The organism is Streptomyces cellostaticus, assembly GCF_001513965.1.
Classification (GTDB): Bacteria; Actinomycetota; Actinomycetes; order Streptomycetales; family Streptomycetaceae; genus Streptomyces; species Streptomyces cellostaticus.
This window is the reverse complement of sequence record NZ_KQ948041.1, coordinates 55,718-113,388: the sequence shown is the minus strand read 5'-3', so window position 1 is coordinate 113,388 and position 57,671 is coordinate 55,718. Positions and strand designations below refer to the sequence as shown.

General features: G+C 72.0%; 49 protein-coding genes and 1 pseudogene (2 of these 50 running past the window's edge). 35 read left to right on the top strand and 15 right to left on the bottom strand.

The features are described from left to right. Both AQI88_RS34855 and AQI88_RS34850 read left to right on the top strand, forming a co-directional pair. Positions 1-491: the final stretch of a hypothetical protein gene (locus AQI88_RS34855; protein ID WP_067007302.1), read on the top strand. It extends 502 nt beyond the left edge of the window; 491 of the gene's 993 nt are visible here — the last part of the coding sequence; its start codon lies off the left edge, out of view; it ends in the stop codon at positions 489-491. 118 nt (positions 492-609) lie between these two features. Next, positions 610-2,121 carry a cellulase family glycosylhydrolase gene (locus tag AQI88_RS34850; RefSeq protein ID WP_067007299.1) on the top strand — a complete coding sequence of 504 codons (1,512 nt, stop codon included), beginning with the start codon at positions 610-612 and terminating at the stop codon, positions 2,119-2,121. Positions 2,122-2,185: 64 nt separating this feature from the next. On the opposite strand, the gene serC is transcribed toward AQI88_RS34850, so the two are convergent. Continuing rightward, on the bottom strand, positions 2,186-3,304 hold the full coding sequence (serC, locus tag AQI88_RS34845; protein ID WP_067007296.1) for a phosphoserine transaminase: 1,119 nt from the start codon (positions 3,302-3,304) through the stop codon (positions 2,186-2,188). Positions 3,305-3,460: 156 nt separating this feature from the next. Between serC and AQI88_RS34840 the strand changes: the two genes are divergently transcribed. The 13 genes and pseudogenes from AQI88_RS34840 (at position 3,461) to AQI88_RS34780 (ending at position 21,097) form a co-directional block, all read left to right on the top strand. Next, complete coding sequence (locus tag AQI88_RS34840; protein ID WP_067007294.1) at positions 3,461-6,292, top strand: FAD-binding and (Fe-S)-binding domain-containing protein; 2,832 nt, start codon at positions 3,461-3,463, stop codon at positions 6,290-6,292. Between the two features lie 43 nt (positions 6,293-6,335). Further along, positions 6,336-7,457 carry a lipid II:glycine glycyltransferase FemX gene (locus AQI88_RS34835; RefSeq protein ID WP_067007291.1) on the top strand — a complete coding sequence of 374 codons (1,122 nt, stop codon included), beginning with the start codon at positions 6,336-6,338 and terminating at the stop codon, positions 7,455-7,457. Further along, positions 7,445-8,544, top strand: a pseudogene (locus AQI88_RS34830) (ABC transporter ATP-binding protein); the annotation flags it as partial. The gene AQI88_RS34835 and the pseudogene AQI88_RS34830, both read left to right, overlap by 13 nt. Positions 8,545-8,672: 128 nt before the next feature. Further along, the gene (locus tag AQI88_RS34825; protein WP_079057991.1) at positions 8,673-9,635 is read left to right on the top strand and encodes an EamA family transporter; all 963 of its coding nucleotides are present in this window, start codon (positions 8,673-8,675) and stop codon (positions 9,633-9,635) included. A gap of 115 nt (positions 9,636-9,750) precedes the next feature. Then, entirely contained in the window at positions 9,751-10,545 is a 795-nt protein-coding gene (locus tag AQI88_RS34820) for a TIGR03084 family metal-binding protein (protein ID WP_067007288.1), read from the top strand. Beyond that, the gene (locus tag AQI88_RS34815) at positions 10,542-12,218 is read left to right on the top strand and encodes an acyclic terpene utilization AtuA family protein (RefSeq protein WP_067007285.1); all 1,677 of its coding nucleotides are present in this window, start codon (positions 10,542-10,544) and stop codon (positions 12,216-12,218) included. Before AQI88_RS34820 ends, AQI88_RS34815 begins: the two co-directional genes overlap by 4 nt. Further along, a complete protein-coding gene (locus tag AQI88_RS34810) occupies positions 12,215-13,813 on the top strand; it encodes an acyl-CoA carboxylase subunit beta (protein ID WP_067007282.1) in 1,599 nt (532 codons plus the stop codon). Before AQI88_RS34815 ends, AQI88_RS34810 begins: the two co-directional genes overlap by 4 nt. A gap of 5 nt (positions 13,814-13,818) precedes the next feature. Then, positions 13,819-15,660 carry an acetyl/propionyl/methylcrotonyl-CoA carboxylase subunit alpha gene (locus AQI88_RS34805; protein WP_067007279.1) on the top strand — a complete coding sequence of 614 codons (1,842 nt, stop codon included), beginning with the start codon at positions 13,819-13,821 and terminating at the stop codon, positions 15,658-15,660. Between the two features lie 54 nt (positions 15,661-15,714). Beyond that, positions 15,715-16,875, top strand: coding sequence for an acyl-CoA dehydrogenase family protein (locus AQI88_RS34800; RefSeq protein ID WP_067007276.1), 1,161 nt, complete (start codon positions 15,715-15,717; stop codon positions 16,873-16,875). Between the two features lie 25 nt (positions 16,876-16,900). Beyond that, positions 16,901-18,469, top strand: a complete 1,569-nt coding sequence (locus tag AQI88_RS34795; protein ID WP_067007273.1) for a 4-coumarate--CoA ligase family protein — start codon at positions 16,901-16,903, stop codon at positions 18,467-18,469. Further along, positions 18,466-19,239, top strand: a complete 774-nt coding sequence (locus AQI88_RS34790) for an enoyl-CoA hydratase family protein (protein ID WP_067007270.1) — start codon at positions 18,466-18,468, stop codon at positions 19,237-19,239. The genes AQI88_RS34795 and AQI88_RS34790 overlap by 4 nt, the downstream gene beginning before the upstream one ends. After that, positions 19,227-19,835 (top strand): TetR/AcrR family transcriptional regulator, encoded by a 609-nt coding sequence (locus tag AQI88_RS34785; RefSeq protein WP_067007267.1) that lies wholly within the window; start codon positions 19,227-19,229, stop codon positions 19,833-19,835. Before AQI88_RS34790 ends, AQI88_RS34785 begins: the two co-directional genes overlap by 13 nt. Positions 19,836-20,065: 230 nt before the next feature. Continuing rightward, positions 20,066-21,097, top strand: a complete 1,032-nt coding sequence (locus AQI88_RS34780) for an isopenicillin N synthase family dioxygenase (protein ID WP_067007264.1) — start codon at positions 20,066-20,068, stop codon at positions 21,095-21,097. 116 nt (positions 21,098-21,213) lie between these two features. Here the strand turns inward: AQI88_RS34780 and pdxH are convergent, their stop codons facing one another. Further along, the gene (gene pdxH / locus AQI88_RS34775) at positions 21,214-21,900 is read right to left on the bottom strand and encodes a pyridoxamine 5'-phosphate oxidase (RefSeq protein ID WP_067007261.1); all 687 of its coding nucleotides are present in this window, start codon (positions 21,898-21,900) and stop codon (positions 21,214-21,216) included. Between the two features lie 165 nt (positions 21,901-22,065). Here pdxH and AQI88_RS34770 point away from each other — a divergent pair, with 165 nt between their 5' ends. Further along, a complete protein-coding gene (locus AQI88_RS34770) occupies positions 22,066-23,166 on the top strand; it encodes a citrate synthase 2 (protein ID WP_067007259.1) in 1,101 nt (366 codons plus the stop codon). A gap of 605 nt (positions 23,167-23,771) precedes the next feature. Next, a complete protein-coding gene (locus AQI88_RS34765) occupies positions 23,772-25,211 on the top strand; it encodes a PAS domain-containing protein (protein WP_067007256.1) in 1,440 nt (479 codons plus the stop codon). A 14-nt stretch (positions 25,212-25,225) separates the two neighbouring features. Here the strand turns inward: AQI88_RS34765 and AQI88_RS34760 are convergent, their stop codons facing one another. After that, positions 25,226-25,981, bottom strand: a complete 756-nt coding sequence (locus AQI88_RS34760) for an SIS domain-containing protein (RefSeq protein WP_067007253.1) — start codon at positions 25,979-25,981, stop codon at positions 25,226-25,228. A 199-nt stretch (positions 25,982-26,180) separates the two neighbouring features. On the opposite strand from AQI88_RS34760, the gene AQI88_RS34755 reads away from it, so the two are divergent. Then, complete coding sequence (locus AQI88_RS34755) at positions 26,181-26,873, top strand: iron-dependent transcriptional repressor DtxR (protein WP_067007250.1); 693 nt, start codon at positions 26,181-26,183, stop codon at positions 26,871-26,873. Between the two features lie 328 nt (positions 26,874-27,201). Continuing rightward, positions 27,202-28,062: an alpha/beta fold hydrolase gene (locus AQI88_RS34750; protein ID WP_067007247.1), complete on the top strand. Its 861-nt coding sequence runs from the start codon at positions 27,202-27,204 to the stop codon at positions 28,060-28,062. A 142-nt stretch (positions 28,063-28,204) separates the two neighbouring features. On the opposite strand, the gene AQI88_RS34745 is transcribed toward AQI88_RS34750, so the two are convergent. The 3 genes from AQI88_RS34745 to AQI88_RS34735 form a co-directional block, all read right to left on the bottom strand. After that, positions 28,205-29,791 (bottom strand): transporter, encoded by a 1,587-nt coding sequence (locus AQI88_RS34745; RefSeq protein WP_067007243.1) that lies wholly within the window; start codon positions 29,789-29,791, stop codon positions 28,205-28,207. After that, complete coding sequence (locus AQI88_RS34740) at positions 29,788-30,564, bottom strand: ABC transporter ATP-binding protein (RefSeq protein WP_067007240.1); 777 nt, start codon at positions 30,562-30,564, stop codon at positions 29,788-29,790. The genes AQI88_RS34745 and AQI88_RS34740 overlap by 4 nt, the downstream gene beginning before the upstream one ends. Before the next feature lie 137 nt (positions 30,565-30,701). Further along, positions 30,702-31,355, bottom strand: a complete 654-nt coding sequence (locus AQI88_RS34735) for a bifunctional DNA primase/polymerase (protein WP_067007237.1) — start codon at positions 31,353-31,355, stop codon at positions 30,702-30,704. A 280-nt stretch (positions 31,356-31,635) separates the two neighbouring features. On the opposite strand from AQI88_RS34735, the gene AQI88_RS34730 reads away from it, so the two are divergent. Both AQI88_RS34730 and AQI88_RS34725 read left to right on the top strand, forming a co-directional pair. Next, entirely contained in the window at positions 31,636-33,021 is a 1,386-nt protein-coding gene (locus AQI88_RS34730) for an NsdA family TPR-like regulatory protein (RefSeq protein ID WP_067007234.1), read from the top strand. Between the two features lie 200 nt (positions 33,022-33,221). After that, positions 33,222-35,003, top strand: a complete 1,782-nt coding sequence (locus AQI88_RS34725; RefSeq protein WP_067007231.1) for a hypothetical protein — start codon at positions 33,222-33,224, stop codon at positions 35,001-35,003. Positions 35,004-35,027: 24 nt separating this feature from the next. On the opposite strand, the gene AQI88_RS34720 is transcribed toward AQI88_RS34725, so the two are convergent. Then, entirely contained in the window at positions 35,028-36,356 is a 1,329-nt protein-coding gene (locus AQI88_RS34720; RefSeq protein WP_208615986.1) for an ABC transporter substrate-binding protein, read from the bottom strand. 117 nt (positions 36,357-36,473) lie between these two features. On the opposite strand from AQI88_RS34720, the gene AQI88_RS34715 reads away from it, so the two are divergent. Further along, complete coding sequence (locus AQI88_RS34715; RefSeq protein ID WP_067007229.1) at positions 36,474-36,974, top strand: SCO4402 family protein; 501 nt, start codon at positions 36,474-36,476, stop codon at positions 36,972-36,974. Between the two features lie 46 nt (positions 36,975-37,020). Beyond that, positions 37,021-37,902 carry a formyltetrahydrofolate deformylase gene (purU, locus tag AQI88_RS34710; protein ID WP_067007226.1) on the top strand — a complete coding sequence of 294 codons (882 nt, stop codon included), beginning with the start codon at positions 37,021-37,023 and terminating at the stop codon, positions 37,900-37,902. A 93-nt stretch (positions 37,903-37,995) separates the two neighbouring features. Here purU and AQI88_RS34705 read toward each other — a convergent pair whose 3' ends face one another. Both AQI88_RS34705 and AQI88_RS34700 read right to left on the bottom strand, forming a co-directional pair. Then, positions 37,996-39,411: a zf-HC2 domain-containing protein gene (locus AQI88_RS34705; RefSeq protein WP_398698493.1), complete on the bottom strand. Its 1,416-nt coding sequence runs from the start codon at positions 39,409-39,411 to the stop codon at positions 37,996-37,998. Further along, positions 39,408-39,980: a sigma-70 family RNA polymerase sigma factor gene (locus AQI88_RS34700; RefSeq protein ID WP_067007223.1), complete on the bottom strand. Its 573-nt coding sequence runs from the start codon at positions 39,978-39,980 to the stop codon at positions 39,408-39,410. The genes AQI88_RS34705 and AQI88_RS34700 overlap by 4 nt, the downstream gene beginning before the upstream one ends. A 341-nt stretch (positions 39,981-40,321) precedes the next feature. Between AQI88_RS34700 and AQI88_RS34695 the strand changes: the two genes are divergently transcribed. Beyond that, complete coding sequence (locus AQI88_RS34695) at positions 40,322-40,696, top strand: STAS domain-containing protein (RefSeq protein WP_067007220.1); 375 nt, start codon at positions 40,322-40,324, stop codon at positions 40,694-40,696. Positions 40,697-40,835: 139 nt separating this feature from the next. Then, positions 40,836-41,348 carry an EF-hand domain-containing protein gene (locus AQI88_RS34690; RefSeq protein ID WP_067007217.1) on the top strand — a complete coding sequence of 171 codons (513 nt, stop codon included), beginning with the start codon at positions 40,836-40,838 and terminating at the stop codon, positions 41,346-41,348. Here the strand turns inward: AQI88_RS34690 and AQI88_RS34685 are convergent. Continuing rightward, entirely contained in the window at positions 41,332-42,858 is a 1,527-nt protein-coding gene (locus tag AQI88_RS34685) for a class I adenylate-forming enzyme family protein (RefSeq protein WP_067007214.1), read from the bottom strand. The two genes, AQI88_RS34690 and AQI88_RS34685, sit on opposite strands and share 17 nt — an antisense overlap. A gap of 139 nt (positions 42,859-42,997) precedes the next feature. Between AQI88_RS34685 and AQI88_RS34680 the strand changes: the two genes are divergently transcribed. The 5 genes from AQI88_RS34680 (at position 42,998) to AQI88_RS34665 (ending at position 47,250) form a co-directional block, all read left to right on the top strand. Further along, entirely contained in the window at positions 42,998-44,191 is a 1,194-nt protein-coding gene (locus AQI88_RS34680) for an amidohydrolase family protein (RefSeq protein WP_067007212.1), read from the top strand. Continuing rightward, a complete protein-coding gene (locus AQI88_RS34675; protein ID WP_067007209.1) occupies positions 44,191-45,324 on the top strand; it encodes an acyl-CoA dehydrogenase family protein in 1,134 nt (377 codons plus the stop codon). The genes AQI88_RS34680 and AQI88_RS34675 overlap by 1 nt, the downstream gene beginning before the upstream one ends. 2 nt (positions 45,325-45,326) lie before the next feature. Next, complete coding sequence (locus AQI88_RS34670) at positions 45,327-46,199, top strand: acyl-CoA dehydrogenase family protein (RefSeq protein WP_067007206.1); 873 nt, start codon at positions 45,327-45,329, stop codon at positions 46,197-46,199. 397 nt (positions 46,200-46,596) lie between these two features. Beyond that, a complete protein-coding gene (locus AQI88_RS46210; RefSeq protein WP_159050463.1) occupies positions 46,597-46,734 on the top strand; it encodes a hypothetical protein in 138 nt (45 codons plus the stop codon). Between the two features lie 18 nt (positions 46,735-46,752). Beyond that, positions 46,753-47,250 (top strand): ATP-binding protein, encoded by a 498-nt coding sequence (locus AQI88_RS34665; RefSeq protein ID WP_067007203.1) that lies wholly within the window; start codon positions 46,753-46,755, stop codon positions 47,248-47,250. A gap of 236 nt (positions 47,251-47,486) precedes the next feature. Here the strand turns inward: AQI88_RS34665 and AQI88_RS34660 are convergent, their stop codons facing one another. Further along, complete coding sequence (locus AQI88_RS34660; RefSeq protein WP_067007199.1) at positions 47,487-48,413, bottom strand: cyclase family protein; 927 nt, start codon at positions 48,411-48,413, stop codon at positions 47,487-47,489. An 85-nt stretch (positions 48,414-48,498) separates the two neighbouring features. Here AQI88_RS34660 and AQI88_RS34655 point away from each other — a divergent pair, with 85 nt between their 5' ends. The 4 genes from AQI88_RS34655 to AQI88_RS34640 all read left to right on the top strand — a co-directional run bounded on the left by AQI88_RS34655 (position 48,499) and on the right by AQI88_RS34640 (position 53,064). Continuing rightward, complete coding sequence (locus tag AQI88_RS34655; RefSeq protein WP_067007196.1) at positions 48,499-49,410, top strand: SDR family NAD(P)-dependent oxidoreductase; 912 nt, start codon at positions 48,499-48,501, stop codon at positions 49,408-49,410. 133 nt (positions 49,411-49,543) lie between these two features. Beyond that, entirely contained in the window at positions 49,544-50,692 is a 1,149-nt protein-coding gene (locus AQI88_RS34650; protein WP_067007193.1) for an acyl-CoA dehydrogenase family protein, read from the top strand. After that, complete coding sequence (locus AQI88_RS34645; protein ID WP_067007190.1) at positions 50,692-51,741, top strand: Zn-dependent alcohol dehydrogenase; 1,050 nt, start codon at positions 50,692-50,694, stop codon at positions 51,739-51,741. The genes AQI88_RS34650 and AQI88_RS34645 overlap by 1 nt, the downstream gene beginning before the upstream one ends. Positions 51,742-51,831: 90 nt before the next feature. Then, on the top strand, positions 51,832-53,064 hold the full coding sequence (locus AQI88_RS34640) for an MFS transporter (protein WP_067007187.1): 1,233 nt from the start codon (positions 51,832-51,834) through the stop codon (positions 53,062-53,064). A 64-nt stretch (positions 53,065-53,128) separates the two neighbouring features. On the opposite strand, the gene AQI88_RS34635 is transcribed toward AQI88_RS34640, so the two are convergent. Next, positions 53,129-54,253 carry a methyltransferase gene (locus tag AQI88_RS34635; protein WP_067007184.1) on the bottom strand — a complete coding sequence of 375 codons (1,125 nt, stop codon included), beginning with the start codon at positions 54,251-54,253 and terminating at the stop codon, positions 53,129-53,131. A gap of 112 nt (positions 54,254-54,365) precedes the next feature. Beyond that, positions 54,366-55,673, bottom strand: a complete 1,308-nt coding sequence (locus tag AQI88_RS34630) for an MFS transporter (protein ID WP_079057989.1) — start codon at positions 55,671-55,673, stop codon at positions 54,366-54,368. A gap of 71 nt (positions 55,674-55,744) precedes the next feature. On the opposite strand from AQI88_RS34630, the gene AQI88_RS34625 reads away from it, so the two are divergent. Beyond that, positions 55,745-56,794 carry a GlxA family transcriptional regulator gene (locus tag AQI88_RS34625; protein ID WP_244184457.1) on the top strand — a complete coding sequence of 350 codons (1,050 nt, stop codon included), beginning with the start codon at positions 55,745-55,747 and terminating at the stop codon, positions 56,792-56,794. Between the two features lie 15 nt (positions 56,795-56,809). Here AQI88_RS34625 and AQI88_RS34620 read toward each other — a convergent pair whose 3' ends face one another. Beyond that, positions 56,810-57,424: a flavin reductase family protein gene (locus AQI88_RS34620; protein WP_067007173.1), complete on the bottom strand. Its 615-nt coding sequence runs from the start codon at positions 57,422-57,424 to the stop codon at positions 56,810-56,812. A gap of 68 nt (positions 57,425-57,492) precedes the next feature. After that, positions 57,493-57,671, bottom strand: partial view of an enoyl-CoA hydratase/isomerase family protein gene (locus tag AQI88_RS34615; RefSeq protein ID WP_208615985.1) — the final stretch only. Its footprint extends 610 nt past the window's final position; only the last 179 of its 789 coding nucleotides appear in the window; the start codon falls outside the window, past its right edge — the gene reads right to left on this strand; its stop codon occupies positions 57,493-57,495.

Sequence of the window (57,671 nt, the reverse complement as noted above, 5' to 3'; positions counted from 1 at the left end):
TGGACAAGAAGGAGAACGGCGGGCATCTCTTCGAGGGTCCCGCCCACCTCTCCACCTCCGGCGCGAACATCTTCAAGCCCGTCGCCGCCGTCGACCTCTGGGCCACCGACGCCGCCTTCTCGCCGAACGGCCGACAGCTCGCCGTACGGGGGTATTTCGGCGGCATCTCCTACGACTGGAACGGCGGGCGGATCAAGCGGAAGGGGCGGCTCGACGTGCCCCTGCAGGGCCAGGGGGAGTCCGTCTCGTACTCCCTCGACGGCTCCAAGCTGATGTACGGCAGCGAGGGGGCCGACAGTTCGGTGCAGGCCGAGGACGCGCCGGACGGGGCGGGGTCTTCGGGCAAGGCGCCCTCGGGCGGTGGGAGTTCCGCCTCCGGTGCCGGCAACGGCGCCACCCTCAGCGGGAGTTTCAAGGTCGGCGCCGTCGCCGTCGTCGCCGTCGGGGCCGTCGCCCTCCTGGGGCTGCGGCGGCTGCGGCGACGGGGCTGAATACCCGCGCCGGACACCTTGACGTGGTCATGGTAGGTCAGTTTCCTGGGAAGTACGCGGCGTATGGGAGCGCTCCCATTCGGTTCCGGGGCCGCGCCTCCCGAGAGGAACCAGGCACATGTTCCGCAGCTTGCGAAGAGCGCTGTGTGCTGCCGCTGCCACGCTCCTCCTGCCCCTGGCCGGCGGGCACCCGGCGCACGCGGCCGCCGCCCCCGGAGCCGGCTACTGGCACACCAGCGGCCGGCAGATCCTCGACGCGGCCGGACAGCCGGTGCGCATCGCCGGGATCAACTGGTTCGGCTTCGAGACCGGCAACCACGTGGTGCACGGACTCTGGTCGCGCGACTACAAGAGCATGATCGACCAGATGAAGTCGCTGGGCTACAACACCATCCGGCTGCCCTACAGCGACGACATCCTCAAGAACGGCACGATGCCCGACAGCATCGACTACTCCGGCGGCAAGAACGCCGACCTCCAGGGGCTGACATCGCTCCAGGTCATGGACAGGATCGTGGCCTACGCCGGTCAGGACGGCCTGAAGGTCATCCTGGACCGGCACCGCCCCGGCTCCGGCGGTCAGTCGGCCCTCTGGTACACCTCCGCCGTCCCCGAGTCGACCTGGATCGCCGACCTGAAGGCCCTCGCGGCCCGTTACCAGGGGCAGGACACCGTCATCGGCATCGACCTGCACAACGAGCCGCACGACCCCGCCTGCTGGGGCTGCGGCGACCAGGCCACCGACTGGCGCCTCGCCGCGCAGCGCGCCGGGAACGCCGTTCTGGGCATCAACCCGGAGCTGCTGATCTTCGTCGAGGGCGTGCAGTCGTACAACGGCGTCTCGGGGTGGTGGGGTGGCAATCTGATGGGTGTCGCCCAGTACCCCGTACAGCTCAGCGTTGCCGACCGGGTCGTCTACTCCGCGCACGACTACGCCACCAGCGTCGCCCAGCAGAGCTGGTTCAGCGATCCGGCCTTCCCCGCCAACATGCCCGGTGTCTGGGACAAGTACTGGGGCTACCTCTTCAAGCAGAACATCGCGCCCGTGTGGGTGGGCGAGTTCGGTACGACCCTCCAGTCGGCCATCGACCAGAAGTGGCTGGCGGCCCTGGTGAGCTATCTGCGGCCGACCGCCACGTACGGCGCCGACAGCTTCCAGTGGACCTTCTGGTCGTGGAACCCCGACTCCGGTGACACGGGCGGGATCCTGAAGGACGACTGGGTGACTGTGGACACGGTGAAGGACGGGTATCTGGCGACCATCAAGGCGGCCGGGTTCCCGACCACCGGCGGGGGCAGCGGCGGCGGTGGCGGCGGTGGCGGGAGTACGGCCGCATGCACCGCGACCTACACCGTCAGCAGCGACTGGGGCAGCGGCTTCAACGCCGACGTGAAGGTGACCAACACCGGGGCGACCGCGCTCAGTTCGTGGAAGGTGACCTGGACGTGGAGCGGGTCACGGCAGGTCACCAACATGTGGAACGCGTCGTACACGCAGAGCGGGGGCACGGTCACTGCGGTGAACGCTGCTCACAACGGGGCGGTCGTGGTAGGCGGTTCGGCCGCTTTCGGGTTCGGCGGTGCGCCTGGGGGCGGGGGCGTTCCGAGCGTGAGTTGCAGCGCGACATGAGAGAAGGGCGCCCGGTGTTCACCGGGCGCCCTTCATCGACGTACTCGAAGAATCCTCGAAAAGGTCAGAGCTTCTCGATCACGTAGTCGACGCACTTCGTCAGGGCCTCGACGTCCGCCGGGTCGATCGCCGGGAACATCGCGATGCGCAGCTGGTTGCGGCCCAGCTTGCGGTAGGGCTCGGTGTCCACGATGCCGTTGGCGCGCAGCACCTTGGCGACGGCCGCCGCGTCGATCTCGTCGGAGAAGTCGATCGTGCCGATGACCTGCGAGCGCTTGGCCGGGTCGGAGACGAACGGGGTGGCGTACTTGGACTCCTCCGCCCAGGTGTAGAGGCGGGTCGAGGAGTCCTTCGTGCGACCCGTGGAGAAGGCCAGACCCCCCTGGCTGTTCAGCCACTCCAGCTGCTGGTTGAGCAGGAAGAGGGTGGCGAGGGCCGGGGTGTTGTACGTCTGGTTCTTGCGGGAGTTGTCGATCGCCGTGGGGAGGGAGAAGAACTCCGGGATGTGGCGGCCGGACGCGTGGATCCGCTCGGCGCGCTCGATCGCGGCCGGGGAGAAGACGCCGATCCACAGGCCGCCGTCGGAGGCGAAGGACTTCTGCGGGGCGAAGTAGTAGACGTCGCTCTCGGCGATGTCGACCGGGAGACCACCGGCGCCGGAGGTGGCGTCCACCAGCACCAGCGCGCCCTCGTCGGCACCGGCCACGCGCTTGATCGGCATGGCGACACCGGTGGAGGTCTCGTTGTGGGTGTAGGCGTACACGTCGACGCCCGCCTCGGCCTGCGCCTCGGGGTGGGTGCCGGGGTCGGTGGCGATGACGGTGGGCTCGGCCAGCCAGGGGGCGAGCTTGGCCGCCTTGGCGAACTTGGAGGAGAACTCGCCGAAGTTCAGGTGCTGGGACTTGTTCTCGATCAGTCCGTGGGTGGCGATGTCCCAGAAGGCGGTGGAGCCGCCGTTGCCGAGGATGACCTCGTAGCCCTCGGGGAGCGAGAACAGGGAGCTGATGCCTTCGCGGACCTGGCCCACCAGGTTCTTGACCGGGGCCTGGCGGTGGGAGGTGCCGAGCAGGGAGCTTCCGGTGGCGGCGAGCGCCTCGAGGGCCTCGGTGCGCACCTTGGAGGGGCCCGCGCCGAATCGTCCGTCGGCGGGCTTGATGTCAGCGGGAATCTGGATGTCGGCCACGAGTCGGAGGGTATCGCCCAGGTGAAACGGGACGGAACCGTGTCCGTCCGATGAGACAAGATCGCTGAACTGTGGACTTGTGAGGTTGTACGACGAATCGTGCGGGGCTGTGGAAAAGTCGCGGTGACTGTGCGTGAGCGGATGCATCCTGGACGCATGACGGATCTCTCGGGCCTTGAGGCGGAGCTGCGCGGGGTCGTCCGGGGTGAGGTCGGCTTCGATGTCACCGCCCGGGCGCTCGTGACCATGGACGCGTCCAACTACCGGCGGGTCCCGGTGGGGGTGGTGGCCCCGCGGGACGCCGACGACGTGGCGGCGGTGCTGGAGGTGTGCCGGGCCCGCGGGGTTCCGGTGGTGGCGCGCGGCGGGGGCACCTCGATCGCGGGGCAGGCGACCGGCACGGGCGTGGTGCTGGACTTCACCCGACACCTGAACGGGCTGCTGGAGCTGGACCCGGCCACGCGCACGGCCGTCGTCCAGCCGGGACTCGTCCTCGACCGCCTCCAGGAGGCCGCCGCCCCGCACGGCCTGCGCTTCGGCCCCGACCCGTCCACCCACAGCCGGTGCACGCTCGGCGGAATGATCGGCAACAACTCGTGCGGCTCGCATTCGGTCGCCTGGGGGACCACGGCGGACAGTGTCCGCGAGCTGTCCGTGATCACCGCGCGCGGGCAGCGGCTGCGGCTCGGCCGGGACTGGGCGGGGGCGCCGGACGGGCTGCGCGAGCTGGCCGAGGGCGAGCTGGCCCGCCTGCGCACCGGCTTCCCCGACCTGCCCCGCCGGATCTCCGGATACGCCCTGGACGCCCTGCTGCCCGAGAAGGGCGCCGACGTCGCCCGCTCCTTCTGCGGCTCCGAGGGCACCCTCGGCATCCTCACGGAGGCGGTTGTGCGCCTGGTCGAGGCCCCACGCGCGCGTGCCCTCGCGGTGCTGGCGTACGGCGACGAGAGCGCCGCAGCGGAGGCCGCCGCCGGACTGCTGCCGCTCGGCCCGCTCACGGTGGAGGGCATGGCGGCCGACCTGGTGCGCTCGCGGGCCGGGCTGCCGAAGGGCGGCGCCTGGCTGTTCGTGGAGACCGGCGGGGAGACGGCGGCCGAGGCACGCGCGCGTGCGGAGGCGATCGTCCGCGCGGCCGACGTCGTCGACTCCCTGGTGGTCACGGACGCGGCCGCCCAGCGGGCCCTGTGGCGCATCCGCGAGGACGCCTCGGGTACGGCGACGCGCATGCCCGACGGCAGCGAGGCCTGGCCCGGCTGGGAGGACTGCGCGGTGCCGCCCGCCCGGCTCGGCCCCTATCTGCGGGACTTCCGCGCCCTGCTCGCCGCCCACGGCCTGCGCGGCACCCCGTACGGCCACTTCGGAGACGGCTGCATCCACGTCCGCATCGACTTCGACCTGCTCACCGAGGCGGGCATCGGCCGCTTCCGGCGCTTCTCCGAGGAACTGGCCGACCTGGTCGTCGCCCATGGCGGCTCGCTGTCCGGGGAGCACGGCGACGGACAGGCCCGCGCGGAGCTGCTGCCGCGCATGTACGGCGAGGAGACGGTACGGCTCTTCGAGCGGGCCAAGGCGGCCTGGGACCCCGACGACCTCCTCAACCCCGGCATGCTGGTCCGCCCGGCCCCGCTGGACACCAACCTCCGCTTCTCCGCCCTGCCCCCCCGCCCGGTCGACGTGGCCTTCGGCTACCCGGCCGACGGCGGCGACTTCCGGGCCGCCGTCCGCCGCTGCGTCGGCGTCGCCAAGTGCCGTACGAGCACGGTGGCCGGGCCCGCCGTGATGTGCCCCTCCTTCCGGGCCACCGGCGAGGAGGAGCACTCCACGCGCGGGCGGGCCCGGCTGCTGCACGAGATGCTGGCGGGCGAGCTGGTCACCGACGGCTGGCGCTCGACGGAGGTCCGGGACGCGCTGGATCTGTGCCTGTCCTGCAAGGGCTGCCGTTCGGACTGCCCGGTCGGCGTCGACATGGCCACCTACAAGGCCGAGTTCCTGCACCACCACTACGAGGGACGGCGCCGCCCGGCTGCCCACTACTCCATGGGGTGGCTGCCGGTGTGGCTGCGGTGGGTGGCACGGACCCGTACGGCCCCGTTGCTCAACAGGCTCGCGGCCGTGCGGCCGTTCGCGCGGCTGGGGAAACGGCTGGGCGGGATCGCGCCGGAGCGGGAGATCCCCCGGGTGGCGCCGGAGCCGTTCAGCCGCTGGTGGCGGCGGCGCAAGCGGCGCACTGCGGGAGACCTGGTCGTCCTGTGGCCCGACACCTTCACCGAGCACCTTTCGCCCTCGGTCGGGCAGGCGGCCGTACGGGTGCTGGAGGACGCCGGGCTCAGGGTGGTGCTGCCGCCGTCCCGGCCGTTCGGCGGCCAGGTCTGCTGCGGCCTGACCTACATCTCCACCGGCCAGCTCGACCGGGCCCGCACGGTGCTGCGCCGCACGCTGGACCTGATGGAACCGGTGCTGCGCAGGGGCGCTCCGGTCGTCGTCCTGGAGCCGAGCTGTGCGGCGGCCCTCCGCGCCGACCTGCCCGAGCTGCTGCACGACGATCCGCGTGCGACCCGGCTGGCCTCGGCGGTCCTCACCTTCGCCGAGGCACTTGAGCGACATGCGCCCGACTGGACCCCGCCCGCCGTGAACCGCCCGGTCGCCGGGCAGACCCACTGCCACCAGCACGCGGTCCTCGGTGACAGCGCCGACCGCCGGCTGCGCGCGTCCGCCGGCCTGAGCGGCGAGCTGAGCGGCGGCTGCTGCGGCCTCGCGGGCAACTTCGGCTTCGAACAAGGGCACTTCGAGGTGTCGAAGGCCTGCGCGGAGGAACAGCTGCTGCCCTCGGTACGGGACGCGGCCGAGGGGACGGTGGTCCTGGCGGACGGCTTCTCGTGCCGGACGCAGCTGGAGCAACTGGCCGGGGTGCGGGGGCGGCACTTGGCGGAGGTGCTGGCGGAGGGTCTGGAGACACCGGGGAAGGACACAGGGGTTGGACCGGGCTGACTTCCTAGGCTGAAGCGATCAGCGATCTCAAGGAGTCCCGCGCATGACCCTCACCCTGCGCCCCATCACCCGCGCCGAGCACCTGACGTTCGTGGCCTCCCTGCCCTCGGCCAGCCATCTGCAGCTGCCCTCGTGGGGAGACGTGAAGCCCGACTGGCAGGCGGAGAGCCTGGGCTGGTTCGACCGGGACGGGCGGCTGGTCGGTGCCGGGCTGGTGCTGCTCCGGCCGTTGCCGAAGGTGAAACGGTACTTGGCGTACCTGCCCGAAGGGCCCGTCATCGACTGGCACACGCCCGACCTGGAGGCCTGGCTGGAACCGATGCTCGCCCACCTGAAGCGCCGCGGCGCCTTCTCGGTGAAGATGGGACCGCCCGTCGTCGTGCGGCGGTGGAGCCCCGCTGCGGTCAAGGCCGCGATCGCCGACCCGGACGCGCACCGGCTGCGGGACGCGGAGGCGACGTCGTACGAGCCGGGCGCCGGGGGACTCGCGGAGCGGCTGCGCCGCATGGGCTGGCGGCAGACCGAGCCGGGCGGCGAGGACGGCTTCGCCGCCGGGCAGCCCCGGTACGTGTGCCAAGTACCGTTCGCCGGGCGGTCGTTGGAGGACGTCCACCGCGGGCTCAACCAGCAGTGGCGGCGCAACATCAAGAGGGCCGAGAAGGCGGGCGTGACGGTCGTACGCGGGGGATACGAGGACCTGCCGGTCTTCTACGGCCTCTACACCGAGACCGCCGAGCGCGACCGGTTCATCCCGCGCCCGCTGCCGTACTTCCAGCGCATGTGGACGGCGCTCGCCGCCGAGCACCCCGACCGGATGCGGCTGTACCTCGCCCACCACGAAGGTGAGGTGCTCGCCGCGGCCACCATGCTGATCGTCGGCGGCCACGTCTGGTACTCCTACGGCGCCTCCACCAGCCGCAGGCGCGAGGTCCAGCCCAACAACGCGATGCAGTGGCGGATGATGACCGACGCCCACGAACTCGGCGCCCACGTCTACGACTTCCGGGGCATCACCGACACCCTGGAGGAATCCAACCACCTGCTCGGACTGCTCCGCTTCAAGGTGGGCGCGGGTGGTGAGGCGGTGGAGTACCTGGGGGAGTGGGACTTCCCCCTCAACCGGCTGCTGCACAAGGCGTTCGACGTCTACATGGCCCGCCGTTGAGCACCGCTCTCATAAGGCGGCTCCTCTACCCGCCCGTGCGCGGCCTGGCCCAGCTCGGGCTCACGGTCACCGCTGCCACGGCGGGCGCCGAGCGGCTGATCGAGATCCTGGACGTGAGGCCCTCGGTCGCCGACCCCGGCACAGCACCGGGACCGGCCGCCCGGACGGCACGGTCGAGGTGCGGGGCGTCTCCTTCCGCTATCCGGGCGCCGACCGGACGACCCTCGAAGGCCTGTCCTTCACCGTCAGCCCCGGCGAACCGGTGATCGTCACCGGCCCGAGCGGCGCCGGAAAGTCCACGGTCTCCAAGCTCCTGCTCCGCTTCTACGACCCGGACGCGGGCGAGATCCTGCTGGACGGCGTCCCCCTGCGGGACTTCCCGCTGGCCCGCCTGCGCGCGTACGTCACCCTGCTGCCGCAGGAGACCCTCGTCCTGCACGACACGGTCCGCGCCAACAACGCCTGCGGCCGGCCCGGCGCCGGCGACCAGGCGATCGAGGAGGCGGCACGGGCGGCCGACGCCCACGACTTCATCGTCCGGCTCCCCGACGGCTACGACACCAGGGTCGACCCCAACTCGGCCCGGCTGTCCGGCGGCCAGCTCCAGCGCCTGGCCATCGCCCGCGCCATCCTGCGCGACGCGCCGGTGCTGGTCCTGGACGAGCCGACCACCGGCCTGGACGGGCTGGCCGCCCGCCGGGTGGTCAAGCCGCTGCGCCGGCTGATGGCGGGCCGTACGACGATCATGATCACGCACGATCTCAACCTCGCCCCCGACGCCGACCGCATCCTCGTCGTGGACCGCGGCCGGATCGTCGAGACCGGTCGCCACGAGGAACTGCTCGCACGGGGCGGGGCGTATGCGCGGCTGCACCGCTCGCAGAACAACGCGTCCATGGACACGGGCGAGCTGCGGCTGCCGCTGTTCGAGGAGGAGCCACCGCCCGCGCCGACGCCGGTGTACGAGTACGCGCCCGGGTACGGCTCGTACGGCTACGACCCGCACACCGCCCAGGCCACTGCCTGGCCCCAGCTTCCCGACGGGCGTCCCCTGTTCCGGGACGAGGAGCCCTGGTCCGGCATCTGATGCGGCGCATCTCAGCATCCAGGACAGTTCCATAAGGAGTTCACACTCCTGACGATGGTCTATTACCCTGGACTCGGTAGTACATCAAGATGAACATGATCTGATCCGAGCCAGCCCCAGGACCGCCCGTGAGCACCGTCAGCACCTCCAGTGCCGCCACCTCGACGTCCGCACCGTCCGTGCCCTCCGGCACGCCGACGGATCCGCGCACCCCGGGTCGCCGGTTCGGCTCGCTCGGGCCCGTCGGGCTGGTGCTGATCGGCGGGATCTCGGTCCAGTTCGGCGGGGCCCTCGCGGTCACCCTGATGCCCCGGGCCGGCGCCCTGGGCGTCGTCACGCTGCGGCTGCTCGCGGCGGCCCTCGTGCTCCTGCTGGTCTGCCGCCCCCGGCTGCGCGGCCACTCCCGTACCGACTGGGGCACGGTGACCCTCTTCGGTATCGCCATGGCCGCGATGAACGGCCTCTTCTACTGCGCGGCGGCCCGCATCCCGCTGGGCGCCGCGGTCACCCTCGAAGTCCTCGGCCCGCTGGTGCTGTCCGTCCTGGCCTCCCGCCAGGTGGTCAACGCACTGTGGGCGGGCCTCGCCCTCGCGGGCGTCTTCCTGCTGGGCGGCGGAGGCTTCGGCAATCTCGACCCCACAGGTGTCGCCTTCGCCCTGGGCGCCGGCGCCATGTGGGCGGCGTACATCGTCTTCAGCGCCCGTACGGGCCGCCGCTTCCCCCAGGCGGACGGCCTGGCGCTGGCCATGGCGATCGCGGCCCTTCTCTTCCTCCCCCTCGGCATCGCCGAGGCCGGCACCCGCCTCCTCGACCCCACCACCGTTGCCCTCGGCTCGGCGGTGGCCCTGCTCTCCTCGGTCCTGCCCTACACCCTCGAACTCCTGGCCCTGCGCCGCCTGCCCGCCTCCACCTTCGCCATCCTCATGAGCCTGGAACCGGCCATCGCCGCCACGGCCGGCTTCCTGCTCCTCGGCCAGTCCCTGTCCGCCCCGGAGGCGGCGGCGATCGCCCTGGTCATCGCCGCAAGCATCGGCGCGGTCCGCACCCAGGTGCGCCGCGGCAAGGCCCACGTGGCGACACCGGAGGCCTGACGGCCCGGCCTTGCCGTAAGCCACGCTCCCCGGAGCCGACAGGAGCCGGAGTCGTGGAAGACAATTTCATGCAAGCGTGCTTGATTGTTTCTGTGGCCACTGCCATGCTCGCCCCATGTCCGATCCGACGCCCGTCTTCGACGACCTGCGCGAGGAAAGCGAACAACTCGACGGCCTCGTAGCCGAGTTGAGCGAGGAGCGGTGGACGCTGCCGACCCCCGCCGCCCGCTGGACCCTCGCCCACCAGATCGCCCATCTGCACTGGACGGACCGGGCCGCGCTGCTCGCCGTCACGGACCAGGCCGGCTTCCGCGAGGTCGCCGAGAAGGCGCTCACGGCGCCGGACGCGTTCGTGGACGATGCCGCCGAGGAGGGCGCCCGGCTCCGGCCCGCCGAACTGCTGTCCCGGTGGCGGGAGGGCAGGGCCGCGCTCGACAGGGCGCTGCGGGCGGCACCGAGCGGCGCCCGGTTCCCCTGGTTCGGGCCGCCCATGTCGGCCGCCTCCATGGCCACCGGTCGCCTGATGGAGACCTGGGCCCACGGCCAGGATGTCGCGGACGCCCTGGGTGTGGTGCGCCCACCCACCGATCGGCTCCGGCATGTGGTCCGCATCGGGGTGCGGGCCAGGGACTTCGCCTTCGGGGTACGCGGCCTGCCCGTTCCGGAAGAGGAGTTCCGCGTCGAGGTGACCGGCCCGTCCGGCGCGTTGTGGACCTACGGTCCGCTCGACGCGGCACAGCGCGTCACCGGCCCCGCCCTCGACTTCTGCCTCCTGGTCACCCAGCGCGCCCACCGCGCCGACCTCGCCCTCCACGCCGAGGGCCCGGACGCGGACCGCTGGCTCGACCTCGCCCAGGCCTTCGCGGGCCCGCCCGGCACCGGCCGCCCGCCGAAGGGGGACCCGGCGTGACGGTGCTGCGCATCGGCAACTTCTCCGGCTTCTACGGCGACCGCACCGACGCGCTGCGCGAGATGCTCACCGGCGGCGAGGTCGACGTCCTCACCGGCGACTACCTCGCCGAACTCACCATGCTCATCCTCGGCCGCGACCGCCTGAAGGACCCGGCCGCCGGATACGCCCGCACCTTCCTGCGCCAGTTGGAGGACTGCCTGGGCCTCGCCCACGAGCACGGGGTGCGGATCGTCACCAACGCGGGCGGCCTCAACCCGGCCGGACTCGCCGATGCCGTACGGCAGGTGGCCGACCGGCTCGGCATCCCGGTCCGGGTCGCCCACGTCGAGGGCGACGACCTGGCCGCCGCACACCCGGGCGCCCTGGCCGCCCACGCCTACCTGGGCGGCTTCGGTATCGCCGAGTGCCTGCGGGCCGGCGCGGACGTCGTGATCACCGGCCGGGTGACCGACGCGGCGCTCGTCACCGGTCCCGCCGCCGCCCATTTCGGCTGGCAGCCCGGGGAGTACGACCGTCTCGCGGGCGCCGTCGTCGCCGGGCACGTCCTGGAGTGCGGCACCCAGGCGACCGGCGGCAACTACGCGTTCTTCCGGGAGGGGGACGTACGCCGCCCCGGCTTCCCGCTCGCCGAGATCCACGCGGACGGCACCGGCGTCGTCACCAAGCACCCCGGCACCGGCGGCTTCGTCGACGTCGGCACGGTCACCGCCCAGCTGCTCTACGAGACCGGCGGCGGCCGGTACGCCGGGCCCGATGTCACCGCCCGGCTGGACACCGTACGGCTGCGCCAGGACGGACCGGACCGGGTGCGGATCGAGGGCGTGCGCGGGGAGGCTCCGCCGCCGACGCTCAAGGTCGGGCTCAACCGGCTCGGCGGCTTCCGCAACGAGGTCGTCTTCGTCCTCACCGGACTCGACATCGAGGCCAAGGCGGCCCTCGTGCGCGAGCAGCTCTCCGACGCGCTCGCCAAGTCGCCGCCCGCCGAGGTGCGGTGGGACCTGGTCTGCACCGACCGGGCCGACGCCGACACCGAGGAGACGGCGAGCGCCCTGCTGCGGCTCGTCGTACGGGACCAGGACCAGCAGGTCGTGGGGCGGGCGCTGAGCGGGGCCGCCGTGGAGCTGGCGCTGGCCAGCTACCCCGGCTTCCATGTGCTGGCGCCGCCCGGAAAGGGTGCGCCTTATGGGGTCTTCGAGGATGTGTACGTGCCCCATGGCGCCGTCGACCATATGGCCGTACTGCACGACGGACGCCGTATCCCTGTGCCGCCGCCCCAGGAGACACGTGCCCTGGACGACGTACCGCAGCCGCCCCTGCCCGAGCCCCTCCCGGCCGGACCGACTCGGCGGGCGCCCCTCGGGCTGGTCGCGGGGGCCCGCAGCGGGGACAAGGGCGGGAACGCCAACGTAGGTGTGTGGGCGCGGTCGGAGGAGGCATGGCGGTGGCTCGCGCACGAGCTGACCGCAGAAAGGTTCCGGCAGCTGATCCCCGAAAGCCGGGACCTGCCCGTCACCCGGCATCTGCTCCCCGGCCTCCGCGCCCTCAACTTCGTCGTGGAAGGCATCCTCGGCGCGGGCGTCGCCGCCCAGCACCGCTTCGACCCGCAGGCCAAGGCCCTCGGCGAATGGCTGCGCTCCCGCCACCTGGACATCCCGGAGGCCCTGCTGTGACCGTTCTCGACACCTCCCTGGACCCCACCGGCCCCGACTACCAGGCGGCCCGCGAGACCATGCTCGCCAAACTCGCCGACCTGGAGGCCGAGCACGCCAAGGCGCTCGCGGGCGGCGGCGAGAAGTACGTCGGGCGGCACCGGGGACGCGGCAAGCTGCTCGCCCGCGAGCGCATCGAGCTGCTCCTCGACCCGGACACCCCGTTCCTGGAGCTGTCCCCGCTGGCCGCCTGGGGCAGCGATTACACGGTCGGCGCCTCGCTGGTCACCGGCATCGGCGTGGTCGAGGGCGTGGAGTGCCTGATCACCGCCAACGACCCGACCGTGCGCGGCGGCGCCAGCAACCCCTGGAGCCTGAAGAAGGCCCTGCGCGCCAACGACATCGCGCTCGCCAACCGGCTGCCCTGCATCAGCCTGGTGGAGTCCGCAGGCGCCGACCTGCCCTCCCAGAAGGAGATCTTCATCCCGGGCGGGGCCATCTTCCGCGACCTCACCCGGCTCTCCGCCGCCGGCATCCCGACCGTCGCCGTCGTCTTCGGCAACTCCACCGCCGGCGGCGCGTACATCCCCGGCATGTCCGACCACGTGATCATGGTCAAGGAGCGGGCGAAGGTCTTCCTCGGCGGTCCCCCGCTGGTGAAGATGGCGACCGGCGAGGAGAGCGACGACGAGTCCCTGGGCGGCGCCGAGATGCACGCGCGCGTGTCCGGCCTCGCCGACTATCTCGCCGTGGACGAGCAGGACGCGCTGCGCCAGGCACGCCGCGTGGTCGCCCGCCTCAACCACCGTAAGGCGTACGACGATCCGGGCCCGGCGGCCCCGCCCACGTACGACCCGGAGGAGCTGCTCGGCATCGTCCCGGGCGACCTGAAGATCCCCTTCGACCCGCGCGAGGTCATCGCCCGCCTGGTCGACGCCTCCGACTTCGACGAGTTCAAGCCGTTGTACGGCACGAGCCTCGCCACCGGCTGGGCGAGCCTGCACGGCTATCCCGTCGGCATCCTGGCCAACGCCCAAGGCGTGATCTTCAGTGCGGAGTCCCAGAAGGCCGCCCAGTTCATCCAGCTCGCCAACCAGCGCGACATCCCGCTGCTCTTCCTGCACAACACCACCGGCTACATGGTCGGCAAGGAGTACGAGCAGGGCGGGATCATCAAACACGGCTCGATGATGATCAACGCGGTGAGCAACAGCCGGGTCCCGCATCTGTCGGTGCTGATCGGGGCGTCGTACGGCGCCGGGCACTACGGCATGTGCGGGCGCGCCTACGACCCCCGCTTCCTGTTCGCCTGGCCCAGCGCCAAGTCGGCCGTCATGGGCCCCCAGCAGCTCGCGGGCGTGCTGTCGATCGTCGCCCGGCAGTCGGCGGCGGCGAAGGGAGCGCCGTACGACGAGGACGCGGATGCGGCCCTGCGCGCCATGGTGGAGCAGCAGGTCGAGTCCGAGTCGCTGCCGATGTTCCTGTCCGGGCGGCTGTACGACGACGGCGTCATCGACCCGCGCGACACCCGCACCGTCCTCGGCCTGTGCCTGTCCGCGATCCACACCGCCCCCTACGAGGGCGCGCGCGGCGGCTTCGGCGTCTTCCGGATGTGAGGCTCATGATTTCGACTCTGCTCGTCGCCAACCGGGGCGAGATCGCCTGCCGGATCTTCCGCACCTGCGGTGAGTTGGGAATCCGGACGGTCGCCGTGCACTCGGACGCGGACCGGAACGCGCTCCACGCGCGCGTGGCCGACGCGGCCGTACGGCTGCCGGGGGCCACGCCCGCGGAGACGTATCTGCGGGGCGATCTGATCGTGAAGGCGGCACTGGCCGCCGGCGCGGACGCCGTGCACCCCGGGTACGGCTTCCTCTCGGAGGACCCCGGGTTCGCCCGTGCCGTCCTCGACGCCGGCCTGCTCTGGATCGGGCCGCCTCCGGAGGCCATCGAGGCGATGGCGTCCAAGACGCGCGCCAAGGAACTGATGGGGCTCGCGCCCCTGGACGAGGTCACCGAGGCCGACCTGCCGGTGCTGGTGAAGGCGGCCGCGGGCGGCGGCGGGCGCGGGATGCGGATCGTGCGCTGCATCGAGGAGCTGAGTGCCGCACTGGAGGGCGCGCGCGCCGAGGCCGCGAGCGCCTTCGGTGACGGCGAGGTCTTCGTCGAGCCCTACCTCGAGCGCGGCCGCCACGTCGAGGTGCAGATCCTCGCCGACACCCACGGCACGGTCTGGACGCTCGGCACCCGCGACTGCTCCCTCCAGCGCCGCCACCAGAAGGTGATCGAGGAGGCCCCGGCACCCGGCCTCTCCGAGGGGCTCACGGAGGATCTGTACGCGCTGGCCGTACAGGCCGTGTGCGCCGTCGCCTACGAAGGCGCCGGCACCGTCGAGTTCCTGATCGCCGACGGCCGCGCGCACTTCCTGGAGATGAACACCCGTCTCCAGGTCGAACACCCCGTCACAGAGGCCGTGTTCGGCCTCGACCTGGTCGCCGAACAGCTCCGCATCGCCGAGGGCCACGCCCTGCCAAAAGACCCTCCACGCGCGCGTGGCCACGCGATCGAGGCCCGCCTGTACGCCGAGGACCCCGCCCGCGACTGGGCCCCGCAGACCGGCACCCTGCACCGCCTCGCCGTACCCGCCGGCGTCCGCCTGGACACGGGCTACACCGACGGCGACGAGATCGGTGTCCACTACGACCCGATGCTCGCGAAAGTCGTCGCCCACGCCCCCACGCGCGCGGAGGCGCTGCGCAGGCTTGCGGGTGCGCTGGAACGAGCGGAACTCCACGGCCCGGTCACCAACCGGGACCTGCTCGTACGCTCGCTGCGGCACGAGGAGTTCACCGGCGGCCGCATGGACACCGCCTTCTACGACCGCCATCTCGCCGACCTGGCCGAGCCCGCCCCCGACCCGTACGCCCCCCTGGCCGCCGCACTCGCCGACGCCCACGGCCGCTCCCGCTTCGGCGGCTGGCGCAACGTCCCGTCACAGCCGCAGGTCAAGCGGTACGCGATGGGGGGCGAGGAGCACGAGGTCCGCTACCGGCACACCCGGCAGGGCCTCGCCGCCGACGGGGTACGGGTCGTACACGCCGACGCGCGTCTGGTCGTACTCGAAGCGGACGGAGTGCAGCGCCGGTTCGAGATCGCGCGCTACGGCAACCAGGTCCACGTCAACGCCACCGCCCTCACCGCCCTGCCCCGCTTCCCCGACCCGACAGCCCAGCACGCACCGGGATCCTTGCTGGCGCCGATGCCGGGCACGGTCGTGCGCATCGCCGAGGGCCTGACGGAAGGGGCGACCGTACAGGCCGGAGAGCCCCTGATCTGGCTGGAGGCGATGAAGATGCAGCACCAGATCGCCGCGCCCGTCGCAGGCACACTCACGGCCCTGCAGGTGAAGCCGGGACAACAGGTAGAGCCAGGCATGTTGCTGGCGGTAGTGCAGCCAACCTAGGGCGCGGGGAACTGCGCGACCAGCCACGGACAACCCGCAGCCCGAAGGAGACGCATGACCACCCACATCGAATCCGAAGAGCACAAGGCCCTACGGTCCGCAGTGGCCGCTCTGGGCAAGCGCTACGGCCGCGAATACCTCACCCGCACCATCGCCGAGGGAAAGCCCCTCACCGAACTCTGGTCCGAGGCAGGAAAGCTCGGCTACCTCGGCGTCAACCTGCCGGAGGCATACGGCGGTGGGGGCGGCGGCATCACAGAACTCTCCATCGTGCTGGAAGAGCTGGGCGCAGCAGGCTCGCCCCTCCTGATGCTCGTGGTCTCACCTGCGATCTGCGGCACTGTCATCTCCCGCTTCGGCACCGAGGACCAGAAAACCCGTTGGCTGCCCGCGCTGGCGGACGGCACCCGCCTCATGGCCTTCGGCATCACCGAACCCGACGCCGGCTCCAACTCCCACCGCATCACCACCACGGCCCGCAAAGACGGCACCGACTGGCTCCTCACCGGCCGCAAGGTCTTCATCTCCGGTGTCGACATGGCCGACGCGGTCCTGATCGTCGGCCGCACCGAAGACGCCCGCACCGGACGCCTCAAGCCCTGCCTCTTCATCGTCCCGACGGACGCCGAGGGCTTCCAGAAGCACCCCATCGACATGGAACTCAACGCCGCCGAGAAACAGTTCGAGCTGGTCCTGGACGACGTACGGCTGCCCGCCGACGCCCTGGTCGGCGACGAGGACGCCGGTCTGCTGCAACTGTTCGCCGGACTCAACCCCGAGCGCATCATGACGGCGGCCTTCGCGATCGGCATGGGCCGCTACGCGCTGTCCAAGGCGATCGAGTACGCCCGCGACCGTACCGTCTGGAAGGCCCCCATCGGCGCCCACCAGGCCATCGCCCACCCCCTCGCGCAGGCGCACATCGACCTGGAACTGGCCAGGCTGATGATGCAGAAGGCGGCCCATCTGTACGACGCCGGCGACGACATCGGCGCGGGCGAGGCGGCCAACATGGCCAAGTACGCGGCAGGCGAGGCCTGTGTGAAGGCCGTCGACCAGGCCGTGCACACCCTCGGCGGCAACGGCCTCACGCGCGAATTCGGGCTCGCCTCCTTGATAACAGCCGCGCGTGTGGCTCGTATTGCTCCGGTGAGCCGGGAGATGATCCTCAACTACGTTTCCCACCAGACCCTGGGCCTGCCCAAGTCGTATTAGGCCACCGCAGCCGCTTGGAGGAACCGTGTTCCGCAGCGCGTACGCAGACGTTCCGCCCGTAGAACTGCCCATCCACGAAGCCGTCCTGGGCCGGGCCGCCGACTTCGGCGACCTTCCGGCCCTCGTCGACGGCACGGACGGCACCACCCTCACGTACGAGCAAGTGGACCGGTTCCACCGGCGGCTGGCCGCCGCACTCGCCGACGCGGGAGTGCGCAAGGGCGACGTCCTCGCCCTGCACAGCCCCAACACGATCACCTTCCCGACCGCCTTCTACGCGGCCACGCGCGCGGGGGCCTGCGTCACCACCGTGCACCCGCTCGCCACGCCCGAGGAGTTCGCCAAACAGCTCACCGACAGCGCGGCCCGCTGGATCATCACCGTCTCCCCGCTGCTGCAGTCCGCCCGCCGGGCCGCCGAAATCGCGGGCGGAGTACGGGAGATATTCGTCTGCGACAGTGCACCCGGGCACCGCTCCCTCATCGACATGCTCGCCTGCACCGCACCCGATCCGAGAACCGGCTTCGACCCGGCCGAGGACATCGCCGCACTGCCGTACTCCTCCGGCACCACCGGCATCCCCAAGGGCGTGATGCTCACCCACCGGCAGATCGCCACCAACCTCGCCCAGCTGGATGCCCCCGTCCCGACGGGACCCGGCGACCGCATCCTCGCCGTGCTGCCGTTCTTCCACATCTACGGCCTGACCGCCCTGATGAACGCGCCCCTGCGCAAGGGCGCCACGGTCGTCGTCCTGCCCCGCTTCGACCTGGAGACCTTCCTCGCGGCCATCGAGAACCACCGCATCACCGGCCTGTACGTCGCCCCGCCGATCGTCCTCGCCCTCGCCAAGCACCCGGCGGTGGCCCGCTACGACCTCTCCTCCCTGAAGTACGTCATCAGCGCCGCAGCCCCGCTGGACGCCCAGCTTGCCGCCGCCTGCGCCGAACGGCTCGGACTGCCGCCGATCGGCCAGGCCTACGGCATGACGGAACTGTCGCCCGGCACCCACGTCGTCCCCCTGGACGCCCTGCACGAGGCACCCGCCGGCACGGTCGGCAAGCTCATCGCCGGCACCGAGATGCGGATCGTCTCCCTGGACGATGCCGGCAAGGACCTCGGCACCGGCGAGCCCGGCGAGATCCTGATCCGCGGCCCGCAGGTGATGAAGGGCTACCTCGGCCGCCCCGACGCCACGGCCGACATGATCGACGCCGACGGCTGGGTGCACACCGGGGACGTCGGCCACGTCGACGCCGACGGCTGGCTCTTCGTCGTGGACCGCGTGAAGGAACTCATCAAGTACAAGGGCTTCCAGGTGGCCCCCGCCGAACTGGAGGCCCTGCTGCTCACCCACCCCGGCATCGCCGACGCCGCCGTCATCGGGGCCCACAACGAGGACGGCAACGAGGTCCCGCACGCCTTCGTCGTCCGCCAGCCCACCGCCGACGACCTGAGCGAGAACGAGATCATGCTGTACGTCGCCGAGCGCGTCGCGCCCTACAAACGCATCCGCAGGATCACCTTCATCGACACCGTGCCCCGCGCGACCTCCGGGAAGATCCTGCGCCGACAGCTCAGGGAGCACACGTGAGCGCTCTGATCGGACGCACGCGCACGCGCGGCGTCGAAACCCTCAGCCTGGACGCCACCGACACCCGCAACGCGCTTTCCGCGGCCCTGGTCGGCGAGCTCGCAGGCGCCCTGGCCGACTGCGCCAAGGACCCGGAGGTCCGGGCCGTCGTCCTCACCCACACCGGCACCACCTTCTGCGCCGGAGCCGACCTGCGCGACCCTCCCCCACTCTCGGCTTCGCTCGAGCGGGGGGACCCCCAAGCCCCGGACGCGCTGGTCGGCCTGCTGCGGCAGATCGTGGAGCTGCCCAGGCCCGTGGTCGCCCGGGTCACCGGACACGTCAGGGCGGGCGGCCTCGGCCTGCTGGCCGCCTGCGACCTCTCCGCCGCCGCCACCGGGTCCACCTTCGCCTTCACCGAGGTCCGCATCGGCGTGGCCCCGGCGGTGATCTCCCTGCCGGTGATCCCGCGCGCCGACCCCCGCGCGCTGGCCCGCTACTACCTCACCGGCGAACGCTTCGACCCCGCCGAGGCCGTACGCCTCGGCCTGCTCACCGTCACCGCCGACGACGTGGACGAAGCCCTCGCCCCCGTCCTCGACGGCCTGCGCCGCTCCTGCCCCCAGGCCCTGGCCGAGACGAAAGCGCTGCTCACGGCTAGGGTGCTGGAGACGTTCGACCGGGACGCGGCGGAGCTGACCGCGCTCTCGGCCCGGCTGTTCTCCACCGCCCAGGCCCGGGAGGGGATGACGGCCTTCCTGGAAAGACGGGATGCGGCATGGGTGGTGTGAGTACGACGGCGGAACGCGACCGCGTACCCAAGCAGGACCGCAGCCGGGCCACCCGGCAGCGGCTCCTGGAGGCCGCCGTGGCCTGCCTGGCCGAGCACGGCTGGGCAGGCTCCACGGTCGCCGTCGTCGCCGAACGCGCCGGCGTCTCCCGGGGCGCCGCCCAGCACCACTTCCCGACCCGCGAGGACCTGTTCACGGCAGCCGTCGAGTACGTCGCCGAACAGCGCTCGACCGCCCTCAGGGAGCTGTTCCCGGACGGCCCCGCCGACCGCCGCGCCGTCGTCACCGCCCTGGTCGACCTCTACACTGGCCCTCTCTTCCGGGCCGCCCTGCACCTGTGGGTCGCCGCCTCCGACGAGGAACAGCTGCGCTCGCGCGTGACCGAGCTGGAGGCCCGCGTCGGCCGCGAGACCCACCGCATCGCCGTGGAACTCCTCGGCGCCGACGAGACCCGCCCCGGCGTCCGCGAGACCGTCCAGGGCCTGCTCGACATGGCCCGCGGCCTCGGCCTCGCCAACCTCCTCACCGACGACACCGCCCGCCGCCGGCGGGTCGTGGCCCAGTGGGCGGAGCTCCTGGAGGAATCGCTGGGCTGAGGGGGTCACCGCGGCGGGCCCGAGGGGTTACCGCGGGGGCGCGTTACCCTTGGGCCCATGCTTCCGATGCTCGTTCGCCGCCGCCACGTGGACTACGTGCGCGTCACGAGCATGGGCTGTCGGCTTTCGGCCTGAATTCAGCCCCTTTTTCTCCCCCTTCTTACGGCATCCTGGGCGCCGCCCTACCCTCGGCGGCCTGCCCGTGGCCCACACACCCTGTGGACGCATCCATGACGACGCACATCGCGACGACCCCGTCGTACGCCCAGCTCCCGATCATCGACCTGTCGGCCGCCGACCGCGGCCCCCAGGCCCGAGCTCTGCTCCACGCCCAACTGCACAGCGCCGCCCACGACGTCGGCTTCTTCCAGCTTGTCGGACACGGCGTGACGAAGGCCGAGACAGACGCACTGCTCACCGCCATGCGCGCCTTCTTCGACCTCCCCGAGGCCGACCGGCTCGCCCTCGACAACGTCAACTCCCCGCACTTCCGCGGCTACACCCGCACCGGCGACGAGCGCACCCGCGGTGCCCGCGACTGGCGCGACCAGCTCGACATAGGCGCCGAACGCCCCGCCCACGTCCCCGGCCCCGGCGAGCCGCCCTACTGGTGGCTGGAGGGCCCCAACCAGTGGCCGGCCGCCCTCCCCGAGCTGCGCACCGCCGCCCTCGCCTGGATCGACAGGCTGAGCGCGGTCGCCCAGCGCCTCCTGCACGAACTCCTCACCGCCATCGGCGCCCCCGCCGACTTCTACGACCCGGCCTTCGGCGACCACGCCCACCCGCACCTCAAGCTCGTCCGCTACCCGGGCAGCGCGGGCGACGGCACCGACCAGGGCGTCGGCGCCCACAAGGACTACGGCTTCCTCACCCTGCTCCTCCAGGACACCGTCGGCGGCCTCCAGGTCCAGCGCGAGGACGGCCTCTTCCACGACGTGCCCCCGCTGGAGGGCGCCTTCGTGGTCAACCTGGGCGAACTCCTGGAAGTGGCGACCAACGGCTACCTCCTGGCCACCAACCACCGAGTGATCAGCCCGCCCGGAGCCACGGAACGCTTCTCGGTCCCGTTCTTCTACAACCCCCGCCTGGACGCCAAGGTCGACCCCCTGGCCTTCCCGCACGCGTCAACGGCCCCAGGCATCACGACGGACCCGGCAAACCCCCTGTTCGCCGAGTACGGCTACAACGAACTGAAGGGCAAACTGAGGGCGCATCCGCTGGTGGCGGAACGTCACCACGGGAGCCTTCTGACTCCGGCGTGATCAACTCCCTTGGGGCGCGGGGCCGTATCGATATGCGGCTCCGCCGCGTGGGCGCGACCAGCCACAACGCACCCACAGCCGCCCGCGCTCCCAAGCCCCTCTGACGCCGACGCGCCTCAAGGACTCAGCCGCTCCACGTCCCACGCCCCGTCCGGCCGGGCCACGTACCGCAGCCGGTCGTGCAGCCGGTTCTCACGGCCCTGCCAGAACTCGACCGTCTCCGGTGCGATCCGGAAGCCGCCCCAGTGCGGCGGGACCGGCACCTGCTCCCCCTCCGGGTAGCGCGCGCCCAGCTCGGCATAGGCGGCATCCAGCCCGTCCCGGGACGTGATCACCGAGGACTGGGCGCTGGCCCAGGCGCCCAGCTGGGAGCCGTGCGGACGGGTGCGGAAATAGGCCGCGGTCTCGTCCCGGCCGGTGCGGCGGGCGACACCGGTGACGATCACCTGGCGGGCGATCGGGTGCCAGGGGAAGAGCAGCGAGACGTGCGGGTTCGCGGCCAGCTCACGGGCCTTGCGCGAGTCGTAGTTGGTGTAGAAGACGAAGCCGTCGGAGTCGTACTGCTTCATCAGGACAGTGCGGGAGCTGGGCCGGCCCGCCGCGTCCGCCGTGGAGACGACCATCGCGTTGGGCTCGTAGAGCGTGCCGTGTACGGCCGCCCGGGCAGCGTCCTCGAACCAGCCGGAGAACTGGTCCATGGGGTGCGCGGCGAGGTCCTTCTCGTCGAGGCCCGCGGCCCGGTACTGCTTGCGCATGGCGGCGGGATCGACGACGGGGTCGAGGCTGAGGTCGCGGTCGGTCACGCGGTCATCCTGCCGTATCGAACGTGTGGCACTCAGTGTCGTATGGCCTCCCCAACTATGGCACTCGGAGTTATCGTGCAGGTCCCCCCGCGGATTGGGTGACCACCGGGCGATCGGGGCATCACCGGGGTGACCGCCGCCGACACATTCACGAGGAGCCGCCTGATGTCCGATTTCGTACCCGGGCTCGAAGGAGTTGTCGCGTTCGAGACGGAGATCGCCGAACCCGACAAGGAAGGCGGCGCCCTCCGCTACCGCGGCGTCGACATCGAGGACCTGGTCGGTCACGTCTCCTTCGGGAATGTGTGGGGACTGCTGGTCGACGGCGCGTTCAACCCCGGACTGCCGCCCGCCGAGCCCTTCCCGATCCCGGTCCACTCCGGTGACATCCGTGTCGACGTACAGTCCGCACTCGCCATGCTGGCCCCGGTCTGGGGCCTGAAACCGCTCCTCGACATCGACGTGGCCCAGGCCCGCGAGGATCTGGCGCGCGCCGCCGTCATGGCGCTGTCGTACGTCGCCCAGTCCGCACGCGGGCAGGGACTGCCGATGGTGCCGCAGCGGGAGATCGACAAGGCGCAGTCCGTTGTCGAGCGGTTCATGATCCGCTGGCGGGGTGAGCCGGACCCGAAGCATGTCGCGGCCGTCGACGCCTACTGGACGTCGGCCGCCGAGCACGGCATGAACGCCTCCACCTTCACCGCGCGCGTCATCGCCTCGACCGGCGCGGACGTCGCCGCCGCACTGTCGGGGGCCGTCGGCGCCATGTCCGGTCCGCTGCACGGCGGTGCCCCCTCTCGGGTGCTCGGCATGATCGAGGAGATCGAGCGGACGGGTGACGCGGAGGCGTACGTCAAGAACGCGCTGGACCGCGGAGAACGGCTGATGGGCTTCGGGCACCGGGTCTACCGGGCCGAAGACCCTCGCGCGCGCGTGCTGCGCCGTACCGCCAAGGAACTGGGCGCGCCGCGGTTCGAGATCGCGGAGGCGCTGGAGAAGGCGGCGCTGGAGGAACTGCACAACCGGCGCCCGGACCGGGTGCTGGCCACCAACGTCGAGTTCTGGGCCGCGATCATGCTGGACTTCGCGCAGGTTCCGGCGCACATGTTCACGTCGATGTTCACCTGCGCCCGGACCGCCGGTTGGTCGGCGCACATCCTGGAGCAGAAGCGGACGGGGCGTCTGGTGCGGCCTTCCGCCCGGTACGTGGGGCCGGCAGCGCGCGGTCCGCAGAAGATCGAGGGGTACGCGGACATCGCCCACTGAAGCCCCATCCGAACCCCGCACAAACGCAGACGACCCGCGAGCTCTGGTCCTCCGCCTGTCGGCGGGGGCCGGCCGGACGTACCGGCGAGCTCGCGGGTCGGGTGACTGCGTGGGATTGGCCGGCTGCGTGTGTGCACACACGCTGGTCCGGCACCGCACTGGGTGTGGTGACGGGCGTTAGCCCGCAGCCACCTCCGACGTCCGGTGTGCATACATGCTCCGAACCACCTCCTCTCTTCGGTGCTCCACACCCTAAGAAGCATCTGGGAACGCCTCAAGTGTTTTTTCGGAGGCCGGAACGCGGAGGCCGGAACGCGGTTGACGCCGGACGGCCCGGACGATTCGCTGCGTATCCGGGTGACGTGCTCGTCGGGTGTTCCACCGTGCGGCCGCCGGTCGGGGAGGAGGGGAGACCGACCGGTACGAGCTGGACGGCGAGAGTGACGAGTGGGTCGACCTGTGGCTGGAGCCGGTCCCCGCTGCCGGGCATTGATTGCTGCAATCTGCGGGAACAGGATGTGGGCTGTGTCACGTTCCAGTTGAATGAAGGCCAGTGAGCGAACCGAGCGCCGTATGGGCGCCGACGCAGCCTCCAGGGGGTCCAGGTGAGTGCTTCCCGGCGGAGTGGGACCACCGATGAGCTGGGGCCGGACGAGCCCGAGCGGGACGGTCCGCACAGCCCTGACGGGCCGGAGGAGTCCGGCGGCTCCGATCTGCTCGCCGCGCTGCTGGACGGGATGGACGCGGCCCTGTGCGCCTTTGACGCGGACGGGGTCGTCACGCACTGGAACCGTGAGGCCGAGCGGATCCTCGGCTGGACCGCCGCCGAGGCGGTGGGACGGCCCGGGTTCGCGGGGTGGGCGGTGCGCAGTGCCGATGCCGAGGATGTGCAGGCACGCCTGATGTCGGCCATGCACGCGCCCGGTCGGCAGGTTCATGAGTTCGCCCTGGTCACGAAGGACGGCGGGCGGGTGCTCGTACGGACCCAGTCCGCCGCCGTGCGCGGGCCCGACGGGAAGCCGGCGGGTGTGTACTGCGCGTTCAGTGAGGTGCATGCCCAGATCGATCTGGAACGGTCCATCGCGCTGAGCGAGGCGCTGTTCGAGGACGCTTCCTGGGGTGTGGTCCTGGTCGACGCCGATCTGCGGCCCGCCGTCGTCAACGCGCACGCGGCGCGGGCCCTGGGCATCGGGCGTACGTCCGCGCTCGGGCGGCCGCTCGGCGAGTTGCTCGCGCAGGGTGTGGAGGAGTTGGAGAGCGCGCTCACCCATGTCCTGGCCGAGGGCGCTCCGCCCGCACCCGCCGAGATGTGGGTGACCGTGCGCTCGGCCGAAGGTGAGAAGCGGCGCTGCTGGCGCAGCGGGTTCGTGCGGCTGGCCTCGCCGCTCGCCGAGGAGCCCGTACCGCTCGGGGTCGGCTGGCTGTTCCAGGACGTCACGGAGGGCAAGCAGGGCGAGCAGGAGGCGGCCCTGCTGCGCTTCCGCGCCAACCAGCTGCACCGCGCGGCCCGTGCCGCCGCCGAGTGCGAGGACCCGGCGGAGGCGGCCACCGTCCACCTGGACTTCGCCCTCGCCGGCTTCGCCGACCACGCCCTGCTCGACCGCCTGGCGGGCGCCGCGCGCGCGGAGGGCGACGATGCGGTTCCGGTACGGCTGGTGCGGCTCGCCGCCACACCCGCCGGGGCGCCCGGGCCCAGTCTGCTCACGGGCGCGGCCGGGCTGCCCGTGCGCTACGAGGAGGGGCATCCGGCGCTCAGCTGTGTCCAGCGGGCCGGAACCGTGCGCGCGGACGCCGGGTCCGTCCCGGCCGAGCGGGCACAGGAGTGGGCGCTGGCCCGGCAGTGGCCCGGCGACACCGTGCACGCCCTGTGCTCCGTGCTGCGCAGCCGGGGCCGGACGCTGGGCGTGGTCACCTTCCTGCGCGGGGCCGCACGCAGTCGCTTCGAGCGTGCGGACGCGGTCTACGCGGAGGACGTGGCCGTACGGATCGCGGCGGCGCTGGACCTGGCGGAGGCGGTACGGGAGAAGCCGAAGCCGGGGGAGTAGCGGCCGGTGCCGGCTCAGGGCCGGTAGAAGATCCGGTCCGCGTACTCCTCCATGATCCGCCCGTTCCAGTCGTGGCCGCCGTCGACGTTCCCGGAGCGCAGCAGCGGGGGCTCGATGCCGCGGTCGGCCAGTGTGGCGGCCGTGGTGGCCATGACGGCCTGCATCAGGGCGGTGGTGACCACCGTGGAGGCCGGGGCGAAGGGGGCCGGGATGGTGTCGAGGGTGAGTTCCGCGTCGCCGACGGCGATCTTCGAGTCCAGGACGATGTCGCAGTGGTCCTTCAGGAACGTGCCCGAGGAGTGCCGGGACTTGGTCCGGATGGCGTACGCCGCCGACGTCACGCCGATGACCTTCACGCCGAGGGCGCGGGCGTTGAGGGCCATCTCGACGGGCAGGGCGTTGCGGCCGGAGAGGGAGATGATCACGAGGGCGTCGCCGGCGCGGACGGGGGAGGTGTCCAGGACGGCGCCGGCGAGTCCGTCGACGCGTTCCAGGGCGGAGCCGAGGGTGGCCGGGGTGACGTCGACGCCGACGACTCCGGGGACGGCGAGCAGGTTCATCAGGGCGAGTCCGCCGGCCCGGTAGACGACGTCCTGGGCGGCCAGGGAGGAGTGCCCGGCGCCGAAGGCGAACAGGCGGCCGCCGGCCGCGACGGTGTCGGCGAGCAGGGTGCCGGCCGCGGTGATCGTCTCGGCCTCCTCCTCGCGGACCCGTTGCAGCAGGCCGATGGCGGCGTCGAAGAACAGGTCGGCAGGCGTGCCGTCGCTCATGCGGTGCCCCTTCGCAGCATCTGTGTCGCGGATCACCCTGCGGTCTGGACCAATGCGGTGTCAATACGGCCGGGCCGGGGCCCCGTGCGAGTGGCCCCCGTTTCCCCGGTACCGCCCGCTTGTCAGTGGCGTACGGCAGAATTGGTTGCAGGGCCAGGGCACGCGCCGGGCTTCCGGCAGAGGTAATCGAGGGGCACGTATGTCCGGACTGATCGACACCACGGAGATGTATCTCCGCACCATCCTCGAACTGGAAGAGGAAGGCGTCGTCCCCATGCGCGCGCGCATCGCGGAGCGGCTGGACCAGAGCGGGCCGACGGTGAGCCAGACGGTGGCGCGGATGGAGCGCGACGGTCTGGTGTCCGTGGCCAGCGACCGACACCTGGAGCTGACGGACGAGGGCCGCCGGCTGGCCACGCGGGTGATGCGCAAGCACCGCCTCGCGGAGTGTCTGCTGGTCGACGTGATCGGCCTGGAGTGGGAGCAGGTGCACGCGGAGGCCTGCCGCTGGGAGCACGTGATGAGCGAGGCGGTCGAGCGTCGCGTGCTGGAGCTCCTGCGCCACCCGACCGAGTCGCCGTACGGCAACCCGATCCCGGGTCTGGAGGAGCTGGGCGAGAAGGACGGTGCCGACCCGTTCCTGGACGAGAGCATGGTGTCGCTGGCCGACCTGGACCCGGGTGCCGACGGGAAGACTGTCGTGGTCCGCCGTATCGGCGAGCCGATCCAGACGGACGCGCAGCTGATGTACACGCTGCGGCGGGCGGGCGTACAGCCCGGCTCGGTGGTGAGCGTGACGGAGTCGGCCGGCGGGGTGCTGGTGGGCAGCGGCGGCGAGGCGGCCGAGCTGGAGGCGGACGTCGCCTCGCATGTGTTCGTCGCCAAGCGCTGAGCATGAGAGGGCCCCGGCGCCGTGTGGCGCCGGGGCCTGTCCTCCCCTGTGCTGACCCGGAGCCCCGAGCTCTCAGGGTCATCCCCTCGGACCGTTTTTCCCCGAGCGGTCCGCCTCCCGCCAGAAAGATCCCCTCGGCGGCGGCGATCATTCCTTGAGGGGTGTCACTCGAATGAGGGGTGTTGTCCGCAGAGGCAGTATTTTCGAATGGGTATTCGATATTCTGCGGCGGCAGCACGACGCCGACAACGGCAACAACGGCGAACACGGCGACAGCAACGGCAGTACACCCGTACGAGGGCAGGCGGAGCTGGGGGGTGCCAGGCCGATGGCACGGCGTATCGATGTGACGGGAGCGGGCGGGGTGCGCCTGGCCGCCTGGGAGTACGCGGACCCTCCCAAACCGGAGGCGGAGCCCGGCGCTCCGGGCGTGCTGTTACTCCATGGCCTGATGGGCCGCGCCTCGCACTGGGCGGCCACCGCCCGCTGGCTCGCCGAGCGCCATCGCGCCGTCGCGCTCGACCAGCGCGGCCACGGCCAGAGCGACAAGCCCCCACAGGCCGCGTACACCCGTGAGGCCTACGTCGAGGACGCCGAGGCCGCCCTCGAACAGCTCGGCCTCGCCCCCGCCGTCCTCATCGGCCACGCCATGGGCGCCCTGACCGCCTGGCAGCTCGCCGCGAAACGCCCCGATCTGGTGCGCGGCCTGATCATCTGCGACATGCGCGCCTCCGCGCTCGGCGCGGCCTCGCAGCGCGAGTGGGCCGACTGGTTCCGGTCCTGGCCCGTCCCCTTCGCCACGCTCGCCGACGTCCGCAAGTGGTTCGGCGAGGGCGATCCCTGGGTGGAGCGGCCGAGCCCGGCCCGCGGCGCTTTCTACGCCGAAGTCATGCACGAGTCCGCCGACGGCTGGCGCCCCGTCTTCGAGCCGGAGCAGATGCTGAGGTCCCGGGAGACCTGGGTGTACGACGCGCACTGGGAGGAGCTGGCCCAGGTGCGGTGCCCTGCGCTTGTCGTGCGGGGCCTCGACGGGGAGCTGGGGCGGGCCGAGGCGCAGGAGATGGTGCGGGTGCTTCCTCGCGGGGAGTATGCGGAGGTTGCTGAGGCTGGGCACCTTGTTCACTATGACCAGCCGGTGGCTTGGCGGGGGGCTGTTGAGCCGTTTCTTGATGCGGAGTTCGGGGTTTGAGCGCCTTCTCGTCTGCGTGGTTCCTGTGCGGTGGCGGGTGCGGGGTGTGTTGTGGCTGGTCGCGCCCACGCGGCGGAGCCGCATAGTGATGCAGCCCCGCGCCCCTGAGGGTGTTGCAGCCTCCCGCGCCGAAAAGGCGCCGTCAGCCCTTGCTCACCGCCGTCAGGATTTCCGGTAGGCGGGACGCCGTTCGGGGGGCCGCCAGGCGTAGTCCCAGCCAAGTGATCGCAGCGCCGTACGCCGCCCCGACCGGCAGCAGGAGCCAGCTCCACGCATCGCCGTCTGCGCTCACGTTCAGCCAGATCGTTGCCGTGATGACGGGGGAGCAGAGCAGGGCTGCTGCGACCATGCCGCCGAAGATGGAGATCCAGGCGAGGCCGGCCTGTCCGGGGGCCACGTTCTTGTGGCCCTCCTGCGGGATGGAGTAGGGGAAGCGGGCCGAGGTCCAGGCGCCGGTCGCCAGCATCGCCCCGAGCAGTGCCAGGGACAGTCCCAGCACCTCTGGCAGCCGGGCCCAGTCGCCCAGCAGGGCGGTCGTCACCACGGTCACGAGCGCGGCGTAGGGCAGGGTGATCACCAGCAGGGCCAGTGCCCGCCCGCGCAGCTCGGCGTACGCGTCCCGTGCCGAGGAAATGCTCAGGGCCACCATCCAGAAGGCGGAGGTGTCCTGCCCGAACTGGTTGTACATCTGGATGCCGAGCATGCCGGCGGCGAAGCACGCGAAGTACAGGGACCCGGTCCCCTGCACCGCGTTGAACACCGGCACGATCAGGCCGATGGCCAGCGAGGTCACCCACGCGGCCTTGGTCTTCGGGTCGCGCCAGATGTAGCGCAGGGTGCGGTCCATGACCGTACCCGTGCGCCCGCCCGGCAGCAGTCGGCCGAGCCCGGCCGAGGAGCGGTCCCGGGCCCCGGTGTCGGCGGTCTGGAGCGTGGACGCGTCGGGCGAGGTCATCAGCCGGGTCAGGCTCCGCGCCCATACGACGACGAGCCCCGCCAGCGCGGCCACCGACAGGGCGAGTTGACCGGCAGCGATGCCGTACGACCCCTCGCTCGCCGCCCGTACCGCCCCGACCGCCGACGCGGGCGGTACCCAGGACAGCACGTCCGCGGCCGGTTGCAGCTGCCCGAGGCCCGCCGAACCCAGCTGCCTCGCACCGAAGTTGACCAGCTGCCCCCCGACGGCGATGACCAGCCCGCTCAGTACGGCCAGATCGCGTCCCTTCCTGCTGGTCAGCAGCCGTACGTTGGCGGCGGCGACGGCTCGCGCGAGCGCCACGCAGACCAGCAGCGCGAGGGCGACGGCGACGACGGAGAAGGCGTACGCCGCCGCGCCGTGCGCCACCGAGACCACACAGCCCACCAGCACCAGCAGCGTGAACAGCGGCCCGATGCCGACCAGCGAGGCGGCCAGCAGCGCCCGGACCAGCGGCCGGGGCCGCAGCGGCAGCATCACCAGCCGGGTCGGGTCCAGCGTCTCGTCCCCGCTCGGGAAGAACAGCGGCATCACCGCCCAGCCCAGCGCCAGCACGGCCGTACCGGGCACGGCGACGGCCTCGGCGTGCGCATGCCCGCGCAGGGCCACGAGTCCGAGCAGCTGGAGCAGTGCGAACAGCAGCGCGACGACGGCCGAGGCGAGGAACGCGGCCCGTCGGCCGGGCGACTGCCTGAGGCCGCCCCGCAGCAGGGACAGCTTCAGTCGTATGACGGTGGAGGTCAGGTTCGTCATCGGGCCGCCCCGCCGCCCAGCCAGTCCAGATCGGACCCGGCGTCCAGGTCGCGCGCCCCCACCAGCTCCAGGAACGCCCCCTGCAGCGTGGGATGCTCCCCGCGCACCTCGGCCAGGGTCCCGGTGGCCCGGATGCGTCCCGCCGCCATGACGGCCACCCAGTCGCACAGCGACTCGACCAGCTCCATCACGTGCGAGGAGAACACGACGGTGGCGCCGGAGCCGGTGTACCGCTCCAGCACGCCCCGGATCGTCTGCGCGGACACCGGGTCGACGCCCTCGAACGGCTCGTCCAGGAACAGCACTTCGGGGTTGTGGAGGAGAGCGGCCGCGAGCCCGATCTTCTTGCGCATGCCGGTCGAGTAGTCCACGACGAGTTTGTGCTGCGCCCCCGCGAGGTCGAGCACGTCCAGCAGCTGCGCGGCCCGCTTGTCGACCTCGGCGCCGGGCAGCCCGCGCAGCCGCCCCGAGTATCCGAGCAGTTCCCGCCCCGAGAGCCGCTCGAACAACCGCAGACCCTCGGGCAACACCCCGATCCGGGCCTTGACGGCCACCGGGTCCCGCCACACGTCATGACCGACGACCTCGACGGACCCCTGATCGGGCCGCAGCAGCCCGGTCACCATGGACAGCGTGGTGGTCTTCCCGGCCCCGTTCGGCCCGACAAGCCCGATGAACTTCCCGGCAGGCAGATCAAGATCGATCCCACCGACAGCCACTTGCTGCCCGAATTGCTTCCAGAGTCCCCGCACACGCACTGCCGCCTCGGTCATGCATGAACCCTACGACCACTGCAACGCCCCGACAGGGGCGCGGGGCTGCATCAATATGGGGCTCCGCCGCGTGGGCGCGACAAGCCACAACGAACCCGCAGCCGCCGGCGCACAGGAACCACGCAGACGAGACGGCGCTACCGATCCCGCCCGCACGCATAAGCCAACGGCGAGATCAACTCCTCCGCATCCGGCAACCACCGATTCGCGGGAGTCGGCCGGCAGGCCCACTGCACAGCCCCCCGGGACCCGAACCGGGTGGGAGGAGCGGCCACATAGCCACCCTCGCCCAACGGCACGAGATCCAGCGAGGACAACGACCACCCCAACTTCCGCACCAGCTCGGGGACCTTCACGGAAGCCCCCGGCAGCACGAAGAACTGCATCCGCCGGTCGGGAGTGAGCGTCACCGGCCCCAGGGTCAGCTCCATCCGCTCCATGCGGGCCAGAGCCAGAAAGCCCGCACTCTCCGGGACGGACAGCGCATCGAACGTACGCCCCGTCGGCAGCAGGATCGACGCCGTCGGCTGCTTCTGCCACATCCGGCGGGCGACGGTCGCACTGCCGGTCGCCTGCGTCGCCCAGTCGGGGCGCGCGGGATGCGCACCCGGCGCGGGGCAGGAGGCATCGCCGCACGAGCAGCGCTGCACCCCGTCGACGGCTTCCAGCCAGCTGCCCGGGAACACGTCCCAGTGCCGCTCCTCGGCGTAGCGTACGGCGGTTTCCAGCAGCGATTCCCCGCGCTGCTTCGGAATCTGGGCGGCTTCGGTGCTCGCGATCGTCTCTTCCACGCTGAACTCAACTCCCGCACTCACCTCGAGTTACGGCTGTAGCGCGCGCGGGGGAGGAGCATCGGTTCCGCAAATGGGGCGCATGGGTGCATGGGTGGGGGCGCGCGGGAGGAAGCGGGGCTTGGGCTGGGTAGCCAGGGAGGGGGCGGCATAAGCCTTTACCCCGGCAAACCGCACATGTCGCGCATTGACGGTATGTCAGCTGGGCAGTGATCTTCACGACCGGATGCTTCCGGCCGGATCTTCACGATCCAGGGGATCGCAACGCAGGGGGTAGCACATGGCCGCAAGGCCTCTCGTGGCGAGGCAGCCGAACGAACGGCTGCAAGCACTCATCCAGGAAGCGGGATGCTCGAACGCCGGGCTGGCCCGGCGGGTCAACATGTGCGGCGCCGAGCACGGGCTCGACCTGCGCTACGACAAGACGTCCGTGGCCCGCTGGCTGCGCGGCCAGCAGCCGCGGGGCCGGGCCCCGGCGATCATCGCGGAGGCGCTCGGGCGCAAGCTCGGCCGTACGGTCACGATCGACGAGATCGGCATGGCCAACGGCAAGAACCTCGCCTCGGGGGTCGGTCTCCAGTTCTCGCCGACGGTACTGGGGGCCATCGAGCAGGTCTGTGAGCTGTGGCGCAGCGACGTGGGCCGGCGGGACTTCCTGTCCGGCTCCTCCGTCGCCGCCTCCGCGCTGGTCGAGCCCAGCCGCGACTGGCTGATCTCGGCGCCGGACGCCCAGGTGGCCCGGCAGGCGGGCGCGCGGGTGGGCCAGTCCGACGTGGCGGCCGTGCGGTCCATGACCCAGGCGCTGGTGGACCTCGACCACCAGTTCGGCAGCGGGCATGTGCGCCCGGTCGTCGTGCACTACCTCAACAGCGTCGTCTCCGGGCTGCTCGCGGGGTCGTACCGGGAGGCGGTCGGCCGCGATCTCTTCGCGACCGTGGCCCGGCTGACGGAGCTGGCCGGGTACATGGCGGTGGACACCGGGCAGCCGGGTCTGGCCCAGCGCTACTACATCCAGTCGCTGCGGCTGGCGCAGGCGGCGGGCGACCGCGGCTACGGCGGTTACATCCTCGCTGCCTCCATGAGCCACCTGGCCGCGCAGCTCGGCAACCCGCGCGAGATCGCCCAGCTGGCGCGTGCCGCGCAGGAGGGGGCGCGCGGGCGCGTGACTCCGCGCGCGGAGGCGATGTTCCATGCGGCCGAGGCCCGCGGGCACGCCCTGCTCGGCGACGTCCGGGCCGCGCAGGACGCCTCCGGGCGGGCCGTCGCGGCGATGGAAGGGGCGGACGCGGCCTCCGGGGACGACCCGGTGTGGATCGCGCACTTCGACGAGGCGTATCTGGCCGACGAACTGGCGCACTGCCACCGCGACCTGGGCCAGGCCGAGGCGGCGGCGCGCTGTGCCGAGCAGGCGCTGGCCGGACACCCCGAGTCCCGGGCCCGCCGCCGCGCCATCGGTTATGTGCTGCTCGCCACGGCCCAGGTGCAGCAGCGCGAGATCGAGCAGGCCTGCAGCACCGGTCTGAAGGCCGTGGAACTGCTGGAGACGCTCCGCTCCAACCGGGGCGCCGAGTATCTGGAGGATCTCCAGCAGCGCCTGGAACCCTTCCGGGACGAAACGGTCGTACGGGAGTTCGGGGCCCGCCTCGATCTCCAGCAGGCCGCCTGAACACCAGCCCCGCGGATGCGTGAACGGACGGGAAACGGCATCCGGATGCGCGGCGGATGCCGTGTACGGCGCACCGCGGGGCGGTTTGTTACCACTGTCACAGGGAAGAAGATCGCGCCCTTGGCTGCATGGCACCCCGCTCGGGGGACCCGGTAGCGTGTGCCGACGATTCCGAAGGTCCCCCATTCGTAGGAGTCCCGGTGACGCAGAGTGGACAGGGCGAGGAGCCCTCGGCGCGGCCCGCGCACGAAGGCATCGTGCTGCCCTCCGACGGAGGTGAGCCGCTGCTGCCAGGCATGACCGGCACCCCGGCCCCCGTCGGGCCGGCCGGCGGCCAGGCATGGGGCGGCCAGTGGGGTCCCGGTCGGCAGCAGGCGCCCCAGCCCGACCAGGGCTGGCCCGCGGCGGCCGGCCAGCAGTGGGGCACCCCGGAACAGCAGCCCCCGTCCGGCAACGGCCCCGGCCCGCTGCCCCCGGAGGGCGCACCGGCTCCGTCGTACGGCGGCCAGACCTACGGCTCCGGCGGCCAGGAACCGGCGTACAGCACGGGTGGCCAGAACCCGGCGTACGGCTCCGCCGGCCAGGACCCGGCCTATGGTTCCGGCGGCCACCAGCCCCAGTACGGCGGCGGCCACCAGCCCCAGTACGGCGGCGGCCAGCAGCCCGCGTACGGCGACCCCGCCCCGTACCAGCAGCAGTACCCAGCGCCGCCCGCTCCCGCTGCCGCGGCGCCGCTGCCGCCGGCCGCGTCGGACGCCTATCCGGCGCAGAGCGCGCCGCCAGGCCTGCCGCAGGCCGCTCCGCTGCCGCCGACGGCCGAGGGCGCGACCCAGTACCTTCCGCCGGTTCCCTCGGCGGGCAGCGGCGGCATACCCGCACCTGCTCCCGCGGCCGCGGACGAAGGGGCGACCCAGTACCTCCCGCCCGTCCCGGCGGCGCCCGCGGCCGAGGGGGCCACCCAGTACCTGCCCCCGGTCCCGGCGGCCCCCGCCGACGAGGGCGCCACGCAGTACATCCCGCCGGTGGTGCCCGGTGCGCTGCCGCCGGAGACCGCCGGGGAGGAGACGCGGTACCTGGGGCGTGTGCAGCAGCCGTCCGCCCCGGCCGCCCACTCCGACGCGGAGGCCACGCAGTACATCCCGCCGTACACCGGCCAGGCGCCGGGCGGGGAGCGGCAGCCGCCCGCCGAGTTCGACAACCTCTTCCGCAGCGGGCCGGGCGGTGCCGAGAGCCCGGCCGGGGCCACGCAGCAGATGCCGCGCATCCAGCAGCCGAACGCCTACCCGGGCCCGGCCCAGCCGTCGCACAGCGCGCCGCTGGACGAGTACGAGGACGAGGGGGGCCGGGGCGGCCGCAGCCGGTCCCGGGTGCCGCTGATCGCCGCCGTCGGCGTGGGCATCGTCGTCCTCGGAGTCGGCGTCGGTGCGCTGCTCAGCAGCGGTGGCGGGGACAAGGGCAACGACAACAAGACCGTCGCCGCCTCCGGCCCGGCCACCCAGGACTCCGCCTCGGCCGCCGCCGACCCGGCCAAGCAGCAGGCGGTCGCCCTGGACGGGCTGCTCGCCGACAGCGGCAGCAGCCGCGCCTCGGTGATCCAGGCGGTGGCGAACGTCAAGCGGTGCAACAGCCTGGACCAGTCCGCCTCCGACCTGCGCGACGCGGCCAAGCAGCGCGGCGACCTGGTCACCCGGCTCGGCAAGCTGTCCGTCGACAAGCTGCCGGGCAACGCCGAGCTGACCGCGGCCCTCACCAAGGCCTGGCAGGCGTCCGCCGCCGCCGACAACCACTACGCGGCCTGGGCCGACCAGGTGGGCGGCGGCAAGAAGGGCTGCCACAAGGGCCAGGCCCGCATCACCGGCCAGACCCAGGCCGGCAACCGGGAGAGCGGCACCGCCAGCGCGCAGAAGGTGAAGGCCGCCGCGCTGTGGAACGCCATCGCGACGAAGTACGGCCTGACCCGGCGCCAGCCGACCCAGCTGTGAGGGCGGCGGGCGCCGGGATCCGGGTCAGTCCAGGTCCGCGCTCTCCAGCGTGCTCGTCATGTCGGTGATCCCGTTGATGCCCGAGCCCCCGGTCTTCTTCGCGGCGACCAGCCGGCCGCCCTGGACGACCTGGAGGGTCACGTCGGCGTTGACGAGCCGGGGGAGGCCGAGCCCGGCGAGCTTGCTCTCGTAGGGCCAGTGCAGGGTCGGGGTGAGGCCGCCGGTGGACACCTTCAGGCCGCCGTCGAGGGTGTGCCGCACGCTGTCGGCGCTCACCTCGCCGTTGCCGATCTTGTCCAGGGCGGCCTTGAGCACGGTGTAGGCGATCCAGGTGGTCTGCACTCCGGCGTCCGCGGGGTCGATGCGGTTGTCGCCGAAGGCCTCCTCGTTGATCACCTTCTTCATCGGGTCCCAGCGCGCGTCGGACGCCACCGGGTACCAGCCGGTGATGTACGCCCCCTCGTACGGCCCCGACGCCCCGCCCGTCGCGTTGATCACGGTCTGGTCGACGCTGCCCAGCACGGTCGCCGTCCGCACCGCCGGGAACTCGTCGCGGGTGCGCCGGAAGGAGTCCATGAAGGTGTCGGTGCGGTCCCCGAGCGCGGGCACCACACAGCCCTTCCTGGCCACGTCCCTGGTCGCGGACCGCAGCGCCTGCTCGGCCTGGCCGCCGTACTCGGTGGCGTCCTCGGCGGCGAGATGGTCGGCGGCCGCCGTGTGCCGGCCCGCCTTCAGGCCCGAGTCGAGCAGCGCGGGCAGCTGGTCGCCGGCGATGCTGTCGGGGCGGACCAGGGCGACCGGGCCGCAGGAGGCGGACAGGGCCCGGCCGAGGCCGGCCAGGAGGACGGGCTGGCCCCCGTTGACCGGGTACGACATGGGCCCGGTGAACTCCTCGTTGGTGACGCCGTAGCCGCCGATGTAGGGAATACCGGCGCTCTCCAGCGGGGCGAGGTAGGAGTCGCCGAACTGGCTGTAGGAGCCGACGACCGCGACCACGTCCTCGGCCGCCGCGCGCCGGGCGCACTTCGCGGCGCCCACGCTGTCGTTGTGGTCGTTGCAGGTCAGGACCTCGAGCTTGCGGCCGTTGACACCGCCGTGGGAGTTGATCCACCTGCCGTAGGCGCGGGCCATCGCGGGCATGCCGGGCTTGTTGGTGGCGTCGGTCTTCTCGGGGGCCCAGGTCATGATCTTGATCGGGTCATCCCCGGAGCCCCCCGTGGCACCGGGGATGACCCCGCATCCGGCGGTGAGCGACGCACACGCGGCCAGCGCGCCCGCCGACAGGGCGGTGGCTCTGACGGGCCGGGAGAAGGAGCGGAGGAAGGTGCTGCGGATGCGTCGCCTGCCGGTCATGGGCCCACACGATTCCGTCACACCACTAACCGGGGAGTGACCCTCGGTCAACGAAAGGTGACACCGAGGTGAATTACGGGGGCCGGTGAGACTGCTGTGGCGGGGAACGTACGATCGATGACCGTGCAAGGTTCGGAGAACTCTTCCCGTCGCGGCCGTCGCTCCTCCACCATGGGCGGCATGCCACAGAACGACATGCCGTGGTGGCGCTGGCGCAGCAACGTGCGTTCCGCGCTGCACATGCTCTCCGATCCGGTGTTCCAGCGGGACGTCTGGCTGGCCGGCGTGGACGGCTACGGTGACGTCACCGACGCCGTGTACCGGCTGGTGGAGGACACCTGGCTGGACAACTGGTCCGCGGAGAAATACGTCGGAACGATATTCCGGGACTCGCAGGAGGCGGCGCTCGTCGACACGGCCGTCCTGCGGGTGCTGCGGATCATGCACCAGGTCGGCCCGGACGCGCCGGTCGCCGCCTACCTCGACCACCACGGGTGGCCGGAGGCGGTGCGGGCGGCCCGGGACGCGCATGTGCGGATGTCGGCGAGTGACGGGGAGGACGCGGACGCGCCGCCGAAGAGCCTCGACGTGCTGCGGATCCTCACGCGGTCCGCTTAGCGGACGTTCACGCCTCGGGTGGGCCGGACATGAGACCCTGTGGTGCATGACTGAGCAGTCCACCCGAGCCGCGGCCCCCGCCGATCAGTACGTCCTCACCCTCTCCTGCCCGGACAAGCAGGGCATCGTGCACGCCGTGTCGAGCTACCTGTTCATGACCGGCTGCAACATCGAGGACAGCCAGCAGTTCGGCGACCACGACACGGGTCTGTTCTTCATGCGCGTCCACTTCTCGGCGGAGGCGCCGGTGACGGTGGACAAGCTGCGGGCGAGCTTCGCGGCGATCGGTGACTCCTTCCACATGGACTGGCAGATCAACCGGGCCGACGAGAAGATGCGCATCGTGCTGATGGTCAGCAAGTTCGGCCACTGCCTGAACGACCTGCTCTTCCGTGCCCGGATCGGCGCGCTGCCCGTGGAGATCGCGGCCGTGGTGTCGAACCACACGGAATTCGCCGAGCTGGTGGGCTCGTACAACATTCCCTTCCACCACATCCCGGTGACGAAGGACAACAAGCCGCAGGCCGAGGCGCAGATTCTCGAGCTCGTCCGCGAGGAGAACGTCGAACTGGTCGTCCTCGCCCGCTACATGCAGGTCCTCTCCGACGACCTGTGCAAGCAGCTCAGCGGCCGGATCATCAACATCCACCACTCCTTCCTGCCGAGCTTCAAGGGTGCGAAGCCGTACCACCAGGCGCATGCGAGGGGCGTCAAGCTGATCGGTGCGACGGCGCACTACGTCACCGCCGATCTCGACGAGGGGCCGATCATCGAGCAGGAGGTCGAGCGGGTCGGCCACGACGTGACCCCGGACCAGCTGGTCGCCATCGGCCGCGATGTGGAGTGCCAGGCGCTGGCGCGGGCGGTGAAGTGGCATGCGGAGCGGAGGATTCTGCTGAACGGGCGGCGGACGGTGGTGTTCGCCTAAGAGGGGGGCTTCTTCGGCTCGGGCGGCTGCGGGTGCGTGGGGGCCGAACAACCACACGCAACCCGCAGCCGCCCGCGATTGCGCAACCCACCCCTACATGCGGCTCAACCCCGCGGCAGCGAACAGCACATCCCTGATGGCCTCCCGGTCACCCACCTGCCCCGCCGCAGCCTCCTCCGGAGGAACATGCCCGGCGGCCAGCTTGCAGAACTCCACCCCGTCCAGCGCGACATGGGCCACCTCGAACTCCGCGGAGCCCACCGCCGCGGGCGAGTCCAGCGGGATCAGCCACTCCCCACCGGCCGCCCCCTCGATCTCCAGCCGCAGGCTCCGCCCCGGCGCCCCCGCCGGCACGAGATGCGGGGTCTGCCCGGGCGCGGACAGTCCCGCCCGCCGCCGCTCGGCGAGCGCGGTCGGCAGCATCCGGGCCGCCAGGTCGATCATCTTGTTCAGATGACGGGGCGCGGGCGGGTCGTACGGATAGTCCACCGCCTCCGCGATGTCCTCCGCGTGCACCCAGCACTCGAAGGCGCGGTCCAGCATTGCGTCGTGCAACGGCAGTTGGAAGTCGTCGTACGGCACCGTGAGCCCACCGGCGCCGCCCGTGAAGGACACCGTCCGCACGAGGCTGTGGCTCTGCTCCCGCCACGGCGCCCGCACCGAGCGCGTCGGCGGGAAGTGCGAGGTCCGCCAGAACGCCTCGGTACGCCCGGCGGGCCCCGCCACGCTGCCCTGCTCGCGCGTCTTGTCTCTCTCGAGGACCTCCGCCAGCGGATCCTCCAGACCCAGCGCCATCGCGACCAGCCCGTCCACCGACAGCAGATGCGCGATCACCCCGGCCACGGTGGTACGACGGCTCGTCGCCTGGTCGGCCTCGAACCACCGCAGCCGTACGGGCGCATGCCACTCGGCGTCCCCGAAGTCCTGGAGCAGCGCGTCCAGCCGCGCGGTCTCGGCGTCGTACGGAGACGCCCACTCGGGCACCGGGATGCCCGGCGGCCGGCGGTTCAGGCAGCTCTGCAGGACACGGGTGCGCAGCGCCGGGTCCAGGTCGAGGCTCTCGGGCTGGTGCAGCAGGCCGACCGCCTCGCGCAGCCGCAGCGCCTCGTCCGCGCAGGACCCGCAGGCGCCGAGGTGTTCCTCGACGGCCGCGGTCTCCGCCGGCGAGCAGGCGGCCAGCGCCCATGCGCCGAGGAGCGACTTCAGGACGTCGTGCGACAGATCGAGCGGCACGGGCGCGGGGCTGCCCAGGTCGGCGGGGCCGGGCAGCGGCTGCCCGCCGTCCTCGACGGAGGCACGGGGCAGCGGTATACGGGGCGGCCCGCCCGGACCGGTCCCGCCGGTGCCCGACGGCACGTCACCGTCTCCAGCACCGCCCCCGGCAGCGGAGCCCGTGTCCGCAGCGCCCCCGAACTCGTCCTCATCCCGCCCGAGGTACTCGTCGCGCTCGTCGTCCCCGCGGTGCTCGCCGTTCCCCTCGTGCGCCTCGAATCCTCCCGCGCTGCTCACACCGCACCCCCGTATCCCGGCGGTGTGCCGACGTTGTGGGCGGTGGACAGCAGTTGCAGGCCCAGGCGGAGCCGGCGGCGGGCCTCGTCCTCGGTGACGCCGAGGTCGGCGGCGGTCTGGCGGTAGTCGCGGCGCTGGAAATAGGCCAGTTCCAGGGCGGCGCGCAGCGGGGCGGGCATGGAGTGGACGATGTAGTCGGCGCGGGCGGCGACCGAGGCGCGGCGCAGCTTGCTCTCCAGCTCCTGAGCGGAGCCGCTCTCGCCCTGCGGGAGCGCGGCGGTCTCGGTGGCGCGCAGCCGCTGCACGGCCAGCCGATGGGTCACGGCGGCGACCCAGGAGCGCAGCGGGCCCTGCTTGGGGTCGTAGGTCTCGGGGTGTTCCCAGACGTGGGCGAAGACCTCGCGGGTGACTCTGTCGGCGGCCCGCTCGTCGCCGAGGACGCGGTGGGCGAGACTGTGCACGAGGGAGGCGAACCGGTCGTACATCTCGCCGAGTGCGGCAGCTTCCCCGCGTGCGAGCCGCTGCTGCATCTTGCGGTCCCAGCGGGGCGGTACGTCCTTCTGCGCCATGCGGCCCCTTCCCTCGCCCTTGTCCGGCTCGTTCAGCGTGTCTGTACCGTCATCCCGAATGTAGTCGGCACCTCTGACAGTCCACGCTCCTTTGTGTCAATGTGCGCCCCCCGAGACGTCGCAGGTGATAGTGCCCTCTTCACATAACCTTCACTCAATGGGTGTCCATCCCTGATCGAACAGGATCGAAGGTGACCGAAACAAGACCCTTGCCGATCGTCCGCGGTTTGCTCGCCGAAGTTTCAGGGAACCGCCGCTGGGCAGCCGCGCGGAAAGAAACGTAGGAACTGCTTCCGTTTCCGGGCGGTTCCGGGCGATCCGGCGAGCGGAGGGGCAGGGCCGTGGCATTCAAGGTGACCGGCGTCGAACAGGGCGAGTGGGCCGTGCTCCGGGTGTCCGGGGAACTGGATCTGATGACCTCGCCGGTGTTGCGCCAGCGGGTGCACGACGTGGTCGCCGAGGGCCACCACAGTCTGATCCTCGACCTCTCCGAGGTCTTCTTCTGCGACTCCAGCGGGGTCGGCGTCCTCGTCGCCGCGCGCAGACTGATCCGCTCCTGCCAGGGCCGGCTGCGGCTGATCCTGCCGGACCAGGGCGCGGACGACGGCTCGCACGTCAACCGGGTCCTCGGCGCGCTCGGCGTCCGCCGCCTCTTCGACGTGCGCCCCGACGTCGACTCCGCCACCACCGACGAGGTGGGCCCGCTCTCCGCCTAGCGATGCCCCGGTCGCAAGGTTGTCGCAGAATTCCCCCGGTCTTGGCACAACCGCCGCTTTCCCGCCACAACACGGTCATCCGCGACGTACGCTCCACCCGGAGCTATCCCCACGTCAACGTAAGGCGGCCCGAACAGACATGGTCAGCACCGAGTACGAGCGCAGGATCGCCGCCCGGTTCGCCACCTTCGACCAGGACGGCAACGGCTACATCGACCGCGAGGACTTCAATGCGGCGGCCAAGGCCCTGCTCGCCGAGTTCGCCGTCCCGGCCCGGTCCGACAAGGGCCAGGCGCTGTACGCCGGCGCCGAGGCGTTCTGGCAGGGCATGGCCGGCATCGCGGACCGGGACGGCGACCAGCGCATCACCCGCGAGGAGTTCGTCACCGGCGCGGTCAAGCGCCTGCGTGACAACCCCGACCGCTTCGCCGAGATCGCCCGCCCCTTCCTGCACGCGGCCCTCGCCGTGGCCGACCCGGACGCGGACGGCCACGCCACCGTCCCGGACGCCGCCCGTGTCCTGCGGGTCTTCCACGTACCGGAGGAGATCGCCGCGGCAGCCGCCGCAACGCTCGACACCGATGCCGACGGCAAGGTCGGCGAGACGGAGATCGTCCCGGCGTTCGCGCGGTATTTCACCGTCCCTGAGTAGGGCAGGCCGCCGCTCCCGAAAACCGCTCCCGCAGCTTGTACTTGAGCACCTTCCGCAAGGTCTCGTTCCGCGGAAGGGCGTCCACCACCTCCAGCCGCTCCGGCAGCTTGTGCACGGACAGCCCTGCCGCCCGCAGGTACGAGACGGCCCCCGGCAAGGTCAACTCGTCTGCCCCCACGCGCTGTTCGACCACCGCGCAGACGAGCTCCCCCCTCTCCGCATCCGGCAGCCCGATCACCGCCACATCCCCCACCGCCGGATGCGCGGCCAGCAGGTCCTCGATCTCCTTCGCCGAGATGTTCTCCCCCTTGCGGATGATCACGTCCTTCAGACGGCCGGTGAGGACCAGGTGCCCGGAGTCCGTCACGTGCCCGAGGTCGCCCGTGCGCAGGAAGCCCTCCCCGTCGAAGGCCGCCGCCGTCTGGGCGGGGTCCAGATAGCCCCGGCAGACCGCCTCGCCGCGCAGGCGCACCTCGCCGTCGACGATCCGTATCTCCATGCCCTGCGGCGGCCGCCCCTCGGTCGTCGCGAGGTTCTCGGGGGTGTCCTCGGGGTCTCCCATCGTGATCATCGGCACCTCGGTCATGCCGTAGCCGTGGGTGAGCTGGACGCCCATCTCGCGTACGACGGAGTGATAGACCTCCGGGGGTTTCGGGGCCCCGCCGCCCGCGAGCAGTCGTAGGGAGGGAATCACCTTCGCCCCTGGCTGCTTGCGCTGCTCGGCCAGGAACATCGAGTAGAACGCCGTCGATCCGCCCGCCACCGTCACCCCGTGCCGCCGGTAGCCCTCCAGCGCGTCCGGCAGGGCGAACTGCTCGAACATCACCGCCGGGAAGCCGTACAACAGCAACATGACCGTGTAGTCCGGCCCGGCTATGTGCGCGTACGGGAACGCCATCGAGCCCACGTCGTCGGGGGTGAGGCGGAGGGCGTGGGCCAGGCACGAGCCGCCCGCTATCAGGGAGCGGTCGGTGTGCAGGACGCCCTTGGGGGCGGAGGTCGTCCCCGAGGTCCAGTAGATCCAGCGGACCGAGGTGCCTTCGGCGGGGGGAGCGGGGAGGGCGGACGGGTCGCCGTCGGGGAGGGTGTCGTACGCCTCGAAGACGCCCTTCGCGCCGAGCCGCCGGGCCATCTCCGTGTGGTCGTGACCGCGCCAGACACCCGGTACGGCGAAGAACTCGGCCCTGGACTCGCGCAGCGCGAAGCCGACCTCCCGGTCCCGGTAGAAGGGGATGACCGGGGACTGTACGGCGCCCAGGCGGGCCAGCGCGAAGGACAGCAGGGCCGTTTCGATGCGGGTGGGCAGTTGCCAGGCGACCGTCGTGCCGGCGCGTACACCCATCTCGTACAGGCCGGCCGCGACCCGCTCGGCTCGTGTGTGCAACTCGCCGAAGGTCAGGCGGCGGTCGTCCTGGAGGAGGACGGGCCGGTCAGGGGTGAGGCCGGCCCGGCGGTCCACCAGCTCCCACAGGGTGCGTGAGGCGCCCAGCGCGTGTGCGGTGTCGTTCACTTCGACCCCCTGCTCAGCTGACGCTGCGTCAGATTTGCAGCAGAGCGTAAGGCTGTGCGCCTTGTCGGTCCAGGGGTGCGGAGCTAGCCTGCTGGAGACGAGAAATCTGACGGTCCATCAGATCGGTAGGTGGGGATCCATGACCGAACTGCCCCGCATCATCAGCGTCGACGACCATGTGATCGAGCCCGCCCACCTCTTCGAGACCTGGCTGCCGGCGAAGTACCGGGACCGGGGCCCCAAGCCGCTGACCGCCGGGATCGGGGAGCTGGCGTACGTCGGCGGGAAGTACCAGATCACCATGGACCCGGACGGCCAGCCGACGGACTGGTGGATCTACGAGGACCTGAAGTTCCCGTACAAGCGCAACATCGCCGCCGTCGGCTTCGACCGGGACGAGATGACCCTGGAGGGGATCACCCGGGAGCAGATGCGGCGTGGCTGCTGGGATCCGAAGGCACGGCTGGCCGACATGGACCTCAACCACGTCGAGGGCAGCCTCTGCTTCCCGACCTTCCCGCGCTTTTGCGGGCAGACCTTCGCCGAGGCGCACGACAAGGAGGTCGCCCTCGCGTGCGTGCGCGCCTACAACGACTGGATGGTGGAGGAGTGGTGCGGGGACAGCGGGGGGCGGCTGATTCCGCTGTGCCTCATCCCGCTGTGGGATGTGGACCTGGCCGTCGCAGAGATCCGGCGGAACGCCGCGCGCGGGGTGCGCGCCGTGACCTTCTCCGAGATCCCCACCTATCTCGGGCTGCCGTCCATCCACTCCGGGTACTGGGACCCGTTCTTCGCGGTGTGCCAGGAGACCGGGACGGTCGTCAACATGCACATCGGCAGCAGCTCGCAGATGCCCGCCGCCTCCCCGGACGCGCCGCCCGCCGTCCAGGCCTCGCTCAGCTTCAACAACGCGATGGCCTCGATGACGGACTACCTCTTCAGCGGGGTGCTGGTGAAATTCCCTGCCCTCAAACTGGCCTACTCCGAAGGGCAGATGGGCTGGATCCCGTACGCCCTGGAGCGCGCCGACGACGTGTGGGAGGAGCACCGCGCCTGGGGCGGGGTGCGGGACCTGATCCCGGAGCCGCCGTCGACGTACTACTACCGGCAGATCTTCTGCTGCTTCTTCCGCGACAAGCACGGGGTCGCGTCCCTGGACGTCGTCGGCCGCGACAACGCCACCTTCGAGACGGACTACCCGCACGTCGACTCGACCTTCCCGCACACCAAGGAGGTCGCCCTCGACCATGTGAAGGGGCTGGACGACGGGACCGTGTACAAGCTGATGCGCGGCAACGCCATCCGCATGCTCGGCCTGGACCTCGACCGGTAATGGACCTCTCGTACACACCGGAAGAGGAGGAGTTCCGGGTCCGGCTGCGGGAGTGGCTCGCCAAGGTGCTGCCCACCCTGCCCGCGGGGCCGTCCCCGGACGACTGGCCCGGCCGCCGCGCCTACGACCTCGGCTGGCAGCGGATGCTGTACGACGCCGGGTACGCCGACGTCCACTGGGACGCCTCCCCGACCACGCGGCTGATCTTCCTGGAGGAGACCGAGAAGGCGGGCGCGCCCTATGTGGGCGCCAACTTCGTCGGACTGCTGCACGCCGGGCCGACCCTCGCCGCCGAGGGCACCCCCGAGCAGCGGGCGCGCTGGCTGCCGCCGATCCTGCGCGGGGACGAGGTGTGGTGCCAGGGCTTCAGCGAACCGGACGCCGGCTCCGACCTCGCCGCGCTGCGCACGCGCGCGCGTAGGGACGGCGACGACTACGTGGTGAGCGGGTCCAAGATCTGGACCTCGCACGCCGAGGTCGCCGACTGGTGCGAACTGCTGGTCCGCACGGACCCGCAGGCACCCAGACACCGGGGCATCACCTGGCTCGCCATGCCCATGGACGCCGACGGCATCACCGTACGGCCGCTGCGCACGCTCGCCGGTTCGGCGGAGTTCGCCGAGGTGTTCCTGGACGAGGTCCGGGTGCCGGTGGCCCACCGGGTCGGTGCGGAGAACGACGGCTGGCGCGTGACCATGGTGACGCTCTCCTTCGAACGCGGCACGGCCTTCGTCGGCGAGGTCGTCGCCTGCCGCCGGGTGCTCGGCGAACTCGCCCGCACGGCGCGGGAGAACGGCCGCTGGGACGATCCGGTACTGCGCAGGCGGCTCGGGCGGCTGAGCGCCGAGTTCCGGGCGCTGTGGCGGCTGACCCAGTGGAACGTGAGCGAGGCGGAGGCGGGCGGCGGGGTGCCCGGCGTCGGGGGTTCGGTTTTCAAACTGAGCTATTCGCACGCCCGTCAGGAGCTGTACGACACCGCCGCCGAGGTACTCGGCCCGGACTGTCTCGACCTGGACCGGCCCTGGGTTCTCGACCGGCTCTCCTCGCTGTCGTACACCATCGCCGCCGGCACCTCGCAGATCCAGCGCAACATCGTCGCCGAGCGCATCCTCGGCCTGCCCAAGGGACGGTGACCGTGCGCTTCCGACTCACCGAGGAACAGCGGGCGTTGCGGGCCGGGGTGCGGCAGCTGCTGGAACGCCGGTTCGGTGCCGACGCGCTCCGGGCGGCCGTGGCCCGGCCCGGACACCTGGACCGGGAGCTGTGGCGGGAGCTCGGCGCAGCGGGCCTGTTCGCGCTGCGCCTGCCGGAGGCGGAGGGCGGGGTCGGCCTCGGTCTGCCGGAGACGGTGCTGGTCTTCGAGGAGACCGGCCGCGCGCTGCTCCCGGGGCCCGTGCTGGCCAGTCACCTCGCCGCCGGGACCGTACCCGGCGCCGCCACCGGTGAGTGTGTCGTGGCCCGCGCGGACGGCTCTCTGGTGGAGTGGCTGGACGCGGCGGACACCGTGTGCGGGGATGCCTCCGGGGCCCTGCCGCTGCGCTCGGTGGACCCGCTGACGCCCCTGCACCGCGTTCTGGGCGCGGGCGCGGACGCGCCGGACCCGGTGGCCGTGCTTCTCACCGCAGCCGAGCAGCTCGGCACGGCCACGCGCGCGTGCGAGCTGGCCGTGCAACACGCCCGGGCGCGTGAGCAGTTCGGGCAGCCGATCGGGGCCTTCCAGGCGGTCAAACACCTGTGCGCCGACCTGCTGGTGCGCGCCGAGACGGCCCGCGCCGCCGTCTACGCGGCCGCCGTGACCGCCGATCCGGCCGATATCGCCGCCGCCCGGCTGCTCGCCGACGAGGCCGCCGTGCGCGGCGCCCGCGACTGCCTCCAGGTGCACGGCGGCATGGGCTTCACCTGGGAGGCGGAAGTCCATCTGCATCTCAAACGGGCCTGGGTGCGGGCCCAACGTGGCGGCGGGAGTACGCAGAGTGAGGAAGCGCTTGCCGCCGATCTGGTGGCCTGACCGCCCCGCAGCGCCCTGGGCTGGGCCGTCGATGAATCGCCGGACCGGGATGTCGCGGAACGTGGCATACCGGAATCACGGAGCGTCGATACCGGGTTGTGTCCTTCGCGTGACTCGTCACGTCCTGGAGTCGGGTGCCCCCTCCGGTACCTTGTGTGGGATGCGAGTGGCTGCGAGCACGAGCCGTGCCGGTGGTGCCCCTGGGGCGTTGCCGGGCCGCGCGATGCGCGCCGCTGCTCGCGGGGCGGTAAGGGCTTGCGCTCCCGCCTGTTCGACTCCCCGGCACGCGCGTCGCACAGTATGGAGCACGCGTACTCCTTCGCGCTGGAATATGCCCGAAGCGCTTGTTGGGGTGACTGTACGTCAACCATGCTGTCTCGCAAGGGAATCACGGTCCGTGACCCTTGCTCTGGCCATTGTTCTGGCCATGCAGAAAATGGCTACGATCGTGGCCCTCGTCGTGCTGCTCGCCGCGGCTTCCGTCGCGGCGTTCGGCTGGCGTGGGGTCATGTGTCCGCCGGTTCGGATGGTGTGAGCGGTGCAGGTGCTTCAAGTGCAGCTGGAGATCCGGCCCGACCCTGCGGAGGTGGGACGGGCGAGAAGGTGGGCCCGCTCACGCCTCGCCGGGCTCGGCATAGGGGCCGACGAACCGTTGGCCGAGACCCTGATCCTGCTCGTCTCCGAGCTGGTGACCAACGCCGTGGTGCACACCGGCCGCCCGGCTCTGCTGCGGCTGTCCCTGCCCGGCGCGGCGAAGGAAGAGGTGGCGGAGGCGGAAGCGGAGGCGGCCGAGTCGGCCACCGTGCGGCTGGAGGTGGCCGACAGCAGTTCCCGTGCCCCCGTCCCGCGCTGCGCCGGCAGTGACGCCACCGGCGGCCGGGGCCTGGCGCTCGTCGACTGCCTCGCCGACCGCTGGGGCTGGAGCCCCGAGGGCTCCGGCAAGAGCATCTGGTGCGAACTGGACCGCTGCTCGAAGGCCCGGGAGGGCGCAGCGGTGGCGTACGGGGGCGGTCTGTCCGCGTACGAGGACCTCGCGTTCGAAGCGGTGTAGGCCTCCGGTGCGGCGGTGCGCCGGGGATGCATCCGTGCGCGGTCAGTATGAACGGGGCGAAAGTAATAAACCCCCGTACCGGTGTTGACGGCTTGTGACCGCTTGAACACGCTTGTGGGCAACGATTCGCCGCGAGGGGACGGCGAGGGCTCGGGTGACGGCGGCCCTCGTCGAGTGTGGGTCGCACCGGATGGCGGCGCGAAGTCGTCTGCAGGGGGCGCGCCGCCAACCGGACTTCACAGGACGGCTACAGGCGCCACCGGCGTCCCCGTCGCCCCGACGAACGGCTCGGGCATCGCCGACAGCAGGAACGCGTACCGCCCTTCTTCTCCACAGGCTGTGGACAATTCTTCGAGATTCCAGTTCTGCCCCTGGAGCATCCCCATCTCCACCAGGTCCAGGGCGTGCACGGGCAGCCATAGATTCTCGATCTCGGGCGGAAAGATCTCAAATGTGAGCGTGTCGTTCGCGACCGCGGCGACATCGCGCGCGTGGAACCACTCCGGGCAGCGCACCGAGAGACCCGGCGACGGATAGCCGTACCCGTGCTTGTCCCCGGCCAGACAGACCCGCACCTGCCCGGTCCGTACGAGCACGATGTCACCGGCGCGCACGCGCGTACCGGCCAGCTCCTCCGCCGCCTCCAGGTCCTCCGGCGTGACCGCGTGCCCGCCCGCCAGCCGGTCCACGCCCCGCGCGCGTGCCACGTCCAGCAGCACCCCGCGCGAGACGATGTGCCGCGCCTTGTCGATGCCGCCGAACTCCGCACCTGCGTGCGCGGTGACCGTGTGCGCCGGGCGGCCGTTGTAGAGCTTGCCGGAGTGCGAGACATGGGTCAGTGCGTCCCAGTGGGTGCCCGCCTGCAACCCCATGGTCACCGCGTCGTCGCTGCACGCCACCGTGCCCGGTCCGAACAGCTCCTGGTTGATCTGCACCATCGCGTGCAGCGGATTGACCCGCCCGGGGATCATCCCGGTCTGCACCCCGTCCTGCTGGAGCGGCAGCGCGAGCGGCACCCGGCGCCCGGTGCGGACGCAGGCCGCGGCCTCGCGCACCACCTCGCCGGTGATCAGGTTCAGGGTGCCGATCTCGTCATCGGGCCCCCAACGCCCCCAGTTGTTCACGCGCTTGGCGATGTCGTGGAACTCGGCGGGCAGTGACATCGATGCCTCCCCGGGGCTTGTGTCCGCACATCCGACGCGACATAAAATCTAACGGTCCGTCAGAAACCGCGGGAAGGGGCCGGACGTGGGGAACTTCTTGGCAGGCAAGGTGGTCGCCGTGACGGGCGCCGGACGGGGCATCGGGCGTGCGGTTTCGCTCGCGGCGGCGGCCGAGGGGGCGAAGGTCGTCGTCAACGACTACGGGGTGTCCACCGACGGCACCTCGCCGACGAGCGAGGTCGCCGACACCGTCGTCAAGGAGATCGAGGCGGCGGGCGGCGAGGCGGTCGCGGTCGCCGACGACATCTCCACGATGGCCGGCGGTCAGCGGGTCGTCGAGGCGGCCCTGTCCTCGTACGGCCGTCTCGACGGGGTCGTCTGCGTCGCCGGGATCCTGCGCGAACGCATGCTGTTCAACATGTCCGAGGAGGAGTGGGACCCGGTGGTCGCCACCCATCTCAAGGGCACGTTCACCGTCTTCCGGGCGGCCTCCGCCGTCATGCGCCGCCAGAAGTCCGGCACCCTCATCGGCTTCACCAGCGGCAACCACCAGGGCTCCGTGTCGCAGGCCAACTACAGCGCTGCGAAGGGCGGGATCATCTCGCTGGTGCGGAGCGCTGCGCTGGGCTTGAACAAGTACGGGGTGACCGCGAACGCGGTCGCCCCCGTGGCCCGTACGCGGATGTCGGCGGGCGTTCCGATGGAGCTGAAGGAGATCGGCGAGCCGGAGGACGTGGCGGCGCTGGTGGTGTACCTGCTGTCCGACCCCGCCAAGGAGCAGGGCATCACCGGCCAGGTGTACACGATCGCCGGTCCCAAGATCGCGGTGTGGGCGCAGCCTCGTGAACTCCGGGCGGCGTATGCCTCCGGCGGGTGGACGCCGGAGACGATCGCGGAGTTTCTGCCCGGGTCGGTCGGGGTGGATCCGATGCCGATGCTTGCGCAGTTGGCGGCGATGGAGAGGTCCGCTGCGCAGGGCGAGCGGCCGAACGCCTAAGAGCTCGGGGGGATGCGTCGTATGGCGGCTGCGGGTCCTCTGCGGCTGGTCGCGCCCACGCGGCGGAGCCGCATATCGATACAGTCCCGCGCCCCTGGGCTGGCTGATCCGACCGGTGTCGAGAGGAGCGGTCGTGGACTTTGAATTCACCTCCGAGGACGATGCGTTCCGCACCGAGGCTCGTGCGTGGTTGGCCGCTCACGCCAACCGCACCCTGCAGCGGCGCAGTTGGGAGCGGACCCTCGGAGAGGCGGGCTGGATCGGGATCGGCTGGCCGGAGGGCGGGTACGGCAATCGCACCGCCACCCTCACCCAGCAGGTCGCCTGGGCCGAGGAGTACGCCCGCTCGGACGCGCCCCCGCGGTCCGGCCACATCGGGGAGAACCTGCTCGCCCCCACCCTCATCGCCCACGGCAGCGAGGAGCACAAGAGACGCTTCCTGCCGCCGATCGCGGCCGGGGAGGAGCTGTGGTGCCAGGGCTACAGCGAACCGGGGGCCGGTTCCGACCTGGCGGGTATACGCACGTCGGCGGTGCGTGAGGGGTCGTCGTACCGGATCACCGGCCAGAAGATCTGGACCTCCCTCGCCCACGAGGCCGACTGGTGCTTCGTCCTGGCCCGGACCGACCCGGACTCCCGCCGCCACCACGGCCTCAGCTTCCTGCTCGTCCCCATGGACCAGCCGGGCCGTATCGAGGTCCGGCCCATCCGCCAGATGACCGGCACGAGCGACTTCAACGAGGTCTTCTTCGACGGGGCACGCGCGCGCGTGGAACACGTCGTCGGGGGAGCGGGGCAGGGCTGGCGGGTGGCGATGAGCCTGCTCGGCTTCGAGCGCGGCGTGTCGACACTCGCCCAGCAGATCGGATTCGCCGAGGAACTGGCACAGGTCGTACGGACGGCCCGGCGCACCGGCGCCGCCGACGACCCGGTCGTACGCGCCCGGCTCGTGCGCCAGTGGGCCGAACTGCGCACCATGCGCTGGAACGCCCTGCGCACCCTCGGCGGCTCCGGCGACGCGGGCGCGCCCAGCGTGGCCAAGCTGCTGTGGGCGAACTGGCACCAGCGGCTGGGGGAACTGGCCGTCCAGGTCCGGGGCGGGGCGGCCGCCGTGGGGCCCGTGGACTGGTCGCCGTCGGCGCCGTACGAGATCGACCCCGACCAGCACCTGTTCCTCTTCTCCCGGGCCGACACCGTCTACGGCGGCTCGGACCAGGTCCAGCGCACGATCATCGCCGAGCGGGTGCTCGGTCTGCCGAGAGAGCCGAAGGGGGTCGTGTGATGCGTGGCGTGGTGTTCGACGGCAAGCAGGTCCAGGTGGTGGACGACCTGACGGTACGGGAGCCGGGGCCCGGCGAGGTGCTGGTGGCGATCGCGGCGGCCGGGCTGTGCCACAGCGACCTCTCGGTGGTGGACGGCACCATCCCCTTCCCGGTCCCCGTGGTGCTGGGCCACGAGGGCGCGGGCGTGGTCGAGGCCGTGGGTGCGGGCGTGACCCATGTGGCCCCCGGTGACCACGTGGCCCTGTCCACGCTCGCCAACTGCGGCACGTGCGCGGAGTGCGACCGGGGCCGCCCGACCATGTGCCGCCAGGCGATCGGCCGCCCGCAGCAGCCCTTCACGCGGGGCGGGCGGACGGTGTACCAGTTCGCCTGCAACTCGGCCTTCGCGGAACGTACGGTCGTCAAGGCCGTGCAGGCGGTGCGGATCCCGAAGGACATCCCGCTGCCGGCGGCGGCCCTGATCGGCTGCGGGGTGCTCACCGGGGTCGGCGCGGTCCTCAACCGGGCGCGGGTGGACCGCGGGGACAGCGTGGTCGTCATCGGCACCGGCGGTATCGGGCTGAACGTCCTGCAGGGTGCGCGCCTCGCCGGGGCCCTCAGGATCGTGGCCGTGGACGCCAATCCGGCGAAGGAGGCGGCGGCCCGGCAGTTCGGCGCGACCGACTTCCTGACCTCGGCGGACGGCGTCCGGGACATCCTGCCGACCGGCGCCGACCACGTCTTCGAGTGCGTCGGCCGGGTGGAACTGATCCGTCAGGCGATCAACCTCCTCGACCGCCACGGCCAGGCCGTCCTGCTCGGCGTGCCCCGGGCGGGTGCGGAGGCGTCCTTCCTCGTCTCCTCCATGTTCCTGGACAAGGCGATCCTCGGCTGCCGCTACGGCTCCTCCCGTCCCCAGCGGGACATCCCCCTGTACGCCGAGCTGTACCGCCAAGGCCGCCTGCTCCTGGACGAGTTGGTGACGGCGACCTACCCGGTGGAGGACTTCGAGAAGGCGAGGGCCGATGCGGAGGCGGGGCGGGTGGCGCGGGGGGTGCTCGCGTTCTGAGACGGCCGTGGGTGTCCACAGCCGCGGAGTTGTCCACAGGCAGGGGAAATTGCGGCGGTGATTGTCGGCGCCGGCCCCTACCGTCATCGCATGACCTACCGCGACGTCGCCTCCAAACAGGTGCTGACCTGGACCTGCGTGGCTATCGGTGCCCGGATGCCGGTGGCGATGGCCCCGCTGGCCCTGGTCTTCCTGGTCCGCGAACGCCCGGGCGGTTACCCGCTGGGCGCCGCCCTCGCCGCGGCCTATGTCATCGGTGAGATCCTCGGCGCCCCCGTGCTCGGCATGCGCATGAACCCCCGCCGGGCCCGCCCGCACCTGGCCGCCGGCCTTGCCCTTGGTGCCGTCGGCTTCGCGGGCCTCGGCGCGTTTCCCGGCGGCCCCCCGGTGCTCCTCGCCGCGTTCGCGTTCCTCGCCGGTGCCGCACCCGCGGCGGCCTCCGGAGGGCTGCGCGCCCTGCTCACCTCACTGGTCCCCGGGCACGCCGCCGCGCAGGCCCTGTCGGTCGAGTCGATGCTGACCTCGGGCATCTGGGCGGTGTCCCCGGCCGCGGTGACCGGCCTCGCGCTCGGTGTCGCCCCGGGCTTGCCGCTGCTGCTCGCGGCGGCCCTGATGGCCTCCTCGGTCGCGGGCCTGTGGCTGCTGCCCGAGGGGTGGCAGGCGCAGGAGCGGACCGGGGGCACGTCCGGACTCCGTGTGCTGGCGGGCGCCTGGCCGGTGTACGTCACCGGTGCGGCCGGCCTGTCCCTGCTCGCCCTCGCCGAACTGGTGCTGCCGGCGCTCCTGGAACAGCGCGGTATCGGCGTCGGCTGGTCGGGACCGCTGCTGCTCGGCATGTCGGCGACCGCGGGTGTGGGCGCGTTCCTGTACGGGCTGCGCACCTGGCCGGGCCGACTGGCCACGCGCAGTGTGCTGTTGCTGTGCGGGATGGCGGCGGCCCTGACCGCGGTCGCGCTGATACCGGCCGGGCCCGGCATCGCGGCCGGTCTTGCGGTGGCGGGACTGCTCCAGTCCGGGGCGATGCTCACCCGCAACCTGTCCCTGCGCGAGGCCCTCCCGCCCGAAGCGCTGGCCGCCGCGTACTCGGTCATGTACGCAGCAGTCGGCGCCGGTTACGCAGCCACGGGCTCCCTGGCGGGCGCCCTGCTCACCTGGACAGCTCCCTCGACGGCGATCCTGGCGGGCGTGGGGCTGACCCTGACGCTGACGGGGGTGGGCTGGTGGGGGGAGATACGCAAGGCGGGCCCGGTGGCGCGCAGGGGGGAGGGTGAGGTGGGGTCCGCGAGCGACCGGGACCGGGTGCCGACGGTGCCGAAGTCGTGATCCGAGCGGGAAGCCGGTCCCTTGCGGATCCGCGACTTCGGCACCCCGGTGGCGTGCCCAGGGCTCAGCGGGGAGCCAGCCGCCACAGGGACGTGACCTCGGCGGCCCGGGCCGCGTGCAGCGGGTCGGCGGAGTCGGCCGCTCGTGGGTGTCGGGGGCGGGTCCCGGTGCGGCTCAGCACCCGTAGGCCCGCCGTGTCGATCGCCGTGAGGAGCTCGGTGCGGGTGCGCAGGCCCAGGTGTTCGGCCAGGTCGGAGAGGACCAGCCAGGCCTCGCCGACGGGTTCGAGGTGATCGGTGAGGCCCGAGAGGAAGGCGTGCAGCATCGTGCCCCCGGGGTCGTACACGCCCTGTTCGAGGGTCGAGGTGGGGCGGGCCGGGAGCCAGGGCGGGTTGCAGACGACGAGGTGGGCGCGGCCGGGCGGGAAGAGGTCCGGGCCGGTGACGGTGATCCGGTCGGCCAGGCCCAGGCGGTGCAGGTTGTCCCGGGCGCAGGCGCGGGCCCGGGCGCTGAGGTCGGTCGCGGTGAGCCGTTCGATGCCGCGCCGGGCCAGGACCGCGGCCAGGACGCCGGTTCCGGTGCCGAGGTCGAAGGCGGTGGCTCCAGCGGGCAGGGAGGCCTGCGCTACGAGGTCCACGTACTCGCCGCGCACGGGCGCGAAGACGCCGTAGTGCGGGTGGATGCGGGCGCCGCCCAGGGCCGGGACCTCGACTCCCCTCTCCCGCCACTGGCGGGCACCGAGCACGCCCAGCAGTTCCCGGAGGGGTACGACGGTGGGCCCGGCCGGCGGGCCGTAGGCGTCGGTGCAGGCGGTGCGGACGTCGGGGGCGCGGCGCAGGGTCAGGGTGTGGTTCTGCTCCAGGAGGAGCAGGAGCCTGCCGAGCACCCGGGCTCGGTGGGCGCGGAAGCGGCGCTGGAGGCGGAAGGTCTCGGCCGGGGTCGGCCCCGGGCCCGGTGCCTTGCGGTCGATGCGGCGCTCCAGCGCGCGCAGCAGTTGGCGGGCGCCATGGAAGTCGCCCCGCCACAGCAGTCCGGTGCCCTCGCAGGCCAGTCGGTGTGCGGTGACGGCGCTCGTACGGTCGTCGGCGACGACGACCCGCCGGGGAGCGGGCAGTGCGCTCTCAGAGTGCCAGCGGGCGGAAAGGGAAGTGGTCTCCTCGGTCCAGTGGACCGTGGACGTGGCGGACACGACATGCTCCTCGTGATGATGATCCGACGTGGGCGGGCACGAGGACCACGTCGCCGAGAACCATGCCGAGTGTCACGGACATCCCTTGCCTTTCAGGTGAGTTCAGGTGCGTTCAGGATACGGCGGCCAGTGCGGGGGCCGTCGGGCTCCGCCTGATCACCAGTGCCATCAACGCCGCCGCCGCGCACAGGGTGCCGGAGGCGTACCAGACCATGTCGTAGGAGCCGAAGACGTCACGGGCGATGCCGCCGAGGAAGGCGACCAGGGCCGCGCCGACCTGGTGGGAGGCGAGCACCCAGCCGAAGACGATGGCGCTGTCCTCGCCGTACTGCTCCCGGCACAGGGCCAGGGTGGGCGGGACGGTGGCCACCCAGTCGAGGCCGTAGAAGACGATGAAGAAGACCATCGGGGGGTGGACCGCCGGGCCCAGCAGCATGGGCAGGAACAGGAGCGAGATGCCGCGCAGGGCGTAGTAGACGGCGAGCAGACGGCGCGGTTCGAAGCGGTCGGTGAGCCAGCCGGAGGCTATCGTGCCGACGACGTCGAACACGCCGACCACCGCCAGCAGCGAGGCCGCCGCCCGGACGGGCATGCCGTGGTCGTGGGCGGCGGGCACGAAGTGGGTCTGGATCAGGCCGTTGGTGGAGGCCCCGCAGATCGCGAAGGTGCCGGCGAGCAGCCAGAAGGGGCCGGTGCGCACGGCGGAGGCGAGGACCGTGAGGGTGCGGCGGGCGGCTCCGGTGACAGGAGCGGGCTTGGGCACGAACTCCCTGGCACCGTACGGCGCAAGGCCCACGTCGGCGGGGTGGTCGCGCAGCAGGAGCCAGACGAACGGGACGACGGCGAGGGCGGCCAGGGCGACCGTCACGGCGGCCGGGCGCCAGCGGTGGGCCTCGACCAGCCAGGACAGCAGCGGCAGGAAGATCAGCTGGCCGGAGGCGGAGGCGGCGGTGAGGATGCCGCTGACCAGGCCGCGCCGCTCGGTGAACCACCGGTTGGTGACCGTCGCGGCGAACGCCAGCGCCATGGACCCCGAGCCGAGGCCCACCAGCAGGCCCCAGCACAGCAGCAGCTGCCAGGCCGCCGTCATCCACACGGTCAGGCCGGAACCGAGCGCGATCACGCTCAGCGCGACGGCGACCACGCGGCGGATGCCGAAGCGGTCCATCAGCGCGGCGGCGAAGGGGGCGGTGAGGCCGTAGAGCGCGAGGTTGATGGAGACGGCCGCGCTGATCGTGCCGCGCGACCAGCCGAACTCCTGGTGCAGGGGGTCGATGAGCAGGCCGGGCAGGGAGCGGAAGGCGGCCGCGCCGATGATCGTGACGAAGGTGACGGCGGCGACGAACCAGGCGCGGTGCACGCGGCGGCGCCGGGCGGGCGGGGCCTGGGCAGGAGCTGCGGCTTCGGTTGTCTGAGTCACGTCATAGAGCCTCGTTGTCCCGGCCTCGCGCATCGAGTGGCCCGAAGGACAGTATTCGCTAGGATCGGGCCATGACTGAGGATCGGGCCATGACGGTCGGCCAGGGTTTCCGTCCGCACCGGATCGTCGTCCTCGCACTGGACGGCCTGCTCCCCTTCGAGCTGGGCATCCCGCACCGGATCTTCGGGCGCCCGAAGGATGCCCGGGGCCGGCACCTGTACGAGGTGGTGACGTGCTCGGTCCGGCCGCCCGGCCCGGTCGAGACGGACGCCGACTTCGAGGTGCACGTCCTGCACGGCCCGGAGGCCCTGGAGACGGCCGACACGGTGATCGTCCCGGCGTCGTACGAACTCGGCCCGGTCTACGAGGAGGGCAGGCTGACGGACGAACTGGCCGCAGCGCTCGGCCGCATCCGGCCCGGCACCCGTCTGGCCTCCATCTGCACCGGCGGGTACGTCCTGGCCGCCGCCGGATTCCTCGACGGCCGGCCGGCGACCACGCACTGGGCGGACGCCGAGCGCTTCCAGCGGATGTTCCCGCGGGTGAAGGTCGACGCGGACGTGCTGTTCATCGACGACGGGGACGTGCTGACCTCGGCCGGAGTGGCCGCCGGGATCGACCTGTGCCTGCACGTCGTGCGCCGCGACCACGGCACCGCGGTCGCCAACGAGGTGGCCCGCCGCACGGTCGTCCCGCCCCATCGCGACGGCGGCCAGGCCCAGTACATCCACCGCCCCGTCCCGGACCCGCAGCTCTCCACCACGACCAGCGCCCGCGCCTGGGCCCTCGGCAGCCTGCACGAGCCGATCCAGCTGCGGGACATGGCCGAGCAGGAGGCCATGTCGGTGCGCACCTTCACCCGTCGCTTCCGCGAGGAGGTCGGCATCAGCCCGGGCCAGTGGCTCACCCAGCAGCGCGTCGAACGCGCCCGCCACCTCCTGGAGTCCACCGACCTCTCCGTCGACCGCGTGGCCCGCGACGCGGGCTTCGGCACGGCCCAGTCGATGCGCCAGCACCTCCAGCAGGCGCTCGGGGTGACACCGACGGCCTACCGGCGGACCTTCCGGACGGGGGTCATCGGGTCCGGTGAGCGGTGGGGCGAGGTGGGGAGCCGGGGGTGAGGGCGGTGCTCGCCCTCAGGGCGTGGCCCTGCCCGGCCGCCCGAACCGCCCCCGATGAAAGATCAACGGATCCCCCTCCTCGGCGGCCCCCAGTGCGTCCACCCGCCCCACGACGATGAGGTGGTCGCCCCCGGTGTGCACGGCGTGGATCGTGCAGTCGATCCAGGCCACGGCACCGGCCAGGCGCGGTGCCCCGGAGACGGGGGCCGCGTCGTAGGCCACCCCCGCGAACTTGTCCGCGCCGCTCACCGCGAAGGCCCGGCACAGTTCGCCCTGGTCGGCGCCGAGGACGTTGACGCAGAAGACGCCGGCGCGGGCGATGCGCGGCCAGGTCGTGGAGGTGCGGCCGGCCATGAAACAGATCAGGGGCGGGTCGAGGGAGAGGGAGGAGAAGGACTGGCAGGCGAAGCCGGCGGGGGAGCCCGAAGCGTCGCAGGGCGGTGCCGTGATCACGGTCACCCCCGTCGCGAAGTTTCCCAGCACGCGCCGGAACTCGGCCTGGTCCACCGGCGCCCGCTCGTCCTCCCGGACGCACCGCAGCTCCGGGCGCGGGAGCGCCTCCACGGGCTCCGGGCCCGGCACCGACCTGAGGTATCGGACGGCGGCTGCCGCCGCCCCTGCGTGTCCCATCACGCTTCCATTGAAACTGACGAAGTGTCAGATGAGAAGGGGTGCGGGCCCGACTTCCGGCGCACCTCTCAGCGCCCCCTGAACTCCGGGCTCCTCCGCTCCACGAACGCCCGCAGTCCTTCCCCGGCGTCCTGCGTCGTCATGTTGATCTCCTGGGCAGCCGCCTCCGCCGCGAAGGCCGTGGCGCGGTCGGTGTCGAGGGAGGTGTTCAGCAGGTGCTTGGTCAGGGCCAGGGTGCGCGTCGGTC

Coding starts and splice junctions, on each gene's coding strand:
- AQI88_RS34850 (WP_067007299.1), top strand. CDS start 610: ATGTTCCGCAGCTTGCGAAGAGCGCTGTGTGCTGCCGCTGCCACGCTC.
- AQI88_RS34840 (WP_067007294.1), top strand. CDS start 3,461: ATGACGGATCTCTCGGGCCTTGAGGCGGAGCTGCGCGGGGTCGTCCGG.
- AQI88_RS34835 (WP_067007291.1), top strand. CDS start 6,336: ATGACCCTCACCCTGCGCCCCATCACCCGCGCCGAGCACCTGACGTTC.
- AQI88_RS34820 (WP_067007288.1), top strand. CDS start 9,751: ATGTCCGATCCGACGCCCGTCTTCGACGACCTGCGCGAGGAAAGCGAA.
- AQI88_RS34805 (WP_067007279.1), top strand. CDS start 13,819: ATGATTTCGACTCTGCTCGTCGCCAACCGGGGCGAGATCGCCTGCCGG.
- AQI88_RS34800 (WP_067007276.1), top strand. CDS start 15,715: ATGACCACCCACATCGAATCCGAAGAGCACAAGGCCCTACGGTCCGCA.
- AQI88_RS34785 (WP_067007267.1), top strand. CDS start 19,227: ATGGGTGGTGTGAGTACGACGGCGGAACGCGACCGCGTACCCAAGCAG.
- AQI88_RS34780 (WP_067007264.1), top strand. CDS start 20,066: ATGACGACGCACATCGCGACGACCCCGTCGTACGCCCAGCTCCCGATC.
- AQI88_RS34770 (WP_067007259.1), top strand. CDS start 22,066: ATGTCCGATTTCGTACCCGGGCTCGAAGGAGTTGTCGCGTTCGAGACG.
- AQI88_RS34760 (WP_067007253.1), bottom strand. CDS start 25,981: ATGAGCGACGGCACGCCTGCCGACCTGTTCTTCGACGCCGCCATCGGC.
- AQI88_RS34755 (WP_067007250.1), top strand. CDS start 26,181: ATGTCCGGACTGATCGACACCACGGAGATGTATCTCCGCACCATCCTC.
- AQI88_RS34750 (WP_067007247.1), top strand. CDS start 27,202: ATGGCACGGCGTATCGATGTGACGGGAGCGGGCGGGGTGCGCCTGGCC.
- AQI88_RS34745 (WP_067007243.1), bottom strand. CDS start 29,791: ATGACGAACCTGACCTCCACCGTCATACGACTGAAGCTGTCCCTGCTG.
- AQI88_RS34740 (WP_067007240.1), bottom strand. CDS start 30,564: ATGACCGAGGCGGCAGTGCGTGTGCGGGGACTCTGGAAGCAATTCGGG.
- AQI88_RS34730 (WP_067007234.1), top strand. CDS start 31,636: ATGGCCGCAAGGCCTCTCGTGGCGAGGCAGCCGAACGAACGGCTGCAA.
- AQI88_RS34720 (WP_208615986.1), bottom strand. CDS start 36,356: ATGACCGGCAGGCGACGCATCCGCAGCACCTTCCTCCGCTCCTTCTCC.
- AQI88_RS34715 (WP_067007229.1), top strand. CDS start 36,474: ATGACCGTGCAAGGTTCGGAGAACTCTTCCCGTCGCGGCCGTCGCTCC.
- purU (WP_067007226.1), top strand. CDS start 37,021: ATGACTGAGCAGTCCACCCGAGCCGCGGCCCCCGCCGATCAGTACGTC.
- AQI88_RS34700 (WP_067007223.1), bottom strand. CDS start 39,980: ATGGCGCAGAAGGACGTACCGCCCCGCTGGGACCGCAAGATGCAGCAG.
- AQI88_RS34690 (WP_067007217.1), top strand. CDS start 40,836: ATGGTCAGCACCGAGTACGAGCGCAGGATCGCCGCCCGGTTCGCCACC.
- AQI88_RS34680 (WP_067007212.1), top strand. CDS start 42,998: ATGACCGAACTGCCCCGCATCATCAGCGTCGACGACCATGTGATCGAG.
- AQI88_RS34675 (WP_067007209.1), top strand. CDS start 44,191: ATGGACCTCTCGTACACACCGGAAGAGGAGGAGTTCCGGGTCCGGCTG.
- AQI88_RS34660 (WP_067007199.1), bottom strand. CDS start 48,413: ATGTCACTGCCCGCCGAGTTCCACGACATCGCCAAGCGCGTGAACAAC.
- AQI88_RS34645 (WP_067007190.1), top strand. CDS start 50,692: ATGCGTGGCGTGGTGTTCGACGGCAAGCAGGTCCAGGTGGTGGACGAC.
- AQI88_RS34640 (WP_067007187.1), top strand. CDS start 51,832: ATGACCTACCGCGACGTCGCCTCCAAACAGGTGCTGACCTGGACCTGC.
- AQI88_RS34625 (WP_244184457.1), top strand. CDS start 55,745: ATGACTGAGGATCGGGCCATGACGGTCGGCCAGGGTTTCCGTCCGCAC.
- AQI88_RS34620 (WP_067007173.1), bottom strand. CDS start 57,424: ATGGGACACGCAGGGGCGGCGGCAGCCGCCGTCCGATACCTCAGGTCG.